Source organism: Nocardioides iriomotensis, assembly GCF_004168035.1.
Classification (GTDB): domain Bacteria; phylum Actinomycetota; class Actinomycetes; order Propionibacteriales; family Nocardioidaceae; genus Nocardioides_B; species Nocardioides_B iriomotensis.
This window is the reverse complement of record NZ_SDPU01000037.1, coordinates 1-54113: the sequence shown is the minus strand read 5'-3', so window position 1 is coordinate 54113 and position 54113 is coordinate 1. Positions and strand designations below refer to the sequence as shown.

Here is a 54113-nt window from a genome sequence, read left to right as displayed (position 1 = left end):
GCTCGGCGACAAGATGATCCGCTACGCCCTGCTCGCGCGCGGCAAGGACCCGGTGCTCTGGGACTTCGGGTCGGCGGTCAAGCACCACAAGAAGTACTCCCAGTGGGTGCCCGACGAGAACTACCGCGCCGGCTTCCTCGGCTTCCGCGGCGCGGTCGCGCCGTCGGTCGGCCTGATGGCCGACGCGGTCGCCGAGATCAAGTCGCTGCTCGTCGAGGCCGGTGTCGCCGACCTGCCGGTCGGCGTCGACATCGTCGAGCCGCCGTTCCTGTTCGAGATGGAGCGCCAGGGCCTGCGCGTGGTCGACGCGCAGCAGCTGATGCTCGACGCGCGCTGCATCAAGTCCAGCGACGAGATCATGCTGCTCAACCAGGCGGCCGCGATGGTCGACGGCGTCTACCAGGACATCGTCGAGCGGCTCAAGCCCGGCGTCCGGGAGAACCAGATCGTCGCGCTGGCCAACCAGCGCCTCTACGAGATGGGCTCCGACCAGGTCGAGGCGATCAACGCGATCTCCGGGGAGCGGTGCAACCCGCACCCGCACAACTTCACCGACCGGCTGATCCGTCCGGGCGACCAGGCCTTCTTCGACATCATCCACTCGTACAACGGCTACCGGACCTGCTACTACCGCACCTTCGCCGTCGGCTCGTCCACGCAGCCGCAGCGCGACGCCTACAAGAAAGCGCGCGAGTGGATGGACCGCGGCCTCGACGGCATCAAGGCCGGCGTCGGCACCGACGAGGTGGCGGCGCTGCTGCCCAAGGCCGAGGAGTTCGGGTTCGGCAGCGAGATGGAGGCCTTCGGCCTGCAGTTCGCGCACGGCCTCGGCCTCGGCCTGCACGAGCGGCCGATCATCTCGCGGCTCAACTCCATGAAGGAGCCGGTCGAGCTCAAGGCCGGCATGGTGTTCGCGCTCGAGACCTACTGCCCCGCCAGCGACGGCTTCTCCGCCGCCCGGATCGAGGAGGAGGTCGTCGTGACCGACGACGGCCCGCGCATCCTCACGCTGTTCCCGGCGCAGGACCTGGTCGTCGCCAACCCCTACTGACGCACCCTGACCACCGGAGGAACCGTGGGCGACTTCAGCCTCGACAAGATCAGCGACCTCTCCACCGAGCTGTACGTCGGCGGCGCCTGGACCGCCGCGTCCGACGGCGGTCGCTTCGACGTGCTCGACCCGGCGACCGGCCAGGTGCTGACGACCGTCGCCGACGGCACCGTCGACGACGCGATCAGTGCCGTCGACGCGGCCGAGGCCGCCGCCGCGTCGTGGGCCGCGACGTCGCCGCGTGAACGGTCGGAGATCCTGCGCCGCGCGTTCGAGCTGATGACCGGCCGGGCCGACGAGCTCGCCCACCTGATCTCGCTGGAGAACGGCAAGGCTCTGACCGACGCGCGTGGCGAGGTCGCCTACGCCGCCGAGTTCTTCCGCTGGTACGCCGAGGAGGCGGTGCGCGGCGCGGGCAGCGTGATGACCGCGCCGTCGGGCGCCAACAAGATCGTCGTGCTGCACCAGCCGGTCGGCGTCTGCGTGCTCGTCACGCCGTGGAACTTCCCGGCCGCGATGGCCACCCGCAAGATCGGTCCGGCCCTCGCCGCCGGCTGCACGGTCGTGCTCAAGCCGGCCAGCGACACGCCACTCACCGCGTTGCTGATGGGCCGGATCCTCGCCGACGCCGGCGTGCCCGACGGGGTCGTCAACGTGCTGCCCGCCCGCCGGTCGGGCGCCGTGGTGTCGGCGATGCTGCACGACCCGCGCGTGCGCAAGCTGTCGTTCACCGGCTCCACCGAGGTCGGCCGCATCCTGCTCAAGGAGGCCGCCGACCAGGTGATCAACTGCTCGATGGAGCTCGGCGGCAACGCGCCGTTCCTGGTCTTCGCCGACGCCGACCTCGATGCCGCGCTCGACGGCGCGATGGTCGCCAAGATGCGCAACGCCGGCGAGGCGTGCACGGCCGCCAACCGCTTCTACGTCGAGGCGTCGGTCGCCGACGAGTTCGGCCGCCGCCTCGCCGAGCGGATGTCCGCACTGCGCGTCGGCCCGGGTACCGACGACGACACCCAGGTCGGCCCGCTCGTCAACGAGGAGGCCGCCGCCAAGGTGCACGAGCTGGTGACCGGCACGGTCGACGCCGGCGGCCGCGTGGTCGTGGGCGGGACGCGTCCGGCGCGCGACGGTTACTACTACGAGCCGACCGTGCTGGCCGACGTACCCATGGGGGCGCCGATCCTCGGCGAGGAGATCTTCGGGCCGGTCGCGCCGATCGTCACCTTCACCGACGAGGCCGAGGCGGTGCGGATGGCCAACGACACGGAGTTCGGGCTGGTGTCCTACGTCTACACCGGTGACCTCGCCCGCGGGCTGCGGCTCAGCGAGGCGCTGGACTCCGGCATGGTCGGCCTCAACCGGGGGCTCGTCAGCGACCCGGCCGCCCCCTTCGGCGGCACCAAGCAGAGCGGTATCGGCCGCGAGGGCGGCCACGAGGGGATGCTCGACTACCTCGAGTCGAAGTACGTCGCCGTCACCTGGTGACGCGGACCCGGTCGGGGGCGGCAGGGGGCCGGAGGGTCCAGTCGGAGTCGGTTCGGAGGGCCCGCCGGAACGGGCTGAAAGTCCCTTCATGGGCGGTTCGGGTTCCGATCGAATGTAAGTGTCCACCCGATCCCATCGCGTGGACATCGATCTGGACGGAGATGCCGCCGTCCCCCAACCCGAAGGACATGCCATGCGTTCCGCCCTTGACCGACTCGTCTCCTGGACGGGTCTTGCCCTCGCCCTCGTCCTCCTCGTCGCCGGCGGACTCCTGACCTGGGCCAGCGTCTTCATCGGCGACCAGGTCCAGCAGCAGCTGTCCGCCCAGGACATCGTGATGCCCGAGGGCGAGGCGCTGAGCAGCCTGCCCGAGGAGGACGCCGCCGCGCTCGAGGAGTACGCCGGCAGCCCGCTCGACAGCGGCCCGGAGGCCCGCGCCTACGCCGACCACTACATCCTCGCCCACATGAACGCCGCCTCGGAGGGCCGCACCTACTCGGAGGTCAGCGGTGAGTTCCTCTCGCTGAGCGACGAGGAGAAGGCCAGCGAGGAGGGCCAGGCGCTCGGTCAGCTGCGCCAGACCCTGTTCATGGGCAACACCCTCCGCGGCCTGCTGCTCTACGGCTTCGCCTTCGCGACCGTCGGCACCATCGCCGGCATCGCCGCGGTGACCGCGTTCGTGGCGGCAGCAGCGCTGCTCTTCCTGGCCCTGCTCGGCCTGCGCCACGCGCGTCAGGTCACCACGGTCCAGGCGCCGATCGCACAGCCGGTCACGGTGTGACGCGGACGGTCACCTCGCCGAGACCGGCGAAGGTGACCGCCCACTCACCCGGCACCAACGGAACGGGCGGGACGACGGACCCGGTGATCACCACATCACCGGCGGCCGTCGTCCCGCCCGTTGCCGCGAGCGTGTCCGCCATCGACGCCAGCACCCCGGCGACGTCGCCGGTCAGTGCCTCGGGGTCGTCGGTGCGCGCGACCTCGTCGCCGTCGCGCCGGACCACGGCCGTGAGGGTGCTGGTGGTCCGCACCTCGACCTCGGGACCGAGCACCACGTGGCGGTGGTAGATGTTGCCGCCGACAATCTCCTCGACGTCGCTGGGAGGCACGTCGAGGTCGGCGATCTCGATCGCGACGCTCACCGTGCCGACCGCCGCCTGCGCCTCGGCGGCATCGGCCCCCGCCGGCACCTCGTGGGCGAGGTGCAGGGCGACCTCGGCCTCGAGCACCGGCTGGGTCATGCCGGCGAGCGAGACGGTCGCCCCGTCGTCGAGCAGCCGCTCGCGGGTCAGGTAGCCGACCAGCGGCCGGTCGGTGCCGAGCCGCTCCAGCGCGGCCGGCGCCCCGAAGCCGGCCTTCCAGCCCAGGTGGGTCGCGCCGTCGTCGAGCTCGCCACGTCGCCGCTCGAGCATCCGCGTCGTACCGGCGGCGATGCGGGGGTCCAGCCGGGTCATGCGTTCAGTCCTCGGGATCGTCGAACGTCTCGTCGGGTCCGGGCAGACCGTAGCCCGCAGCGTCGAGCCCGCCGGCGCCGCTCCAGCCCCAGATCAGCAGCACGTCCTCGTCGCCGGTGTTGACGAAGCCGTGGTAGTTGCCGCGCGGGGTCCAGATCACGTCACCGGCCCTCGACGGCTCCCGGCCGGTGTTGGTGTGGATCTCGCCCTCGCCGGACATCACGACGAGGAACTCGTCGGCGTCGGTGTGCAGGTGCCGGTCGTGCCGGGCACCGGGCGGCAGCACGGTGCGGCCGACGACGAGGTCGGACGAGCCGGCGGTGCGCTGGTCGATGAGGTACTGCACCTGCATGTCGACCCAGCCCTCGTCCTCGCGGAGGTCCTGCTCGAGCGGCACGTCGTGGATCGTGGTGCGGTAGGGCTTCCGGGCCTCGGTCATGTGGGGATCCCCGCCATCCGTCGGTAGGTGTCCGCGACGCTCACCAGGAAGTCGCGGTCGGAGAGGTCGGAGCTGCGTGCCGCGCTGAGCATCTCGCTGGCCGCCGAGCAGGTGGGTACGGCGGCGCCGAGCCTGCGGCCCAGCTCCTGGGCGAGCACGAGGTCCTTCTGCTGCAGCTCGACGTCGGCGAACACGTCCGTGTCGTCGACGAGCAGCGGTGCGCGGTAGCCGATGACCGGCGAGGCGATCACGCTCTTCAGCGCCGCGTCGACGACGGCGGCCCGGTTGACGCCGGCCTTCTCGACGAGCGTGACGGCCTCGGCGAACGCCGTGACCGAGACGACCAGCGCGAGGTTGATCGCGACCTTGCTGAGGATCGCGTGCCCGGCCGGTCCGATGTAGGTGACCTTGGGACCGATCGCGTGCAGCACCGTCTCGACGTGGTCGAACGCCGCGCGCTCGCCGCCGACCATCACCGACATCTGGCCGGCCGCGAGGGTCGCGGGGCTGCCGGAGACCGGGGTGTCGAGGAAGTGCGCGCCGGTCTCGGCGACCCGCGCGGACAGGGCGATGCTGGCCTCGGGCGAGATGGTGCTCAGGTCGCACCAGACCGTGCCGGGCCGCAGCCCGGCGAGGACGCCGTCCGCGCCGTCCGCGGTCGCCTCCACCGCGGCGGTGTTGGTCAGCATCGTGAAGAGGACGTCCGACCGCGCGGCGGTCTCGCGGGGCGTGCCGCCCCAGGTCGCGCCGGCGTCGAGGAGGCCCTCGGCCTTGCTCCGGGTGCGGTTCCAGACGACGAGCGGGTGGCCAGCGTCCGTCACCCGTTGCGCGATGCCCGCGCCCATCGCACCGAGGCCGACGAAGCCGACCTGTTCAATTTGGTTAAACACAGACGGAGGCTATCTCAGCGCGCGCGGTTGAACCAGACCGCGCAGGCGGGTTTCTCGCCGGCCGCGCGGAACCGGTGCGGCGTGTCCGAGCCGAACGTGATCGCGTCGCCCGGCCCGAGCTCGAGCTCGTCGTCGCCGACCTCGACCACGAGGCGCCCGCTCACGACGTAGCCGTACTCCTGGCCGGTGTGCCGCGCGAGCGGCAGGCCCTCGTGCTCCTGGCCCGCCCCGCCCGGACGGTAGGTGACGTAGGCGAACACGACATCGGTGTCGTCGGGTGCGTTGAGCTGCTCCCAGCTGACGTCGCCGGAGAGCTCGAGCACCTGGCGCCGACCCGCGCGCTGCACGACCGGTCCCGCCGGCGCGGAGGTCGCCGTCTCCTCGGCGCTCGGGAACACGGCGTCGAGTGACAGCCCGAGCTCGCTGACCAGCGCCCAGAGCGTGCCCACCGACGGGCGGGCGCGACCGTTCTCGATCTGCGACAGCATGCCGGGGGAGAGGTCCACCGCGCGGGCGAGGCTGCGCAGCGACAGCTGCCGGGCCTCGCGGGCCTCGCGGAGTCGGGCGCCGACGGTCAGCGAGAGCGCGTCGTCGGCCATGGCGCGATGGTACGGGCGCGGCGTACCTTCCGGGACATGAGCTTCGACGTCGCCGCGGAGGCCTACGACCGCTTCATGGGTCGCTACTCCGCGCAGCTCGCGGGACCGTTCGTCGAGCGGTCCGGCCTGTCGCCGGGCGACCGCGCGCTGGACGTCGGCTGCGGTCCCGGTGTGCTGACCGGTCCGCTCGTCGAGCTGCTCGGCGCCGACCACGTGGCCGCGATCGACCCGTCCGAGCCGTTCGTCGCGGCCGCCCGCGAGCGCTTTCCCGACGTCGACGTACGGCAGGGGTCGGCCGAGCAGCTGCCTTACGACGACGGGGTGTTCGACGCGGCGCTGGCCCAGCTCGTCGTGCACTTCATGCAGGACCCGGTGGCGGGGGTGCGGGAGATGGCGCGGGTGACGAAGCCCGGGGGGCACGTCCTCATCTCGAGCTGGGACCACGGCGGCGGACGCGGGCCGCTGTCATTGTTCGGGCGTGCCGCGCAGTCGTTCCTGGCCGACCCGCCGCCGCCCGACCGGCGCACCGGCGAGGTCGAGGGCGACCTGGATCGGGTCGCGACCGAGGCCGGGCTCGTCGAGGTCTGGCCGTTCACGCTCACGGTCTCGGTGCGCTACGAGTCGTTCGAGGAGTGGTGGGAGCCCTACACGTTCGGCGTCGGCCCCGCCGGGGACACGGTCAGCGGCCTCGACGAGACCCACCGCGCGGCGTTCGCCGACCACCTGCGAGAGCAGCTGCCGGCGCCGCCGTTCGAGCTGCCCGGGACCGCCTGGTGCGTGCGGGGTGTGGTCCCTCAGCGCGGCGCACCGGCCGCCCAGTAGTCGGTCTTCGCCTTCGACGCGGCCAGCGCGTCGGCGTCCTCGAAGCCCGGCGCCATCGACGCCGACGTGCCGGCCATGTACTGGTGGTGGTCGACGTCGAGCAGCCGGATCCAGCTCTGCTGGCCGAAGGTCAGGGCGATCACGCAGCCGAGCTCGACCAGCTCCGGCTCGGAGAAGTGCGCGTGCAGCCGGTCCCACAGCCCGTCGCGGTCGTCCTCGTTCCACGCGATCGCCTGGGCGTAGGCGAGTGCCGCCTTCTGTCGGTCGTCGAACCTGTCGGACGACTCGAAGTTGAGCAGCTCGTCGTACTGGCCCTCGACGAGACCCTCGTTCGCGCCACGCTCGGAGCGCTGGTTGCCGCAGAACTCGCACGTGACCGTGCGCGAGATGTAGACGCGGCACAGCTCCTTGATCGAGTGGTCGACGACACCGTTGCGGAACATCTGCTCCCACGGCCCGGCGAACGCCCAGAACGCCGCGGGCACGTGCGCGCGGACCGCGTTGGTCTCCGGGCGCGGGGTGCCGTGCGCGGCGGCGCGGTCCATCTCGGCCTGCATGCGCTCGTCCATGTCCTCGTAGGGGACGTAGGAGATGCGGGGCTTGCGGGGACTGGTCGGTGTGGACATGGCGGGGCTCCTCTACTCGGCTTGCTCGATGGCTCGGACGACCGCGTCGGCGGTCAGGGGCAGGTCACGGACGCGGACCCCGAGGGCCGCGTGCACGGCGTTGGCGATGGCGGCGGCGGTCGGGCCCTGGGCGGCCTCGCCGGCGCCGAGCGACGGCTGGTCGGGCCGGTCGATGACGTGCACGTCGACCAGCGGGGCCTCGCTGAACCGCAGGATCGGGTAGGTCTCCCAGTCGTCGCTGGTGACCCGGCGCCGGTCGAAGCGGACCCGCTCCCTGGTGGTCCAGCTCGTCGCCTGGGTGGCGCCGCCCTCGATCTGGTTGCGGACACCGTCGGGGCTGACGGCGAGGCCGACGTCGACGGCGATCGTCAGCCGGCGCACGCGGACCTCATGGTCGACGGTGACCTCGGCGACGACCGCGCACCAGGCCCCGCGGTCCTTGTAGCGGGCGAAGCCGATGCCGCGACCGGTCTCGTCGGGCAGGGGCGTGCCCCAGCCGGACCCGTCGCGGGCGCGCTCGATCACGGCCCGGGCCCGCTCGTCGGCGAGGTGGGCGAGCCGGAAGTCGACCGGGTCGGTGCCGGCCTGCTCGGCCAGCTCGTCCATGAAGCACTCGATCGCGAAGACGTTGAGGTACGCGCCCAGCGCACGCATCGCCGAGGTGCGCAGCGGCGACGCGCTGAGGCGGTGGCCGGCGATGCTGCGGGGGCCGACGTCGTAGATCGGGACGGCGTTGCGGGTCGTGCCGCCACCCCGGTCGGGCGGCGGGTCGCCGGCCGCGGGGGACGGGTCCGGGTCGGCGCGGTGCTGCCCGGCGAGCAGGCCGGGTGTTCCCCCGCCGTAGCCGGGGCGGCTGCTGTGCCCCTGGCTCCACACGTCGTGCCGCCAGCCGGTGACCCGGCCTCCGGCCAGCGTCGCAGAGAGGTCGGCGACCATCGCGGACGCCAGCGGACCCCACGCGAGCTCGTCGCGCCGGCTCCAGCGGACCTGGACAGCGGTGCCGGGCACGCTGCGGGCGAGCAGGACGGCGTCGAAGGCGGCGTCGTCGGCGGCGTTGTGGCCGTAGCAGCCGGCGTTCTCGACGTGCTCGACGGTCACGGCCGCCGCGTCGAGGCCGAGCGAGGTCGCGATCGCGGCGCGCAGGTTGTGGATGCCCTGGCTGTGGCTCCACACGTGCACGGTCGTTCCGTCGTCGCTCCACCGGGCGAGGCCGCAGCTCGGCGCGATCGACGCGTGCGCGAGGAAGGGGCGGGTGTACGTCGCGGTGTGGGTCGGTGCGGGGGCGTCGGGTTCGTCGAGGACCGGGATGTCGTCGTGGGGACCAGCCTTGAGGAACGTGGTCAGGTCGTGCTCGTCGGGCAGCAGGTCCCGCTCGTCCCAGGTCGTCGCCTCGCGCAGCCGGACCAGAGCCGCGTCGGCCTCCGCCTCGGTGGCGGCGACGACGCCGACGAACGACCCGTCGCGCACGAGCTGCAGCCCCTCGACCTTCGCCGCGTCGACGTCCACGAGGGTTGCGCCGAAGGACGGTGGGCGGAGGGCGCGGCCGTAGCGCAGCCCGGCCGGGCGCAGGTCGGCGAGGTAGCGCGGCCGGCCGAGCACCTTGTCGGGCAGGTCGAGCCGCGGCAGGTCGGTGCCGACGACGCGCCGTACGGGCGGCTGGTCGGTGCGCGGCTCCCACGTCGCGAGGTCGGTTGCCGGGTCGAGCGTGCGTGCGACGTCGACGAAGGACGCGCCGGGGTGGTCGTCGGCGACCCGGGCGACGAGGTCCCGGACGACGGCTCCGACGTACCGCAGTGCCGGACCCGCCTGCACCATCGACAGGCTGCCCGCGGTGAGTCCCTCGTCGGGGCCGAGACCCGTGTGTGCGTTGAGCATCCGCACCTGCGCGACCGGAAGGGCGAGGGCGTCGGCGGCGACCTGGGCGAGGGCGGTGACGATGCCCTGGCCCAGCTCGACCTTGCCGATGCGGACGCCGACGGCGTCGGGCGAGAGGTCGTCGGGGAAGGAGATCCACTGGCCGAGGCGGGGGTTGTCCGCGACGTGCGGAGGTACGTCGACCGTGCGGAGGGGCTCGGTGGTGGTCACGACGAGGCCGCTCCGGACCGCGCCGCGAGCACGGCGTCGACGATGCGCCGCTGGACGCCGCAGCGGCAGAGGTTGCGGTCGAGGGCCGCGACGACGTCCTCCTCGTCGGCGTCGGGCTGCTCGTCGAGCAGGGTGGCGGCGTTGACGACGATGCCGCTGATGCAGAAGCCGCACTGCGCGGCCTGCCGGTCGAGGATCGCCTGCTGGACAGGGTGCGCGTGTCCCGGCTCGCTGAGTCCCTCGACCGTGACGACGTCCTTGCCCTCGGCCTGCCACAGCGGGGTGTCGCACGCCGGTACGACGTGCCCGTCGAGCCGCACGAAGCACGCGCCGCACAGGCCGAGGCCGCAGCCGAACCGGCTGCCGAGCAGGCCGAGGTCCTCGCGCAGGACGGTGAGCAGCGGCGTGTCGGGCTGGGCGTCGACGGTGACGTCGCGGCCGTTGACCGTGAAGGGTGTCGTCATCCGAAGACCTCGGGGTGCTTGGCCAGCTCGATGCGGGTGCGCCGGATGTGGCCGGACAGGTACCGCTCGGCGTCGACCGGGTCGCGGCGCTCGACGGCGTCGAGGATCAGCCGGTGCTCGGCGTTGACCACCCACATGCGGCCGGGACCGGAGAGGGCGACGAAGGCGCGGCGGTAGTGCTGCGTGGAGTTCCACAGCCGCCGGACGTTCGACATCAGCGGGTCGATCGCGCAGGCGGAGTAGGTCGCCATGTGGAACTCCCGGTCGAGCTCGAGGAAGCGCGCGACGTCGATGCCGTCACCGTCGGCCTCGATGTGCTGCTGCACCTCCTCGATGCGGGCGACGTCGCCGTCGGTGAGCGCGGCGATGCTCTCGGCGAGCGCGAGGGGCTCGAGCCGCTCGCGCATCTGGTAGATGACCTCGACCTCGTGCTGCGACAGCCGCGGCACCCGCGCGCCCTTGTGGGTCTCGTGCTCGGTCAGGCCCTCGGCCTCGAGGATGCGCAGCGCCTCGCGCACCGGCAGCCGGCTCGCGCCGAACCGCTCGGCGACCTCCTCCTGCCGGATCCGGTCGCCGGGGCGCAGGTCGCCGCGGAGGATCTCGTCGCGCAGCCGGCCGGCGATGCGGGCGCTGGCCGCACCCGTGGGGACCTCGATCGTCTGCGTCACGTGCCCGATCCTCCAGTGGTCTCGACAAGGGGTTCCTGAGGAGGCGAGGAACGAGCCGTCTCGAAGGTCTCCACCGCCCCGTGCCGGTCGAACGCCTTGCCGCCCGGGTAGGAGACCAGCTCCATCTGCAGCCCCCACGGCGCGCGGAAGTAGATCCACCGGTTGCCCTCGGCCGGCCCCTTGCTGGCCGTCGGACCGTCGAACACCTCGACGTCGTGCGCCCGCAGGTGCTCGAGCGCGGCGTCGATGTCGTCGACGTACAGCGCCACGTGGTGGCCGCCGACATCGCTGTTGCGGGGGATCGCGTCGCGCTGGTCGGGGGAGGAGTACTCGAAGACCTCGAACATCGTCTCGCCGCCGACGCGGTACCACTGGTTGCGCATCGTCGCGCGCGGGTGCACGCGCAGGTGGGTGGCCATCCAGTCGTCGTCCTCGTCGGGGTGGGCGAACGGCCCGAGCGCGTAGAGGTACTCCGCGCCGAGCACGTCGACGAGCCAGGCGTGGGCGGCGTCGAGGTCCGGCACGGTGAACCCGACGTGGTCAATCCGGCGCATCCCGGGCAGCCCCATGCACGTCCTCCTGGTCGTCGCTGGGTACCTCGTCGGTACGGCGTACTGGATCCAACCACTGAAGCACATCGCCGTGCTTGTGTCGACGGCCCGGGCCGATCTCTCGACATTGGATCCAATGGTGTGCCATCGTGGAGGTCTCGACAGGCTCGACCACCCGGAAGCCGACCACCCGAGGGAGTCCCATGCCCGAGCACCGCCGGCTCGTCCCCGACGCCCCCTGGGTCGAGGTCGTCGCCACCCAGGAGGACTGGGACGCCGCCGACCCCGACCTGCTGCGCACGATGCACGCCCAGCTGGTGTGGGTGCGGACGTTCGAGGAGTACGTCCTCGAGCTCGCCGGTGCCGGCCTGATCCACGGGCCGGCGCACTCCTCGATCGGGCAGGAGGGCGGCGCGGTCGGGTCCGTGCTCGCGCTGACCAGCGCGGACTCGGTCAACGGCTCGCACCGCGGGCACCACCAGTTCCTCGCCAAGGCGCTGCACCACGTCGAGCCCAAGCTGCTCGACCCACTCGCCGAGCCGACCGACGAGGTCCGCGAGGTGCTGCTGCGCACGCTCGCCGAGATCTGCGGGCTCGACCGCGGCTGGAGCCACGGCCGGGGCGGCTCGATGCACCTGCAGTGGAAGGACGCCGGCGCGATGGGCACCAACGCCATCGTCGGCGGAGGCGTCCCGCAGGCGGCGGGCTTCGCGTGGTCGCACCGGCAGGCCGGCACCGACGCGGTGTCGGTGACGTACTTCGGTGACGGCGCGATCAACATCGGCTCGACCCTGGAGTCGTTCAACCTCGCGGCCGCGTGGAAGCTGCCGGTCTGCTTCTTCGTCGAGAACAACCGCTACGCCGTCTCCACCAACGTGGAGGAGGCCACCGGCGAGCCGCGGCTGTCCGCGCGCGGCGCCGGGTTCGGCCTGGCCAGCTGGAAGGTCGACGGCATGGACCCGCTCGCGACGTACCTCGCGACGAGCGAGGCCGTTGCGCATATGCGGTCGGGCAAGGGCGCGACGCTCGTCGAGGCCGACACCTACCGCTTCTTCCACCAGAACGGCGGCTTCCCCGGCAGCGCGTTCGGCTACCGCGGCAAGGACGAGGAGAAGCAGTGGCGCGAGCGCGACCCGCTCGCGCTGACGGCCGCGCACCTCGAGCGACGTGGGCTGCTCACCAGCGACGAGCTCGCGCGCAGCGTCGAGATCGCCAAGGCCACGATGGCGTCCATCGGTGACGTGCTGCTCGAGCCCAAGCCCGGCGGGAAGCCCGGTGAGCGCCAGATCCGCGCCGAGGAGTGGCCCGACCCGTCGTACGTCGACGTCGGCGTGCGCGGCGACCTCTCCGAGCTCGACGACGCTCCGACCGTCGACCCGGCCGGGCACGCCGTCGCCGTGCAGGACACGAAGCTCATCGAGTCCGTCGCCGCGGTCATGGGTCGCCGCATGGAGACTGACGACCGCATCGTCGTGATGGGCGAGGACGTGCACCGGCTCAACGGCGGCACCAACGGCGCGACCCGCGGGCTGCCCGACCGGTTCCCCGGCCGCGTCCTCGGCACCCCGATCGCCGAGAACGCCTTCGCCGGCCTGGCCGGCGGCATCGCGATCGACGGGCGGTTCCGGCCGGTCGTGGAGTTCATGTACGCCGACTTCATGTGGGTCGCGGCCGACCAGCTGTTCAACCAGATCGCCAAGGCCCGGCACATGTTCGGCGGCGACGGCGCGGTGCCGCTCGTGCTGCGCAGCAAGGTCGCGATGGGCACCGGCTACGGCTCCCAGCACTCGATGGACCCGGCCGGCGTCTTCGCGACCTCGGCCGGCTGGCGGATCGTCGCGCCCACCACGCCGTACGACTACGTCGGCCTGATGAACACCGCGCTCCGTCTCGACGACCCGGTCGTCGTGCTGGAGCACGTCGACCTCTACAACGCCACCGGGCCCGGCCCTGTCGACGACCTCGACTACTGCCTGCCGGTCGGCAAGGCCGCGGTCCGGCGCGAGGGCTCCGACGTGACGGTGATCAGCTACCTCGCGATGGTGCCGTACGTCCTCGAGGCCGTGGAGCGCTACGGCGAGCTCGACGCCGAGGTGATCGACCTGCGCTGGCTCGACCGGGCGAGCATCGACTGGGACACGATCGAGGCCAGCATCGAGAAGACCAACCGCGTGCTGATCGCCGAGCAGGGCGCCGTCGGCACGTCGTACGGCGGCTGGCTCGCCGACGAGATCACCCGGCGGTTCTTCGACCTCCTCGACGCGCCGGTCTGGCGGGTCACGGGCGGCGAGGCGTCGCCGAGCATCAGCAAGGTGCTCGAACGGGCCGCGATCGCCCAGGCCGACGAGGTCGTCGCGGCGCTCGACGAGATCGCGAGGTACTGACGTGGCCCGCCTGCTGCGGATGCCCGAGGTCGCGGCCAACGCCACCGAGGCGGTGCTGTCGGACTGGACCGTCGCCGAGAACGCGTCGTTCGCCGCCGAGGACACGATCGCCACCGTCGAGACCGAGAAGGCCGTCGTCGACGTCGAGGCGGAGGAGCCCGGCGTCGTGCTCAAGGTGCTCGTCCCGCCGGGCGCCCAGGTCGAGGTCGGCGCCCCGATCGCGGTGCTCGGCGACCCGGGGGAGCAGGTCGCCGACCTGGCCGCGCTGCTGGCCGAGCTCGGCGTCGCCGAGACGTCGCCGGCCGACGCGGTCGTGCCGGAGCGGCGGGACGTGCCCGACCCCGCTCCCCGGGTGGTCGAGCCGTCCCGGCTGGTCGAGCAGTCCCGGCGGGTCGAGCCTGTCGAGACCAATGGCCGGGTCTTCGCCAGCCCGCTCGCCCGCCGGCTCGCGAAGGACGCCGGGATCCCGGTCGAGGAGATCGACGGCACCGGCCCGCGCCGGCGGATCCTGCGCCGCGACGTCGAGAAGGCCGTCGCCGCGCGCGCCGCGACGCCCGCCCCACCGCTCGCCCCCGCCGCCGCACCGCCCGCGGGCGCGCCGTACGACGACGTGCCGCACTCCCGGATCCGCCGCGCCACCGCTGCCCGGCTGACGCAGAGCAAGACGACCGCGCCGCACTTCTACCTGCGCGCGACCGTCCGGGCCGACGCGCTGGTCGCGCTGCGCGCGGAGGTCAACGAGGGCCGCGAGCAGAAGGTGTCGCTCAACGACCTCGTCGTGAAGGCCGCCGCCGCGGCCCATGTCGCCGTGCCCGACATGAACGTCATCTGGACCGACGACGCGATCCGGAGGTTCTCGACCGTCGACCTCGCGGTCGCCGTCGCGACCGAGCGTGGCCTGCTCACCCCGGTGGTCCGCGACGTCGGCAGCCTCACCGTGACCGCGCTGGCCGCCCAGGTCCGGGACCTCGTCGCCCGCGCCCGCACGGGCAAGCTCCGCCAGGACGACCTCGAGGGCGGCTCGATGAGCGTGACCAACCTCGGGATGTACGGCACCGAGGAGTTCGCCGCGATCATCAACCCGCCGCACGCCGCGATCCTCGCCGTCGGCGCCGTCACCGAGGAGCCGGTCGTCGTCAACGGCGCGCTCGCGGTCGGGAAGGTCCTCCGGCTGACCCTGTCGGTCGACCACCGCCCCGTCGACGGCGTCGTCGCCGCGCAGTGGATGAGGGCGCTCGTCGACCTGCTGGAGCACCCGGTCCGCATCCTCGCCTGACCCCGAACCGGTGCGCGGACGGCCCCAGGCGGACTACCGTCCTCGCAAGGGGGTCCGATGGGCACTACGCGGAGATGGTGGCTGGTCGCGACGCTCGCCGTCGCCGCGAGCCTCGTCGCCGGCTACCTGCTGGGCGGCTTCGGCGGTCTCGGTGTCCTGCTCCTGCTGGGCGAGCTGGTGGGCGCCACCGGGCTCGACCTCGGCCACGCCGGGCCTTTCCTCCTGCTCGGCGCGGCGATCCCGTTGACCGCCGCGCTCACGTCCGTCCCCGCGATGGTCGTGGTGCGGTCGTTCCGCGGCGCGCACCCGGTGCTCGGGCCGTTCGCCGCCGTCTGCGCCGGGCTGCCGGTGGCCGGGTTCGTCGGCGGCGTCACCGGCACGTTCACGGCCGGGACGCTCGTGGCTGCCGTCGTCGAGGTCCTCGTGCTCGGCCTGCTGATCCGTCGGCCGGTCGGCGTACCCGCGCCGGCGCCGGAGCCGGTCGCATGAGGGACACCGACACCAGCTGGCGCTGGCGCGGTGTGGGCACGACCGCGGTCGCGGTCGGCGCGCTGTTCGCGACGGTGGTCGGTAGCGCGCTCGCCGTGCTGTCCGCCGCGGTGGTGTACGCCGTCGCGATGGCGACCGACGACACCGTGTCGCTCTCCACCCTCGTGGGCCTCTGGCTGGGCGGTGCCGTCGCGGCCGTGGCGCTGAGCCTGCTGCCCGCCGCGCTCGTGGTGCGGCACTTCGGCGGCGGGCACCGCGTGCTCGGGCCGGTCGTCGGGGTCGCCGCCTGCCTGCTCACGTGGACGGTCCTGTCCGTGACGACCGACCACCCGGTCCTGACCCTCGTCGCGGGGCCGGTCGTAGGGGCCGTCCTCGCCGGCGGGACGATCCGGCCGCGGCTGGTCTAGGTCGGGCCCATCACCTTCGCCGGGTCGAGGCCGAGCCCGGACAGCACGGCGCGCGCGGCGTTGCGGCCGGGCCGGCCGGACACCGAGCCGCCGGGGTGCGTCGTCGCGCCGGTCAGGTAGAGCCCCGGCAGGTCGGTCGTGTACCTCGGCCAGCCCGCGACGACGTCGACGTCGGCGCCCGGCCAGTGGAACTCGCCGCCGTGGCAGGAGCCGCCGAGGTTGTGCGGGTTGTGCGCGGCCACGTCGACCGGGGACTCCGCGCGCCACGTCAGCACGTCGCCGTCGCCGAGGCCGCCCGCGCGAGAGGCGACGATCCCGATCAGCCGCTCGCCGAGCTCGTGCTTGGCGTCGGCCCAGTCGCGCCCGTCGGCCAGCGTGTACGGCGCGATGGTGAGGATCTTGAACGTCGCGCCACCCGACGCCGGCGCCCGCGACCGGTCGACCACGGTCTGGTCGACGACCAGCAGCCACGGGTCGTCGACGGACCACTCCCCGCGCTCGTGGGCGTCCACCTGGGCGGCGTACCCGGCGGCGGTGCCGAAGCCGGCCGCCGTGCTGCGGATGCCCGCCGAGCCGAAGGTCAGGTCGTCCCTCAGGGCCGCGTGCACGGCGAACACCGACAACCCGGGCCGCCAGGCGTCGCGGGCACGCGCGAGGTCGGCGGGGACGTCGACGCCCTCGAGCATGCCGGCGAGCTGCTGGAGGTGGCCGCCCGCGACGACCGCGCCGGTGACCGCCACCGAGCGGCCGTCCGCCGTCCGCACCCGGCGCACGCCGTCGCTGCCGACCTCGATCGCGGCGACGGGGGAGGAGCAGGCGACCCGGCCGCCGTGGTCCTCGAGCAGCCGGACCAGCGCGTCGGGGAGCGCCTGGCTGCCGCCGACCGGCGTGGTCCACCCGAACGACAGCCGTCCCGCGGTCAGCGACGACGGCAGGAAGCCCGTGCCGGGGCGGCGCGGGTCCTGGATCGTCGCCATCGCCAGCCACAGCACGAAGTCCCGGACCACCGGGTGCTCGAACCGCTCGTGCACGACGTCCCACGCGCTGCGCGAGCGCAGGGCGGAGTAGCGCCGGGCCACGTCGTCGTCACCGGGAGGGAGGTTCGAGCTCCAGCGACCGTGCGCGGCAGCCAGGCCGTCCTGCCACTCGCCGATCATGGCGGTGAGCTGCCGGGCGTCGGCGGGCGAGAAGCGCGCCAGCTCGTCGGCGGTCGCCTCCAGGTCGGGCCGCATCACGAGGGTGTCGCCGTCGGGCAGCGGCATCACGACCGCCGGGTCGGTCGTCAGGTAGGTGAGCCCGTAGCGCGCCACGAGGTCGAGCTCGTCGTCGCGGATCAGCGGGTTGTTCTGGATCAGGACGTGCGCGCTCGAGCACGAGTCGTGGGCGAAGCCGGGCAGGGTCAGCGGCTCGGTCCGGGTGTTCCCGCCGTACGTCGGGGACGCCTCGAGCACGAGCACCTCCAGGCCGGCGCGGGCGAGGTAGCCGGCGCAGACGAGCGAGTTGTGGCCGGCGCCGATCACGACGACCTCGACCTCGTCGGGGAGCGGTGGCGGGTCGGCGACGGGCTGGTCGGGCATGGCCGTAATCTGCACCAGTCCTGCACTCGTTTGCAATAGCCCGACGGGACCCGATGGGTTGCTCAATTCGTTGTCGCTGGGTGCTTGACAGAGTGTGGCGCCACTCACAAGACTGCGGCTAACCGCAATCGATTGCGGATCCCCGAGGAGGAAAGATGTCGCAACTCTCGACCCGGCGCGGGTGGAAAGCCGCTGCCCTGGGCGGTGCGCTCGTGCTCGCCCTCGCCGCCTGTGGCGGTGGCTCCAGCGGCGACGGCGACGGTGGCGAGCAGTCGTCGGAGCCGATCAAGATCGGCACGTCGCTGCCGCTGACCGGTGAGTTCTCCCAGCCGGGCCAGGCCGCCAAGGAGGGCTACGAGGTCTGGCAGAAGATGATCAACGACGAGGGCGGCCTCCTCGGCCGCCAGGTGGAGCTGGTCGTCAAGGACGACGCCTCCAACCAGAACACCATCGTCGCCGACTACAACGCGCTGATCAGCCAGGACAAGGTCGACCTCCTTCTCGGGACGTTCTCGTCGCTGCTGAACCTGCCCGCGTCCTCCGTGGCCGAGCGCAACCAGATGCTTTACGTCGAGCCGGCCGGCGGCTCGCCCGAGATCTTCAGTCGCGGCTACCAGTACCTCTTCTTCGCCCAGCAGGCCACGGCCGACAAGCAGGGCAAGGTCTTCGCCGAGTGGGTGGCGAGCCTGCCCGAGGACCAGCGGCCCAAGACCGCGGCGTACCCGACGCTGGACGACCCGTTCGCCGGCCCCGTCGTCGACGGGATCCGCGCGATGCTCGAGCCGGCCGGCGTCGAGACGGTCTACCAGGAGACCTACGCGATCGACACCAAGAACTTCGACACGATCGTCAACGCGATGAAGAACGCCGACCCCGACCTGGTGGTGAACGGTGCGCAGTTCGAGGACGGCATCGGCATGACCCGCTCGATGCTCAAGGCCGGCTTCACCCCGGACATGTTCTTCCAGACCAACGCCCCGTCGTTCGGCGACCAGTTCACCGAGGGCATCGGCGAGGAGAACACCGAGGGCATCATCTACGCCGTGAGCCACTCGCCCGAGGCGGACACCCCCGGCAACGCCGAGTTCGTCAAGAAGTACGAGGAGATGTTCGGCACGAGCGCCGTCCCGGAGGACGCCGCCGACGCGTTCGCCGCGGCCCAGGTGTTGCAGGCGGCCGTCGAGGCCGTGGGCAGCATCGACGACCAGCAGGCGCTCGCCGACTGGCTGCACGCGAACGAGGTCGAGACCATCCTCGGTCCGCTCTCGTGGGACGAGACCGGCGCTCCGCAGGGTGAGTTCCTGATCGGCCAGTGGCAGGACGGCAAGGCCGAGATCGTGCTCCCCGAGGACGCCGCCACGGCCGAGATCGAGGCCGGCTGGAGCCCGGGAGGCGCCGGCTGATGGAACAGCTGGTCCAGAACCTCGTCCTCGGCCTGCTCCTCGGCGGTGTGTACGCCCTCGCGGCCGGAGGCCTGACCCTGATCTTCGGGGTCATGCGGGTGATCAACATCGCGCACGGCGCGTTCCTGATCCTCGCGGCCTTCATCACCTACTCGCTGTGGAGCGGGCTGGGGATCGACCCCCTGCTCGCGATCGTCATCACGACGCCGGTCATCTTCGTGGTCGGCTGGGTGACCTACAAGCTCTTCGTGGCCCCCATCCGCACCGCGCCGATGGCGTCGACGGTCCTGCTGACCTTCGGCCTGGCGCTCGTGCTGGAGGCCGTGATGGGCACGATCTGGGGGAACAACTCGACCGCCATCCGTCCGGCGTACGGCAACGAGTCGTTCATCGTCGGCGACCTGTTCCTGCCCAAGGCGCAGGTGTACGGCGGTCTGGTCGCGGTCCTGGTGCTGGCTGTGCTGTGGGTGGTGCTGACGAAGACCTGGCTCGGCCGGGCGATCCGTGCGAGCGCGGTGAACCCGGCCGGGGCCGAGCTGGTCGGCATCAAGATCGGCTCGGTGGCGGCGCTCGTGTTCGCGATCGGCATCGCCGCCGCGGGCGCCGGCGGCGCGATCACCGGCATCCTCTACCCGTTCGTCCCCGGCGCCCACTACCAGTGGATCGCCCGGCTGCTCGCGATCGTCGTGCTCGGCGGCATGGGCAGCCTCAACGGAGCAGTCCTCGGCGCCGTCCTGTTCGGCGTCGCGGAGACGATGACCGCCGCCTACGTGTCGCCCTCGTGGGCGACGGCGGTGCCCTACGCCATCGTGTTCGCCGTGCTGCTCATCCGTCCGCAGGGCCTCCTGGGCTCCCGACTCCGTGAGGACGCCGTTCCAGCATGATCACCCCACGAAGCTGCTCGCTGCGCTCGCACCTCCGCGGGGACCCCGAGTGAACGCCGCCGCTTCCGCCGCTCCCGCGCCCGCCGCCGCGTCCTCGCGGTGGACGTCGCCCCTGTGGATCGGCCGCGCCGTCGCCGCTCTCGGGGCGGCGCTGCTCCTGCTGTACCCGGTGCTCAGCGACGACGCCTACTACCAGAACATGGTGATCCTCTCGCTGGTGTTCGCCGTCGGCGCCAGCGGGCTCAACGTGATCACCGGCTTCGCCGGCTACGTCTCGCTGGGGCAGGGCGCGTTCATCGGGCTCGGCGGCTACACCATCGGCGTGCTCGCCACCCGGTTCCCCGACACCAACCCCTGGCTGTGGGTGCCGGTCGCCGGCGTCGTCGCGGCGCTGGTCGCGCTGGTGCTCGGCTTCGTGTCGCTGCGCTCGCGCGGCCCGTCGTTCGTGATCATCACCGTCGCGTTCCTTTTCCTCGTGCAGGTGGTGGCGGTCAACTGGGTCTCGCTCACCAACGGCACGGCCGGGCTGACCCTGCCGCTGCCCACCTGGGACCGCGAGATCATCAACTGGCCCTTCTACTACGCGCTGGTCGTGATCCTGGCGCTGCAGCTGCTGATGACCTGGTGGATCCGGCGCACCAAGTTCGGCATGGGCCTGATCGCGATCCGCGAGGACGAGACGAAGGCCGCGACCATCGGCATCGCGCTGCCGACCGAGAAGATCCTCGCGTTCGTGGCGAGCACGGTCTTCGTCGGCATGGCCGGCGCGGTCTACGGCTACTACCTGACGTTCATCGACCCGCGCGGCATGTTCTCGATCCTGATCAGCGTGCAGATCGTGCTGTCGCTGCTGATCGGCGGCAAGGCGACGCTGTGGGGACCGGTCGTCGGCGCGTTCCTGATCGAGCCGCTGAACGAGATCGCCAACAACAACCTCGGCGGCGGCAACACCCGGCTGTTCCTCTTCGGCGGCCTGCTCGTGCTGGTCGTGATCTTCCTGCCCAGGGGCCTGCTGCCCGCCATCGAGTCGTTCCTGGAGCGGCGCCGTACCCGCGGCAAGGCCGGGCTCGTCGGCCAGCGCATCGGCACCGGCGGCAGCCTCGCCTCGCTCACCGACCGCGTGCAGGTCGTCGACCGGTCGCAGATCCCCGACCGGCCGCTGCTCGAGGTGACCGGCCTCACCAAGCACTTCGGCGGGCTCAAGGCCGTCGACGACTGCTCGTTCACCGTGCCCGAGGGGTCGATCACCGGCCTCATCGGTCCCAACGGCTCCGGCAAGACCACGGTGTTCAACCTGCTCACCGACACCATCCGGGCCGACAGCGGCACGATCGTCTTCGACGGCAAGCGCCTCGACGGCACGCCGCCGTGGAAGCGCGCGCACGCCGGTCTCGGCCGCACCTTCCAGATCACCCGGCTGTTCGGCGAGATGACCGTGCTGGAGAACGTCGTCGCGGTGCAGCGGTCGTTCTCGGTCGGCCAGCTCGGCCGGATCGCGGTCAGCGGCAAGGAGGCCGCCGCGGCCGAGGAGCTGCTGGAGTTCGTCGGCATGCGGGCCTTCCGCGACCAGCGGGCGCACGCGCTCTCCTACGGCCAGCAGAAGCTCGTCGAGCTCGCGCAGATCCTCATGCTCGACCCCAAGCTGGTGCTGCTCGACGAGCCCGCGGGCGGCATCAACCCGGTGCTGATCGAGCGGATGGGCGAGATGATCCGGGAGCTCAACTCCTACGGGAAGACGTTCCTCATCGTCGAGCACAACATGCCGTTCGTGCTCGGCCTGTGCGACCCGATCAACGTGCTCGCCCGCGGCCGGACGATGGCGACCGGCACGCCCGACGAGATCCAGCGCGATCCGGCGGTCATCGACGCCTACCTCGGCGACGACTTCCGGGTCGAGCCGGCCAAGCCCAGGAAGGCGGTGTCCTGATGCTGACCCTCCAGGGAGTGGTCGCCGGGTACGGCGGCGGTGACGTCCTCCAGGGCGTCGACATCAGCGTCGAGAAGGGCGCGGTCGCCTGCATCGTCGGGCCCAACGGCGCCGGGAAGTCGACGGTGCTGCGCACCGTCAGCGGGCTGCTCACCCCACGGCTGGGTGAGGTGCACCTGCTCGGCGACCGGATCGACCGGCTCGACGCCGCGCAGATCCTGCAGAAGGGCGTCTCCCAGGTGCCGCAGTCCAACGCGCTGTTCCCCAACATGACGGTGCGCGAGAACGTGCTCATGGGCGCCTACATCATCCGCCGCGACCGCTCGCTGGTGCGCAAGCGCTACGACCAGGTGGCCGAGCTGTTCCCGATCGTCGCCGACCGCAGCCACGACAGCGCCGGCAACCTGTCGGGCGGCCAGCGCCGCATGGTGGAGTTCGCCCGGTCGCTGATGCTCGACCCGGTGCTGCTGCTCCTCGACGAGCCGTCCCTCGGCCTCGACCCCAAGGCGCTGCAGACGCTCTACGAGTCGGTGATGCTGATGAAGGAGAGCGGCAAGACCATCCTGATCGTCGAGCAGAACGTCCGCTTCGGCATGCGGATGGCCACCGACGGCATCGTCATGGAGTCCGGTCGGGTGGTCACCCAGCGCGCCGCCCAGGCGATCCTCGACGACGAGGACATCGCGCAGATGTACTTCGGCGGCACGGTCACGCCCACCCCCGGCAGCGTCACCCCCGAGGCCCCCGTGACCCCGTAGCGGTCAGTGGGAGGCGCGCTCGCGCTTCCTGGCGACGCGGCGGTCGCGGAGGAGCGCGAGGGCGTTGAGGCTCGCCCAGCCGAACGTCACCGCGAGCACCTGCTGCCGGGTCTCGTCGTCCTCGGCGCGCCGGGCCAGGATCAGCCCGTCGGAGACGTCGAACGCGATCCGGGCCAGCATCGCGGCGGAGACGGTGCGCTCGGAGCGTCCGAGCAGGGCGATGCTGCCGACGGCCAGGTCGCGGGCGCCGTACGTCGTGGCGAGGACGTCGTAGCCGGCCTGCTCCGGCTTGTTGCTCGTCACGAAACGGCCGAGGTGGCGCGGCTCGGCGAGGGCGTACCCGCCGTAGACCATCGTCGCGGCGGACATGAGGCGGCTCCAGGTCATCGACATGCAAGCGGCGTACCCGTGAACGCGATCCTCGACACGTCTCGGACACCCCGTGGACACGTCTGGAACAACGGGGCCGGGGGTAGGGGTTGTGCGAGGAGTACCCGCACCCCAGCCAGAGGAGCGACATGCCCACCGGCACCACCGGCACCACTGTCCCGACCGTCACCCTCAACAACGGCGTGGAGATCCCGCAGCTCGGCTTCGGCGTCTTCCAGGTCCCGCCGGAGGACACCCGCGACGCCACGCTGGCGGCGCTGGAGGTCGGCTACCGCCACGTCGACACCGCGCAGATGTACCAGAACGAGAAGGGCGTCGGCGAGGCCGTGCGCGACTCGGGCCTGGACCGCGAGGACGTGTTCGTGACGAGCAAGATCAGCAACAAGCACCACACCCGCGACGACATCCTCGCGTCGTTCGACGGGTCGCTCGACGAGCTCGGCTTCGACCAGCTCGACCTCGTGCTCGTGCACTGGCCGCTGCCGACCGTGCGCGACTTCGTCGTCGCCTGGCAGGCCATGGAGGAGATCTACGCCTCCGGCCGCGCCCGCGCGATCGGCGTCTCCAACTTCCAGGTGCCGCACCTGCGCCGGCTCGCGCAGGAGACCACGGTGACGCCGGCGGTCAACCAGATCGAGGTGAACCCCTACCTCACCAACGACGAGGTCCGGGCGTACGGCGCCGAGCACGGCATCGCCACCGAGGCCTGGTCGCCGATCGCGCAGGGCAACGTGCTCGACGACCCGACGATCGTGCGGATCGCCGAGCGGCTCGAGCGCACACCCGCGCAGGTGACGCTGCGGTGGCACCTGCAGCGCGGCGACATCGTGTTCCCGAAGTCGGTGACGCGCAGCCGGGTCGAGGAGAACTTCGCGCTGTTCGACTTCGAGCTCAGCGACACCGACATGACCGACCTGACCGCGCTGAACAAGGACGAGCGCACGGGCGCGGACCCGGACACCATGGCCTGGATCCCGAGCTGAGCCCGCGATGACCCGGCTCGTCGTCCTCGACGTCAACGAGACGCTGTCCGACGTCTCCGCGCTGCGGCCGGTCTTCGCCGAGGTGGGTCTCGGCGAGGCCGCCGCCGCGGCGTGGTTCGCGGGCGTGCTGCGGGACGGGTTCGCGCTCACGGCGGTCGGCGCGACGGCGCCGTTCGCCGACCTGGGCCGCGATGGGCTGCGCACGATGCTCGCCGACCGGCCCGACGACGCCGACGCGGCCGCGGACCGCGTGCTCGAGGCGTTCCGCACGCTGCCGCTGCACCCCGACGTCGCGCCCGGCCTCGCCGCGCTGCGCGACGCCGGGGTCCGCGTCGCGACGCTCAGCAACGGGTCGGCCGCGGTGGCCGAGTCGCTGCTGTCGCGGGCCGGGATCGCCGACCTCGTCGAGGCGTTCCTGACCGTCGAGGACGTGGGCGTCTGGAAGCCCGCCGAGGCGGCCTACCGGCACGCGCTCACCACGTGCGACGTACCGGCAGCAGAGGCGACGATGGTCGCCGCGCACGCCTGGGACGTCGACGGTGCCCACCGCGCCGGCCTGCGCACGGTGTACGTCGACCGCGCGGGCGCGCCCTACCCGGCGTCCTTCGCGACACCCGACGCCACGGTCCGCGGGCTCGACGAGCTCGTCGCGCGTCTCACCTGAGCCGGGCGGTCAGCGCCGCACGACGACGCGCGTGCCGACGCCGGCGAACCGCCACAGCTGCCGCGCCAGTCGTTGGCTGAGCCGCAGGCAGCCCGACGAGGTGCGCGCGTCGGTGCCGAGCAGCCACTCCGGGTGGATCGGTGCGCCCGTGGAGCGAGCCAGCGGGATCCGGTGGAATCCCACGCCACAGTTGGCGAAACGCGTGAAGTAGGGCAGCCACAGCCGGCCGCTGTAGTCGGTGTTCATCCGGATCTTCGCGCGCCGACCGCACAGCGACCCGACGGTGTAGCTGCCGGCCCGGAGCTCGCGGGGGTCGTCGACCATCCCGCCCTGGCCGCGGACGGACCCGTCGGCCCGGACGAGCCACACGTAGTTCTGGCCCTGGCTGACCACGACGCGGCGGCCGTCGCCCGAGGCCGGGACCGGGCGCCGGTCGCACCGCACGGCCCGGTCCGCCCGGTCGGCCACGAGGAGGTGCCGGGTGCGGGCGGTGAGGCGACCGCTCTGGTGCAGACCGTTGGCCGCCTGGAACCGGACCACCGCGGCCCGGGTGTGCGGGTCCCGCGTGGTCGGCCGGCCGGCGTCGCAGCCGAGCCGGTCGAGCTGCCGCCGCGCCTCGCGGGCACCGTCGCCGGAGGCCTGCGCCGCCGAGGGGACCGTGGCCAGCAGCAGGGCGAGCACGACGGCCGCGAGGGTGCGCATGGCGAGCAGTATGCCGACTCAGGGCTTCCGGGTGTCGGTGTCGGAGGCGTCAGTGGCCATGGTTGCGCAGGCGACGTTCGACGGCGACGAGGAGCCAGACCGCGCCGGCGCCGATGGCACCCCACAGCACGGCCAGGCCGAGGAAGGCGTCACGGTGCGCCTGCGGCCCGGTCGCCGCGAGCACCACCAGGACCACGACGCCGAGCACGAGGACGGCGACGAAGGCCCGGGAGTACGCCCGCACGCCGGGCGGCACCTGCTCGCTGCTCATGCGCGTCCTCCTCCCCGGGCCCCGCCCGGCGGAAACCTGGGCAGGAACACCCACGCCGCGGCGAGACAGATGGGTATCCCGTCCGATGCGGGGGCGGGCCCGTCGTTCCTAGGTTCGACGCATGACCAGTCAGCACATCGAGACTCTCGTCGTCGGAGCCGGCCAGGCCGGCCTGGCGACGGCCTACCACCTGCAACGCCGCGGCCGCCCCGTCCTGGTGGTCGACGGCAACGAGCGCGTCGGCGACAACTGGCGCTGCCACTGGGACTCGCTGCGGCTCTACTCGCCGGCGCGGTACGACGGGCTCCCCGGACTGCCGTTCCCGGGCCCGGCCTGGCACTGCCCCGGCAAGGACGAGGTCGCCGACTACCTGGAGCAGTACGCGCTGCACCACCAGCTGCCGGTGCGGATGTCCACGCGGGTCGACCGGCTCGCGGCCCGGCCGGGCGGCGGCTTCGTCGCCTCGGTGGGGCCTGACACGATCACCTGCGACAACGTCGTGGTGGCGACCGGGACGTTCGGCCGGACGCCGTACGTCCCGGCCTTCGCCGCCGACCTCGACCCGTCCGTGCGCCAGCTGCACTCCAGCGAGTACCGGCGGCCCGGGGACCTGCCCGACGGTCGGGTCCTCGTCGTAGGCGCGTCGCACTCCGGCACGGAGATCGCCCACGAGCTGGCGCCCACCCACGAGACCGTGCTGGTCGGCCGAGACTGCGGCAAGCTGCCGTTCCGCATCGACTCTCCACACGTCTCGCACCTGATGGTGCCGATCGTGTTCTTCGTCTTCCGGCACGTGCTCACCCGGCGCACGCCGATGGGGCGCAAGGAGATGCCGGAGGTCCGCGCGCACGGCGGGCCGAGCCTGCGGGTGATGCCCGACGACCTCGCACGGGACGGCGTCGAGCGCCGCACCGTGCGCGTGGTGGGCACGCGCGGCGGGCTTCCGCTGCTCGACGACGGCACCGTCGTCGACGCGAGCACCGTGATCTGGTGCACCGGCTTCCGGCAGCGCTTCAGCTGGATCGACCTGCCGGTCATCGACCCGGACGGCTGGCCGCAGGAGTACCGCGGCGTGGTCGAGGCCGCCCCCGGTCTGTACTTCTGCGGCCTGAGCTACCAGTTCGCCTTCAGCTCGATGCTGGTGATGGGGATCGGCCGCGACGCCGAGCACGTCGCCCGGCGGATCGCCGAGGGGGCCCGCCGGGCGACGCCGGTCGCCGCCTGAGCGACCGGGGGTGCGGGACGCCCCCGCGGGCCTATCCTCCGAGAAGAGGTGTTCGCGATGGGCGTGGTGGACGGACTCAGGGCGGCTCGGGAGGCCTACGAGCGGCGGGACTGGCTGGCGGCGTACGACGTGCTCTCCGACGTCGAGCCGGAGGACCTGGGCGCCGACGACTTCGCCCGGCTGGCCACCACCGCCCACCTGCTCGGCCGGCGCAACGACGCGGTCCTCGCGATGCAGCGGGCGTACCAGGCCCACCTGGGGGCGGGCGAGGTCCTGGCCGCGGTGCGATGCGGCTTCTGGCTCTCGATGGTGCTCTCGTCGGCCGGCGAGGGCGCCGTCGCCGGTGGCTGGACCGCCCGGGCCGACCGGCTCCTCGCGGACGTCGACGGCGACGTCGTGGAGCGCGGCTACCTGCGGGCGCGGCACATGTTCGAGGCCATCGAGGAGGGCCGCTTCCCCGACGCCCTCGCGGACGCCGTGGCGGTCGCGGACTACGGCCGCCGGTTCGGCGACCCGGACCTCGTCGCGCTCGGCCTCGTCGCCCAGGGCCGGATGCTCCTGTACGCCGGGGACGTCCCGGCCGGGCTGCGGCTGCTGGACGAGGCGATGGTCGCCGTCGCGACGGGCGAGCTCGCCGCGATCTTCGCCGGCGAGGTCTACTGCACGATGATCGAGGGCTGCCAGGAGGTCTCGGACTTCGGCCGGGTCGCCGAGTGGACCGAGGCGCTGCACGCCTGGTGCGAGGCCCAGCCGGACCTGGTGCTGTTCACCGGGCAGTGCGCGGTGCACCGGGCCCAGATCATGCGGCTGCGGGGCGCGTTCGCCGACGCCGTCGACGAGCTCGACCGCGCCGAGCGGCGCTATCTCGCGGCCGGCTCGCCGGCGCCCGCCGGGCTGGCGATGGCCGAGCGCGGCGACGTGCTCCGCATCGTCGGCGACCTCTACGGGGCCGAGCTGTCCTACGCCGCCGCCGACCGCTACGGCCACGAGCCGCAGCCGGGTCGCGCCCTGCTCCGGCTCGCGCAGGGTCGCGTGGAGGAGGCCGTGAGCACGGCCCGGCGCCTGCTCGCCGAGCCACGCGACGACGTGCACCGCTCGCAGCTGCTTCCCGCGGCGGTCGAGGTGCTGCTCGCGGCGGGTGCGGTCGACGAAGCCGCGACCCACGCCGGCGAGCTCGCCGACCTGGCCGACCGCTTCGGCTGCCCGGGCCTGGTCGGCTGGGCGGGCCACGCCGTCGCGGCCGTCGCGATCGCCACGGGCGACGCCGCGTCGGCGCTGCCCCGGCTGCGCCGGAGCCAGGGCGTGTGGGCTGGGTTGGGTGCGCCCTACGAGGCCGCCCGCTGCCGCGTCCTCACCGGCCGGGCCTACCTCGCGCTCGGCGACGAGGGCTCGGCCGAGCTGGCGCTGACCGCCGCCCGGGAGGCCTTCGACGCGCTGGGCGTCCCGGCCGATGCGCCGGACACCGGCGCCGCGGTCCCGGCCGACCTGCCCGCGGGGCTGACCGCGCGCGAGGTCGAGGTGCTGCGGCTCGTCGCCGCCGGTCGCAGCAACGCCGAGATCGCGCTCACCCTCGTGCTGAGCGAGAAGACCGTGGCGCGGCACCTCTCCAACATCTTCGGCAAGCTGGCCGTGCCCTCGCGCACGGCCGCGGCCGCCTACGCGTTCGAGCACCGGCTGGTCTGAGCCTGCCTCCACGCCGGCCGCCCGCCCTACCCTGGCCGCGTGCGGATGTTCGTCGCCCTGGTCCCGCCCGACGACGCGGTCGAGGACCTCGCCGAGTTCCTCGGCCCCCGCCAGGAGGCCGGCGGCGGGCTGCGCTGGACCGTGCCCGAGCAGTGGCACGTGACGCTCGCGTTCCTCGGCGACGTGCACGACCGGCACCTCGACGACCTCGTGGAGCGGCTTGGCCGCGCCGCCGCCCGCCGTACCCCCGTGGACTTGGCGCTCGCCGGGGCGGGCGCGTTCCCGAACCCGGCCCGCGCGAAGGTGCTGTGGACCGGCGTCGACGCCGGCGGCGACCCCACCGCCGAGGAGGAGGTACGGCGGATGGCGACCGGCGCGCGCGCCGCCGGCGCCAAGTCCGGGGCCGGCGAGGACGGCGGCCGGTTCCACCCGCACGTCACACTCGCCCGCGTCGGTCGCCCGATCGAGGCGACTCGCTGGCTGCGGGTGCTCGACCACTACAACGGCCCGGTGTGGCCCGCCGACACCTGGACGCTCGTCGAGTCGCACCTGGGGGAGGGTCCGCGGCGGCGGCCGCGCTACGAGGTGGTCGAGACCTTCCCGGTCGGCCGCGCGGCACGGACGGAAACCCCCGCGTAACCCCACCGTGAGAAGGTCACCGCGTGCACGTCACGCGGATCGGCTTCACCCCCGTCAAGGGCGGTCGCCACGTCGCGCACCCGCGCGCCGAGATCGGTCCTGCCGGGCCGGAGGGCGACCGGGTGCTGTGCCTGCTCGACCCCGCCCGCGACCGCGTGCTCCGGACGGTTCAGCACCCGGCACTGCTGCGCACGGTCCCGACGCTGGCCGGTGACCGGCTCGACGTCGAGCTCGACGGCGCCGTCGTGTCGGGGCCCCTGGCGCCGGGCGGGGAGGTGCGGAAGGTCGACTACTGGGGCCGGCTCGCCGAGGTGGAGCTGCTCGACGGTCCCTGGAACGCCCTCTACGCACGCCTCACCGGGGTCGACGTCGCGCTCGCTCGGGTGGTCCGGGCCGGCGACGTCGTCTACGGGGGTGGGGTCAGCCTCGTCACGTCCGGCTCCCTGCACGCGCTCTCCGCGCGGGTCGGGCAGCGGGTCGCGGGCGAGCGCTTCCGGCCGACCCTGGTGGTCGACACCGGCTCCCTCGCGCCCGGCGCCGAGACGTCCTGGGCCGGCCGTGAGGTGACGGTCGGCTCCGCCGTGCTGCGGGTGCGCGGCGCCGTACCACGCTGCGCGGTGATCGACCTCGACCCCGTCTCAGGCGTATCGGACCTTCCGGTCCTCCGCGCCCTCGCGGGTTATCGTCAGGGCCAGGGAGAGCCGTGCTTCGGGGTCGACGCCGACGTCGTCCGCCCCGGCCGCGTGACCACGGGGGACGCCCTCGTGCTGGGAAGGAGCTGACGCCGTGCCGTTCCTGCTGCGCGTCGAGCTGCCCGACGTGCCGGGCTCTCTGGGCCGGGTCGCGACCGCCATCGGTGAGGCCGGCGGCGACATCGAGGCGATCGAGATCGTCGAGCACAGCCCCGACGGGACCGCGGTCGACGACGTGCTGCTCGAGACCGCGCACGGCGTCATGCCCGACTCGATCGTGTCCGCCTGCAACCAGCTCGACGGCGTGCAGGTGCTGTGGATCTCGCGGTACGCCGCCGGCGGCAACCTGTTCCTCGACCTCGAGGCCGTGGAGACGCTGACCCAGACGCCCGCCACCGCGTGCGACGAGCTGGTCGACCTGCTGCCCATCACGTTCAGGGCCGACTGGGGGATGCGGGTGCGCAGCACCGACGGCGGCCCCAAGGTGCTGCACCGCACCTCCGCGGCGCCCGACCTGCTGGTCGGCGACGCGAGCTGGTTCCCCCGTCCGCACGCGGCCCGGCTCGCGCTGCCCGAGGAGTGGAAGCACCTGGAGTCGGTGCTGGTCGCGGGCGCGCCGCTCAACGACGTCGACGAGATGGTGCTGTTCGGCCGCCGCGGCGGTCCGGACGTGCTCGACTCCGAGCTCGCGCGCCTGGAGCACCTCGCCGCGCTCGCGGTGTCGATCACCAACGCCGGGTGACCTCAGTCCGCGGGCTCGAACCCCGGTGAGTGCTCGCCGTCGATGAGGTACGTCCCGTTCTCGTAGGCGAGGTCGAGCACGGTGGGACTGCTGCCGTCGCCGAAGTTGTCGAACTTCACGTAGTAGGTCACCGTGAGGTTCTCCGGGTCCGGCTGCACCTCGAGGACCTGGCCGTTGGTCTTGCCGGACCAGAACGCCCGGTAGTTCTCCCAGCCACCGCTCTCGCGCTGGAACTTCGGCGTCAGCATCGTCCACGAGCGGCTCGGGTCGCTGGACACCGCGGCGACGTACCCGCGGATGAACTGGTCGATCCCCTCCGCGGTCGGAGCGGTCGGCGCGGCGCTCGGGGAGGGTGACGGCGACTCGCTCGGGCTCGGCTCCGTGCTGGCCTGCGTCGGCGAGGGCGACGGCTCGGGCGCGGCCGCGGGCGGCTCGTCGTCCCCGGACGGCCACACCGTGAACGCCACCAGGGCGGCGACCACGACCAGCGCGGCCGCCACCAGCGCGGCGACCAGGCCGCGTCGCCCGGCAGCCGGGCCCCCGGCGTTCCGGTCGTCGGCCGGGGTGGGCGCGAGCACGACCGGGGCGGCCTGCGGGTCGGCCAGGAAGTCGCGCACCTGCGCCATCGACCACCGGTGCGACGGCTCCTTCGTCATCGTCGCGGCCAGCATCGGCGCGAGCACGCCGGCGTCGTCCAGCCGTGGCGGCTCCTCGTTGACGATCCGGTAGAGGCCGCCGAGGACGTTCTCACCGATGTCGTACGGCGGCCGCCCGGAGAGCAGGTGGAACGCCGTCGCGCCGAGCGACCACACGTCGGAGGCGGCGGTCGCGCCGTGACCTGCGGCGACCTCCGGCGCGAGGTAGGCCGGTGAGCCGCTGAGCAGGCCGGTCTGGGTGATCGACGGGTCGGCGCCGAGCTTGGCGATGCCGAAGTCGGTCAGCTTCACCTCGCCGCGCCGGTCGACCATGACGTTCGACGGCTTCACGTCGCGGTGCACGATGCCCGCGGCGTGCGCCGCGGCCAGGGCGTCGGCGCACTGCCGCAGCAGGGGCGCCGCCTGCTCGGGCGTCAGCCGGCCGCGCCGCCGGACGTAGGACGAGAGCGTCTCGCCGTCGACGTACTCCATGACGAGCCAGCGCTCGCCGTCGTCCTCCTCGACGAAGTCGTAGACCGCGACGATGTGCGGGTGGTAGAGCCGGGCGGCCATCTGGGCCTCGCGCTCGGCCCGGGCGGTGTCACTGCCGGCGCCTCCCGGCAGGTGGCCGACGCGCTTGAGAGCCACCGGACGTCCGAGCACCTCGTCCTCGGCGAGCCAGACGGCACCCATGCCGCCGCGCCCGACCTCACGCTCGAGCGTGTACCTGTTCGCGATCACCGTCGGTCCGTACCCCTTTCACCCGTGTTCGATCGTAGGCTGCGGCTGTGCACGAGGTCGTCGCCGCGCAGACCGCGCTGGCCGCCCTGACCGGCCGGGACCGGCTCGACGCCCTGGTGGTGCTGGGCAGCGGCTGGGGTCCCGCGGCGGACGCGTTCGGCACCCCGGAGAGATCCTTCCCGATGGTCGACATCCCCGGCGTGCTCGCGCCCACGGCGGAGGGGCACGGCGCCGAGGCCCGCGTCCACGACGTCGACGGCGTCGCGACGCTCGTGCTCCTGGGGCGCACCCACCTCTACGAGGGCCACGGCCTGCGACCGGTGGTCGCGGCGGTGCGCGCGGCGGGCGGCGCGGGTGCGCGGCTCGCGCTGCTGACCAACGCCAACGGCTCGCTGCGCGACGACTGGGCGGTCGGCCGGGCCGTGCTGGTCAGCGACCACCTGAACCAGACCGGCACGTCGCCGCTGGAGGGCGCCGCCCGCTCTCGACACGTCGACCTCACCGACGCCTGGTCTCCGCGGCTGCGCGCGCTGGCCCGCACGCTCGACCCGACCCTCGACGAGGGCGTCTACGCCTGGCTGCGCGGGCCGCACTACGAGACCTGGGCCGAGGCGGAGTGGCTGCGACGCGTCGGGGCCGACATGCTGGGCATGTCGACGGTCCCGGAGGCCATCGCCGCGCGAGAGTGGGGGATGGAGGTGCTCGGGCTGTCGACCGTGACCGCGATCGAGGGACCGGGCGCCGAGGGTACGCAGGGCATCGACCCGAGCGAGGTGGTGGCGGTCGCCGAGCGCACCGCCGCCCGGCTCGGACCGCTGCTGGTGGATCTGGTCAGGAAGGGTGCACGCACATGAGCAGCAGCACGCAGGTCGAGAAGCCGGGCTCGGGGTCGACCCTCGGCGTCGAGGCCAACGGCATCAACGTCATCGACGAGTCGGAGCGCCACGGCCGCCCGTTTGACCTGTTCTGGCCCTGGGCGGCCAGCAACATCTCGATCCTCGGCATGTCCTGGGGCGCCTACGTCCTCAGCTTCGGCATCTCCCTGTGGCAGGGGGTCGTCGCCGGCCTGGTCGGCGCGATCGGCTCGTTCCTCCTCGTCGGGCTGGCCGCGATCGCGGGCAAGCGCGGCTCCGCCCCGACGCTGACGCTCTCCCGTGCGCCGTACGGCGTCCGCGGCAACGTCGTGCCCGGCATCGTGTCCTACCTGCTGCTCGTCGGCTGGGAGATCGCCCTCGTCGCGATCGCGACGTTCGCCTCGGACACGGTGTTCACCCGGCTCGGCTGGGGCGGCGGCAACGCCACCAAGGTGGTGGCGTTCCTCTGCGTCGTCGCGGTGATCGTCGGCGCGGGCATCCTGGGCTTCGCCGCGATCATGAAGCTGCAGAAGTGGCTGACCATCGCCACCATCGTCGCGACCGTCGTGTTCATGGCGCTGACGCTCGACCACATCGACCTCGGCGCCGCGGCCGACGCCGCGCCCGGCGGCGGGACCGCGTGGATCGGTGCGATGCTCCTGGTGTTCACCGGCTTCGGGATCGGCTGGACCAACTGCGCCGCCGACTACTCGCGCTACCTGCCGCGCTCGGCGTCCAGCACCGGCATCGCGACCTGGACCACGGTCGGCGCGGCGCTCCCGGTCTGCGTGCTCATCGTCTACGGCCTGCTGCTGTGCGCGTCCGACCCGCAGCTCACCGACAAGATGTTCACCGACCCGGTCGGCGCGCTCACCACGCTGGTGCCCGACTGGTTCCTGGTGCCGTTCTTCCTCGTGGCGGTGGCGGGCCTGGTCTCCGGCGCCGTGCTCGACATCTACTCGTCCGGCCTGAGCCTGCTCGCGATCGGCCTGCGCGTGCCGCGCTGGGTGGCCGCCGGTCTCGACGGCGTGCTGATGATCCTCGGCTCGATCTACGTCATCTGGTTCGCCGCCGACTTCCTCGGCCCGTTCCAGGGCTTCCTGATCACCCTCGGCGTGCCGCTCGCCGCGTGGTGCGGCATCTTCCTGGCCGACCTGCTGCTGCGGAAGCGGGACTACGACGCCGAGGCGCTGTTCGACGCGGGCGGCCGCTACGGGTCGGTCAACGGCGCCGCGCTGGCGCTGCTGGTCGTCGGCAGCCTGCTCGGCTGGGGCCTGGTCACCAACACCTACGCCGCCTGGCTGTCCTGGCAGGGCTACCTGCTCGGCCCCTTCGGTCTCGGCGGCAAGGAGGGCGACTGGGCCTTCGCCAACGTGGGTGTCGCGGTGGCCCTCGCGGTCGGCTTCCTCGGCTACCTGCTGCTCTGCGCCGGCCGGGTGCGCCGGCAGGAGGACCGGTGACCGCCCCGGTGACACGTCTCGGCGTCACCGGCTCGACCGGGCGGCTCGGCGGCCGCGTCGCGCGGCTGCTCGCCGGTTCGGGCGTCGAGCAGCGGCTCCTCGTGCGCGACGCGGCGCGAGCGCCCGACCTGCCCGGCGCCACGACGGCGGTGATGTCCTACGCCGACGGACCGTCGGTCGAGGCAGCCTGCCGGGGGCTCGACGTGGTGTGGATGGTGTCCGCCTCCGAGGACGAGCACCGGCTCGCGGAGCACCGGTCGTTCGTCGACGCCGCCGTCGCCGCGGGTGTCCGTCACGTCGTCTACACCTCCTTCTACGGCGCCTCGCCCGACGCGACCTTCACCCTCGCGCGCGACCACTTCCACACCGAGGAGCACCTCAAGGCGTCGGGCCTGACCTGGACGATGCTGCGCGACAACCTGTACCTCGACTTCCTGCCGTTCTTCGCCGGTGACGAGCGGGTGCTGCGCGGCCCGGCGGGCGACGGGCGCGTCGCGGCGGTCTCGTTCGACGACATCGCGGCGGCGCTGCACGCGGTGCTGTCCGACCCGGACGCTCACGCCGGCGCGACGTACTCCCTCACCGGGCCCGAGGCGCTCACCCTCGCCGAGGCGGCCGCGGTGATGAGCCGCGCGACCGGCCAGGAGTACCGCTTCGTCGACGAGACGCGCGACGAGGCCTACGCCTCCCGTGCGGCCTACGGCGCGCCCGACTGGCAGGTCGAGGCGTGGGTCAGCACCTACACCGCCATCGCCGCCGGCGAGATGGCCGGCGTGACCGACCACGTGGAACGGCTGGCCGGCCGTCCGCCGCTCTCGCTGGCGAGGCTGATGCGCGGGGATGCCGCTCAGCGCTAGCGTCACGTTCATGGCCGAGCAGCTGACGATGAACCGAGTGATCCATGCCGCCGTGCGCCGGGACCTGACCCGGCTCGACGCCGCCCTCGGCGCGGTGGCCGACGGCGACACCGCGCGGGCGCAGCAGCTCCAACGGGCGTACGCCGCGCTGCACGAGCAGCTCTCGCACCACCACCGGCAGGAGGACACCTACATCTTCCCGACGCTGGAGCGGCTCGGCCTCGACCCCACGCTGGTCGCCGAGATGGACAGCGAGCACCACAAGATGGCCGAGGCGCTCGACGAGACCGCGACGGTGATGCGCCGCTACGCCGCGAGTGCCTCCGCCGCCGATGCCGGCTCCGCGCTGGCGAGCGTCCGCTCGACCACACAGGTGGTCGAGCGGCACCTCGCGCACGAGGAGGCCGAGCTCGAGCCGCTGATGGAGCCGTACCTCGAGGACCCGACCTTCAAGCAGGCCGAGAAGGACCTGCGCAAGGGGCCGGTCACGCAGTCCGGCGTCTTCTTCGCCTGGCTCACCGACGGGATGGAGCCGCACGTGGAGTCGTCGCTCAAGTCCTACGTGCCGGGGCCGGTCGTCCTCGTGCTGAGCAAGGTGTTCGGCCGCCGTTACTACCGCGAGGTGGCCCCGGCCTGGAAGGTCTGACGCCGGGACGTCGCGGCGCCCCGGATAGCCTGCGCGCATGCCCGAGCAGCCCGAGCAGGTGTCCGAGATCTTCGACCCGACCGCGTGGCGCGCGGTCCCCGGCTTCGACGACCTCACCGACCTGACCTACCACCGCGCCGTCGACCACGGCACGGTGCGGATCGCGTTCGACCGGCCCGAGGTGCGCAACGCGTTCCGCCCGCACACCGTCGACGAGCTGCTCCGGGTGCTCGAGCACGCCCGCACCTCCAGTGACGTGGGCTGCGTGCTCCTCACCGGCAACGGGCCGTCGCCGAAGGACGGCGGTTGGGCGTTCTGCTCCGGCGGCGACCAGCGGATCCGCGGGCGAGCGGGGTACCAGTACGCCGACGGCGAGACCGCGGAGTCGGTCGACAAGGCGAAGCTCGGCCGGCTGCACATCCTGGAGTGCCAGCGCCTGATCCGGTTCATGCCCAAGGTCGTGATCTGCGTGGTGCCGGGCTGGGCGGCCGGGGGCGGCCACTCGCTGCACGTGGTGTCCGACCTGACGCTCGCCTCGCGCGAGCACGCGCGGTTCAAGCAGACCGACGCCGACGTCGGGTCGTTCGACGGCGGCTTCGGGTCGGCGTACCTCGCCCGCCAGGTCGGCCAGAAGTTCGCCCGCGAGATCTTCTTCCTGGGCGACGACTACACCGCCGAGGACGCCCACCGCATGGGCATGGTCAACAAGGTCGTCGACCACGCGGACCTCGAGCGCGAGGCGCTCGAGTGGGGGCGGAAGATCAACGGCAAGTCGCCGACCGCGCAGCGGATGCTGAAGTACTCCTTCAACCTCATCGACGACGGGCTGGTCGGCCAGCAGCTGTTCGCGGGTGAGACCACCCGACTCGCGTACATGACCGACGAGGCCGTCGAGGGCCGCGACTCCTTCCTCGAGAAGCGCGAGCCCGACTGGTCCGCCTTCCCCTGGTACTACTGAGCGGCCGCAGGTGGGGGCGACGACGCACGACCTGACGATCGGCGACCGCGAGGTCGTCAAGCGCTACCGGTCCTGGGACCGGGGCGAGCCGGACCGCGAGTGGGCCGGCCTGGTGCTGCTGCACGAGCACGCGCCCGGTCTCGCGCCCGAGCCGCTGGCGCGGCGCGAGGTCGACGGGGTCCCCGAGGTGGTGATGACCCGGCTTCCGGGCCACGCCCTCGGTGACGGGCCGTTGTCGGAGGGCGAGGCCGACGGGCTGGCCGCCGCGCTCGACCGGCTGCACGCCGCCGTTCCCGAGGCGGCGCTCGCCGGGCAGCCCGAGCGGCTGGCCGGGCCCGCCGAGCTGCGGGGCTGGTTCGGCACCTGGGACCTCGGCGACCCGGCGACGTACGCCGGACCGGTGGCCGAGACCGTCGATCTCGCGCGCACGTGGGTGGAGTCCGACGAGGCGGCGCGGCTGGGCGGCCCCTTGGCCGAGCGCAGCTTCGGGTTGGCCGACGGCAACCTGGCCAACGCGCTGTGGGACGGCGCGACCTGCCGCTGGGTCGACTTCGAGGACGCCGGCGTCAGTGACCCGGCCTACGAGGTCGCCGACCTGCTGGAGCACATCTCCGTCCGGCTGCCGGGTCTGCTCGACCCCGACGACGTCGTGCGCCGGCTGGGCTGGACCGGCGAGCGCGCGGAGCGCGTGGCCGGCTTCCGGCGGATGTTCGGGGTGTTCTGGCTGTTCATGCTGCTGCCCGGCGGTCGCGCCCACCACCGCAACCCGCCCGGCACGCTGGAGGACCAGGCGGCGTGGACCCGCGGGCTCCTGGAGGGCGCGTGAGCGACCGGCGGTCGCGCTCGGCTACCGCGATGGCGCGGTAGCGGCGATCCCGTCGAGGATGCGGTGCAGGCCGAACAGGTACTGCTCGCGCGAAACGTACGCCGCCATCACGTCGGTCACCGCCGCCGACCGGGGGTAGACGTCGGCCGGCGTCTGCGCGAAGGCCTCGCGCCGCGCGGCGACCCGCTCGCGCTCCGGTGGGAGCGGCCCCGGGCCGCCGGCGCTCGGGTCGGCGACGTCGAGCGCCATCGAGCCGAAGGCGTAGGTGATGAGCAGGTACGACGACCGGGCGGCGTCCTGCGGCGACAGCCCGGCCGCGTCGAGGAGCTCGAGCAGCCGCTCGCCCAGCGCCAGCGCGTGCGGGCCGTCGATCGGGCCGCCGATGGTCAGCGGCACCGCGCCCGGGTGCCGGGCGAGCACGTCGTGCAGCGCGACCGCCAGCACCTCGACGCCGCCGCGCCACGACTCGCCCGCGCGGGGCGGAGCGGCGGCGCGGACCTCGCCGAGCAGCCGCTCGACCACGCCCTTCTCGACCGCGGCCTTGTCGGGGAAGTACGTGTAGACCGCGTTGGGCGCGACGCCCACCCGGCCGGCGATCCCGCGCACCGACATCGCCGCGGTCCCGCCCTCCTCGAGGAGCGCCAGCGCGGCGTCGACGATCTGCTCCTCCGACAGCGCCCGCTGGGGTCCGCGCCGGCCCCGCTTCGGCCGGGCGGTGCTCTCCTGCGGCATCCGGTCCAGTCCTCCCTTGACAAGTTATTGGACACCGTACAGCATTCTGGTATCGACAAACTGTACGCCGTACAAAAACTGGGGAGGGGCCATGACCACGACCACCACCGTCCGCACCGTCGACCAGACCTCCGACCGCGGCCTGCGCCGCGTCACCGGGGGCCTCTTCGTCGTCGGCGCGCTCGCCTTCGGCGGGGCCGCCACCGTGCTGTCCTCGACCTTCGAGTGGCCCGACATCCTGCGCGAGCCGGCCTCGGTGGTGCTGCCGGCGTTCGTCGACGGCGGCAGCACGCTGGTGTGGACGTGGTTCGCCGTCGCGTGGACCTACGCCATCATCGCCGTGCCGATCCTGCTGCTCCCCGCGGCGCTCGGCCGGCGCGGCGACGTCGCGCTCCGGACCGCCACGACGATCGGCTTCGCCTCGGTGGTGCTGTCGGTGGCCGGCTTCCTGCGCTGGGTGTTCGTGGTGCCCCCGCTCGCGGCGTCGTACGTCGAGGGCGACGCGACCACGAAGGCCGCGGTCGACGCCGCCTGGACCGCGCAGCACCAGTTCGGCGGTGCGCTGCTCGGCGAGCACCTCGGCGAGATCCTCGCGATCGCCTGGTCGGTGACGGTCGCGGTGGTCGTGCTGCGCAGCGGCGTGCTGCCGCGCTGGGTCGGCTGGACCGGTCTGGTGACGAGCCTGCTGTACCTGCTCAACCAGGGCGACGTGATGGCGACCGCGCTCCCGGACTTCCCCGTGTGGGACCTGGCCGGGCTGCTCGGCAGCACGACGTGGGGGCTGTGGGTCGCGGCGCTCGGCGTCGCGGTGTGGCGACGCCGTGACACCATCGGGGCGTGACGCGCTGGAGCCGGCTCAGCGGAAAGGTGGGCGGCGAGCAGTACGCCGCCCGCTTCGCCGCCCTCGCCGCCCGCGGTGAGGACGTCCACGGCGAGGCGGCGTTCGTCGACGGGCTCGTCGAGCCCGGCTCGCGGATCCTCGACGCCGGCTGCGGCACCGGCCGCGTCGGGATCCGGCTGGCAGAGCTGGGTCACACCGTCGTCGGTGTCGACGTCGACGCCTCCATGCTCGCCGTCGCGCGCCGGGAGGCGCCCTTGCTCGCCTGGCACGAGGGCGACCTCGCGCACCTGCCGGAGCCCGTCGCCGCCGACGCGCCGTACGACGCCGTGGTGCTGGCGGGCAACGTCGTGCCGCTGCTCGCCGAGGACACCCTGCCCGCGGTGCTCCCCGGCCTCGCCCGGCTGCTGCGTCCGGGCGGGCTGCTCGTCGCCGGGTTCGGGCTGGACGACGCGCACCTGCCGCCCGGATGCCCGGTGACGCCCCTGGCCGACTACGACGCGGCCGCCGAGGACGCCGGGCTCACCCCGGTCGACCGGTTCTCGACCTGGCAGGCCGCGCCGTTCGACGTAGCCCAGGGCTACGTCGTGGTGGTCTATCGAGCCTGACCCGTCCGGGTCTTGTGGGAGGTCGCCGTGGCGGCGCATCGTCGCGCCATGACGGACGTCGACCTGGACTTCAGCGACCTGCGGGCGCTCTACCTCAACTGCACGCTCAAGCGCTCACCCGAGCTCAGCCACACGCAGGGCCTCGTGGACATCAGCACCGCGATCATGCGCAAGCACGGCGTCGACGTCGAGGTCCTGCGCGTCGTGGACCACGACATCGCCACCGGCGTCTACACCGACATGACCGAGCACGGCTGGGCCAGCGACGAGTGGCCGGCGATCCACGAGAAGGTCATGGCCAGCAACATCCTGGTGATCGCGGGCCCGATCTGGCTCGGCGACAACTCGAGCGTCACCAAGCGCGTCATCGAGCGGCTGTACGGCGCGTCGGGCGACCTCAACGACGCCGGCCAGTGGGCTTACTACGGACGGGTCGGGGGCTGTCTCATCACCGGCAACGAGGACGGCATCAAGCACTGCGCGATGGACGTCCTGTACTCGCTCCAGCACGTCGGCTACACGATCCCGCCCCAGGCCGACGCCGGCTGGATCGGCGAGGCCGGCCCGGGTCCGTCGTACCTCGACCCCGGCAGCGGGGGACCCGAGAACGAGTTCACCAACCGCAACACCACGTTCATGACCTGGAACCTGATGCACCTGGCCCGGATGCTGAAGAACGCGGGCGGCATACCGGCGTACGGCAACCAGCGCGCGGAGTGGGACGCGGGTGCACGGTTCGACTTCGTGAACCCGGAGTACCGGTGACCTACCACCACCCCTGACGCTTCGCCCAGATCAGCAGCAGGCCCGAGATGGTGACCATCGTGACCAGCACCAGGAGCAGCTGGGTCACGTGCGTGTGCTCGTTGACGATCACGTTCATGCCGTAGACGGACGCGATCGCGGTGACGGGCAGGGTCACCGCGGCGATCACGGCCAGCCGCTCCATGGCCACCGTCATCTTGGTGTTGACCTTGGTCTGGTAGAGCTCGATCACGCCGAACAGGAAGTGCGACTCGCCGTCGGCCACCGACCGCACCCGGTCGAACTGGTCGGCCAGGTCGCGGGCCAGCGCGCGGCTGGCCTCGGGCACCCACCGGTCGAGTGCGCCGATCCGGGCACACACGTCGTGGGTCTGGGCGGCCATCGTGCGCGCGGTGATCAGCTCGTGCCGGATCAGGAACATCTTCTCCAGCAGCGCTTCCGGCTCGGTCAGCTGCGACTGCATCACCTGCTGCTCGAGGCCGGGCAGCCGTTCCGCGACGTCGCGGACGAGGTCGCGCTGGCTGCGCGCGACCCCGGACGCCACGGCGTACGCCACGTCGGCGGGGCTCGTCGGCCGGAACCGGCCCTCCTCGATGCGGTGCAGCACGCCGTCGGTCTCGACGAGGGCGTGGGCCGGGTCGACGATCGGGTTGAGCGGTCCGTGCACGGTCACGAGGTAGTGCTCGCCGACGATCAGGTCGAGCTCCAGCAGGTGCACGTGGCCGGCCTCGCCGAGCAGCGGCGTGTGCATCGTGAGGAACCAGTGGTCGGGGTAGCTGTGCACCGTCGGCACGTGGTTGCGCACCGTGCAGGCCTCGATCACCTTGGGGTGGCAGCCGAGCCCGTGCAGGAAGCCTTCGGTCTCGTCGTCCCAGTGCGGCACGTCGACCCAGAGGAAGCCGTCGTCGCGGCCGAGCAGGACGACCACGTCGTCGCTCGGCCGGTCGTGCGCCCCGTCGGCGTCGATGAACCGGACCCGCATGTGCACAGCGTGGCCCGACGACCGTCGGCCGTCCAGGCTCTCCGGGTGGGCAGGTGCGGCCGGGCCCTGGGTCGAAGGGGTGAGACACGGCTCATAGTTCGTGGCCGCGTCGTGGCGGGTGCCCTAGGTTGCCCAGGGTGAAGATCGCAGTCGCCAGGGAGACCCGTGAGGGCGAGGCCCGTGTCGCGTTGGTGCCGGAGCTGGTGAGCAAGCTGACCACGCTCGGCTGGCGCGTCGCCGTCCAGCCCGGGGCGGGAGCCGGAGCGTTGCACGACGACGAGGAGTACGTGGCCGCCGGCGCGGAGGTGTCCGAGGACGCCCTCGCCGACGCCGCCCTCGTCGTGTCGGTCGGGCCGCTCGACGTCGGTACGGTCCGCTCGCTACCGGCCGGCACCGCCACGGTGTCGTTCCTGCCGACGGGCCAGAACCTCGACCTGGTGGCCGACCTCCGCGACTGCGGGATCACGTCGTTCGCGATGGAGCTGGTGCCGCGCATCTCGCGGGCGCAGTCGATGGACGCGCTGTCGTCGCAGGCACTCGTGGCCGGCTACCGCTGCGCGATCGTCGCGGCCGGGATGCTCCGCTCGTTCTTCCCGCTCAACATGACCGCCGCCGGCACCGTGCCGCCCGCCCAGGTCGTGGTGCTCGGCGCCGGTGTCGCGGGCCTGCAGGCGATCGCGACCGCCAAGCGGCTCGGCGCGGTCGTCAAGGCGTACGACGTGCGCGCCGCCGCGGCCGAGGAGATCCGGTCGATGGGCGCGGTGTCGATCGACCTCGAGCTCGAGACGCTCGAGGGCGCGGGCGGCTACGCGCGAGAGATGACCGAGGAGCGCGCCGCCCGCCAGCGCGAGCTGCTCACGCCGTACATCGCCGCCGCCGATGCCCTCATCACCACGGCCGCCGTACCCGGGCGGCAGGCGCCGATGCTCGTCACCGCCGCCATGGTCGAGCAGATGGGTCCCGGCTCGGTCGTGGTCGACCTCGCGGCCGAGAGCGGCGGCAACGTCGAGGGCTCCGTGGCCGGCGAGATCGTCCGTGTCGGTCACGCGCAGGTGTGGGGCGGTCTCAACGTGCCCGCGCAGATGCCCGGCCCGGCGTCCCGCCTGTACGCGCAGAACGTCGTCAACCTGGTCACCCTGATGACCCGCGCCGGCGGTGACGGCGACGACGAAGCGGCGTTCGCCCCCGACTTCGACGACGAGATCGTCGCCGGCTCGTGCGTCACGCACGGCGGCGAGGTCCGCCACGAACCCACCCGCCAGGCCCTGGAAGGGACCCCCGCATGAGCGAGCCGATCGTCTGGCTGACCGTCTTCGTGCTCAGCGTGTTCGTGGGCATCGAGGTGATCTCCAAGGTCTCCTCGACGCTGCACACGCCGCTGATGTCCGGAGCGAACGCCATCCACGGCATCATCCTGCTCGGCGCGATCATCGTGACGGGCGCGGCGGACTCGACCCTGCCGCTCGTCGTCGGGCTGGTCGCCGTGGTGCTCGCGACGGTCAACATGGTCGGCGGCTTCGTGGTGACCGACCGGATGCTGCAGATGTTCACCCGCAAGAAGAAGCCCGTGGCGGCCGCGTCGGGTGAGGGGGCCGGCCAGTGACGACACCGGTCTGGGTGCAGCTGGTCTACCTGCTCTGCGCCGTCTGCTTCATCCTCGCCCTGAAGGGGCTCTCCGGCCCGCGCACCGCGCGGTCGGGCAACCTGATCGGTGCCGCCGCGGCCGTCGTCGGCTGCACGGTCCCGTTCTTCTACCTCGACCTCGACCACGTGGCGCTGATCCTCGGCGCGATCGCGATCGGCACCGCCGGCGGTCTCGTCGGTGCCCGGCGCGTGCAGATGACCCAGATGCCGCAGATGGTCGCGCTGTTCAACGGCGTCGGCGGCGGCGCGGCCGCCCTCGTCGCGCTGCTCGAGCTGCAGCACCTCGGCGACGACGCGGGCTGGTTCGAGCTCGCGGCGACGGCGTTCACGATCGTGGTCGGCTCGATCTCGTTCTCCGGCTCGGTGATCACGTTCCTCAAGCTGCAGGAGCTGATGACGTCGCGGCCGGTGATCTTCCCGGGTCTCCCGGTCGTGTTCGGCGGCGCGCTGCTCGCCGCGGTCGCGCTGTCGGTGGTCACCGTGACCGCGCCCGCCGTCGGCGTCGGCGTGATCCTCACGTTGCTCGGCCTGCTGATCGGCGTGCTGCTGGTGCTGCCCGTCGGCGGCGCCGACGTACCGATCGTCATCTCGCTGCTCAACGCCTTCACGGGCCTGACCGTCGCGGCCGGCGGTTACGTCCTCGGCAACACGCTGCTGCTCGTCGCGGGCACGCTCGTCGGCGCGTCCGGAACGTTCCTCACCAAGCTGATGGCCGCGGCGATGGGCCGCTCGGTCGCCAACATCCTGTTCGGGGCGCTGAAGGGTGGTTCGACGCTGGGTGCCGGCGAGATCTCGGACCGGCCGGTGAAGTCCGCCGGGGCGGAGGACGTCGCGATCCTGCTCGGCTACGCGTCCAAGGTGATCATCGTCCCCGGCTACGGCCTCGCCGTCGCCCAGGCGCAGCACACGCTGCGCGAGCTCGTCGACGTGCTCGGCGAGCGCGGCATCCACGTCGACTACGCGATCCACCCGGTCGCCGGCCGGATGCCCGGTCACATGAACGTGCTGCTCGCCGAGGCCCAGGTGCCCTACGAGCAGCTCAAGGAGATGGACGACATCAACGGCGAGTTCAAGCAGACCGACGTCGTCCTCGTCGTCGGCGCGAACGACGTCGTGAACCCGGCCGCCAAGACCACGCCCGGCGCCCCGATCTACGGCATGCCGATCCTCAACGCCGACGAGGCGCAGCAGGTCATCTTCATGAAGCGCTCGATGCGCCCCGGCTTCGCCGGGATCGAGAACGAGCTGCTCTTCGACCCGCGCACCACGCTGCTCTTCGGCGACGCCAAGGACTCGCTCGGCAAGCTGCTCAGCGCCGTGAAGTCGCTGTGATCCCCGACGAGGACGCGGGGCGGGTCAAGGTCTGGAGCCGTGTCGAGGTGAGCGCCAACCTCTACCCGCTGTTCCGCGGCTGAGACGTGTGACCACGCTCATGTAACAGCGAGTTACATGGAACGGCGGGATCTGGGTACGCTCGCAGCCGGGAGGGGACCCGAGCACGGACAGCCGCTGGAGGTCCTGATCATGGCTGCACACGACCGCGATGACGACACCGTCGACGAGACCGTCGACGAGCCGATGGCCCGACCCGACGGCCACCGCTACGAGAGGCCCGAGTCGGCCGACGACACCCGCTCGAAGAGCTGGGACTACGCCGTCCTCGGCATCCTCGTCGTCGTCATGCTGGTGCTGGTCGCGACCGGCACCGTCCCGATCTTCGACTTCTGACCCCGATTCGTCCGCAGAATTGCGTCCGTCCCAGGCGTGGTCGTCGCGGACGAATCGGGGTGCGGCGTCAGCCGACGACGCCGTACAGGCGGTCGCCGGCGTCGCCGAGACCCGGCACGATGTAGCCCTTCTCGTTGAGCTTCTCGTCCATCGCGGCGGTCACGACGGTGACCGGGATGTCGAGGCCGTCCAGCTCCTTCTCCAGCCGGTCGCAGCCCTCGGGCGCCGAGAGCAGGCAGATCGCGGTGATGTGGTCGGCGCCGCGGTCGACCAGGAACCGGATCGCCGCGGCCAGCGTGCCGCCGGTCGCGAGCATCGGGTCGAGCACGTAGCACTGCCGGCCGCTCAGGTCGTCGGGCAGTCGCTCGGCGTACGTCGACGCCTCCAGCGTGTCCTCGTTGCGCACCATGCCGAGGAAGCCGACCTCGGCCGTCGGCAGCAGCCGCATCATCCCGTCGAGCATGCCGAGCCCGGCGCGCAGGATCGGCACGACCAGCGGCTTGGGCGAGGCGAGCTTGGTGCCCTTGGCCTCGGCGACGGGGGTGGTGACGGTGACCTCGTCGACGCGCACGTCGCGGGTGGCCTCGTAGGCGAGGAGGGTGACCAGCTCGTCGGCCAGCCTGCGGAACGTCGGGGAGTCCGTCGTCTCGTCGCGCAGCGCGGTGAGCTTGTGGGCGATGAGCGGGTGGTCGGCGACGTGGATGCGCATGGGTGGAATCTAGTAGGGGATTCGTCCCTGGTGCGAGGCCGGTCGCTCTGCCACCATCGAACACGTACGCGGACCGGTCGCGGTGCGCGCGAGGCGACGAGGAGGCGGGGATGTCCGACGAGTTCGACGCGAACGCCGAGGGCGTGGACTTCGCGCTGGTGGCGTACCGCGAGGAAGGCGTGTGGCAGCTCCAGGAGCTGGCCCCCGAGACCGCGGGCGACCTCGACGGGTTCGCGCACGAGCTGCGCCGCTACCCCGGCGACGGTGGGTCGCTGGGCTTCGTCTCGGTCGACGAGGACTTCTTCCTGATGCTGCGGGTGCGCGGCGAGCGCACCAAGATCCTGCTCTCCGACATCACCGCCGCCACCGACTGGCCGATCGCCAAGGAGGCCGTCGAGGAGCTCGAGCTGCCGCAGCCCGACGACGAGGACGACCAGGTGCCGGCCGGCGACCTCTCGATCGTCGCCGACCTCGGCATGGGCGCGATGGACATGGGGGCGCTGCTCGACGACGTCGACCTGTACCCCGACGAGATGCTCGGCGACATCGCCAGCCGCCTCGGGTTCGGCTCGCTCTACGACCAGGTGCTCGGGGTCCCCACCCCGTGAGCGCCTGGTGATCCCCGCCGACCGGTGGGCCGTCCCGATGCGGGCGGCCCTCGACGAGGCGCGCGCGGCACTCGCCACGTCCGACGTACCCATCGGCGCCGTGGTGCTCGACGCCGACGGCACCGTGCTGGGCCGCGGCCGCAACGAGCGCGAGGCGTACGCCGACCCCACCGCGCACGCCGAGGTGGTCGCGCTCCGTCAGGCGGCCTCGGCGCGCGGCGAGTGGCGCCTCGAGGGGTGCACGCTGGTGGTGACCCTGGAGCCGTGCACGATGTGCGCCGGCGCGAGCGTGCTGGCCCGCGTCGAGCGGGTGGTGTTCGGGGCGTTCGACCCGAAGGCGGGTGCCGTCGGCTCGCTCTGGGACGTCGTGCGCGACCGTCGGCTCAACCACCGACCCGAGGTCGTCAGCGGCGTGCTCGCCGACGAGGCGGAGGCGCTGCTCCGGGAGTTCTTCGAGGGCCACCGGACCCCTTGAGGCGCTGTCCGGCAGGGTGGCACCGATTTCGGGCCGCGCCTGGCGTTCCGGTACATTGCTCCGCGGTGGCGTGTCCGAGCGGCCTAAGGAGAACGCCTCGAAAGCGTTTGTGGGCGCAAGTCCACCGAGGGTTCAAATCCCTCCGCCACCGCCAGCCCGTCCCAAGGGACGAAGCGCCGTCGCTGCGGCCCCGAGAGGGGCGCAGCGGCGGCGCTTCACATGTCACGGCCTGGCGCGTCGTCACGCCACCTCGCGAGAACCCGGCCCGGACGTCTTGTCGATTCGCCACCGGCTCGATCGTCATCGGGGTGGAGTCGCGGACGCGGCTCCGTCCGCACCCGTAGGAGGATGTGCCGATGAGCAAGTACCTGATGCTGCTTCCCGCCCCTGAGGCCGAGTGGGCCGAGCTGCCCGCGTCCGAGCACGAGAAGGGCATGCGGTCGCACGGACAGTTCCACGAGGACCTCGCCGCCGGCGGGCACACGCTGATCGCCGTGAGCCCGCTGGAGCCGTCCGCGAAGGCCACGTCGATGCGCCCGGACGGCACCGGAGGCGCCATCGTGACCGACGGACCTTTCACCGAGTCGGTGGAGCAGATCGTCGGCTTCTACCTCATCGAGAGCGACGACGAGCCCGACCTCCGGGCGGCGTGCGAGCGCTTCGCGGCGCGCGGCGAGCACATCGAGCTCCGCCGGCTGGAGGAGTGAGCGCGGGTCCTGACCCCCTCGGACCAGGGTGTGCTGACCCGTCCGGGCCCACCTTCTGCGCCATCGCGACATAGCGGTGCGCTGGGTCTAGCCCGGTCGTTGCCGGGCCATGGCCACCGGCGCAGAGTGCGAGGTCCGGGTCGTGCCCGCACCCGCGACCGAACCCCCGAGGACCGAAGGAGGCCCCCATGGCACAGTTCCTGTTCCAGGTCGCCTACACCAGCGAATCCTGGAGCACCCAGGTCCGCCAGCACGGCAACGTGCTCGAGCGGATCCAGCCGTTGATCGACGGCTGCGGCGCCAGCATCACCGGCTGCTTCTACGCCTTCGGCGACTACGACCTCGTCCTGCTCGCGGACTTCCCGAGCTCCGAGGACGCCGCCGCCTTCTCGCTGGCAGCAACGGCCGGCGGATCGCTGAAGTCGATCAAGACGACGCCGCTGCTGAGCGTCGACCAGGGCATCGCGGCGATGCGGCGTGCGGAAGAGGTAGGCCGCAGCTACCACCCGCCGGTGTCCAGCCCCGCCGAGCGCCGGTAGCGCCCGAGGACGTTCCACCGAGGCTGACGCCGCCGCCAGCGGCGCCGGCCTCGCGGCACGTCGAGAACAGGCGGCGAGGGGCTCAACCCGGACGGTCCCGCTCCCGATACTCCAGACGCCCCGTCGTAGCGTCCTTGGAGTCCCGATGCGCCTTGCCCTGCCCCTGCCGGTCCGCGTGGTCGTCGCCGCGCTGCTCGCCACCCTCGCCGTCGTCACCGTCGGCGTGAAGACCGCGGACGCCGCACCGCCGGCCGACCACGGCACGAAGCAGCTGGCCAAGCAGGTCGCGAAGGCGGAGCGTGCGCTGGACCGCGCGCTCAAGACCCAGCGCACCAAGAGCCTCTCGGCCGAGACGGTCGCGGCGCTCCAGGCCAACGCGGAGGACGACAAGGAGCTGCTCGCGACGTACACCACGCGCAAGGAGCTGAAGGGCTTCCGCACGGTCAACTACGTCCTCGTCGTCAACGTGCTGCGCAAGGCCGAGAAGCTCGGGCTGACCGACGTCGTGACGCAGGCGGTGACGGTGACCGCCACCAGCAGCAAGGCGGACGTCCGGGCCGTTGTTGCCGCGTTCGAGGCGGCCGCTCCTGCCGATGACGAGGCGGACGAGCCCGTCGAGGGCTAGCCTCTCCGGCGTGGAGGGACAGCAGCAGCCGCCGACCGACTACCGCTTCCTTCTCGCCAACGAGCGCACCTACCTCGCCTACGTCCGCACCGGGCTCGCGCTCCAGGTCGCCGGTCTCGGCGTCCTGCAGTTCCTGACCCAGGGGCACGACGCGCTGCGCCTCGTGCTCGGCCTCGCGCTGATCGGCGTCGGGTCGTACGTCGGGGCGTCCGGCTACCGGCGCACCCGCCAGGCGGAGGAAGACATCCGGGCCGGACGCGAGCTGTCGCCCCCGCACGCCAGGGCCACCACGACCATCGTGGTCGTGGTGGCCCCGCTGCTCGTCGGGCTGCTCATCGCCCTGCGCTGACCAGCTCCCGTTCGTCGGCCGCCTCGTCGTGGGCGGTGGTGTCGAGCGCGTCGTCGCCGAGCACGTCCCGGCCGCGCGGAGCGTGGTACGCCTCGACGTCGAGGATGCCCTCGCGCTTGGCCACGATCGTCGGCACCAGCGCCTGGCCGGCCACGTTGGTGGCGGTGCGCATCATGTCGAGGATCGGGTCGATGGCGAGCAGCAGCGCGACGCCCTCGAGCGGAAGGCCGAGCGTGGACAGGGTCAGGGTCAGCATGACGGTCGCGCCGGTGAGGCCGGCGGTCGCGGCGGAGCCGATCACCGACACGAACGCGATCAGCAGGTAGTCCTGGATGCCGAGCGGCACGCCGAACACCTGGGCGACGGTGATCGCCGCGAGCGCGGGGTAGATCGCCGCGCAGCCGTCCATCTTGGTGGTCGCGCCGAACGGTACGGCGAACGACGCGTAGTCGAGCGGCACGCCGAGGTTGCGCGTCGTCACGCGCTGGGTGAGCGGCATGGTGCCGACCGACGAGCGCGACACGAAGGCGAGCTGGATGGCCGGCCACGCGCCGGAGAAGTACTTCGCCGGCGACAGCCCGTGCAGCCTCGCGATCACCGGGTAGGCGACGAAGAGCACGATCGCGCAGCCGACGTACACGTCGACGGTGAAGATCGCGAGCGGCGCCACGAGGTCCCAGCCGTAGGTCGCCACGGCGGAGCCGATCAGGCCGAGGGTGCCGACCGGGGCGAGCCTGATGATCCACCAGAGCACCTGCTGGATCACGGCGAGCGCGGAGCGCATGAAGGCCAGGAACGGCTCGGCCTTCTCGCCGGCCTTGAGCGTCGCGGCCCCGATGGCCAGCGCGATCACCACGATCTGCAGCACGCTGAACGAGGCGCCGTCGGCACTGGCGGAGAGGCCGAGGAAGTTCACCGGCACGAGCCCGGTGAGGAAGTCGAGCCACGAGCCGGTCGTGCCCTCGTAGGCCGCGCCCTGCGAGGCGGTGACGTCGGCGGAGGCGCCGGGGTTCGTGAGCAGGCCGAGGGTGATGCCGATCGCGACCGCGATCAGCGAGGTGATCATGAACCAGAGCAGCGTCTGGACGGCCAGGCGCGCGGCGTTGGCGACCTGGCGGAGGTTCGCGATGCTCACGACGATCGCGACGAACACGAGCGGCGGCACGGCGGCCTTCAGCAGGCCGACGAAGACGCCGCCGATGGTCTCGAGACCGGTGGCGAGCCACTCGACGGAGTAGACCCGGGCGACGAGCCCGAGCAGGACGCCGAGCACGAGACCGGCGACGATCTGGACCCAGAAGGGGATCCGGCGGAGCGCAGACATGGCGAGAAGCCTTTCCGAGAGGGAGGTGCGTCAGGCAAATGTCTATAACAAAAGTGCACTTTGATTCATGCCCGGGTGCGGGCGTGAGTCCGCTCACGCCCGGGGCAGCCAGGCCTCCAGCCGATCCAGCGCGGCGCGGATCTCGTCGGGCGAGCTCGCGAACGACAGCCGCACGAACCGGTTGCCGACGGCCGTGTCGAAGTCGATCCCCGGCGCGGTGGCGACCCCGGTCTCGGCCAGCAGGCGGTGGCAGAACGCCATCGAGTCGTCGGTGAGGTGACCGACGTCGGCGTACACGTAGAACGCGCCGTCGGCGGGCGCGAGCCGGTCGATGCCGAGCCGCGGCAGGCCCTCGAGCAGCAGCGCGCGGTTGGTGGCGTACCGGGCGACGTGACCGTCGCACTCCGCGTACGACGCCGGCGTGAACGCCGCGACGGCGGCGCGCTGCGCGAGGGCGGGCGGACAGATCGTGAAGTTGCCGGTGAGCACGTCCACCGGGCGCCGAAGCCGGTCGGGGACGAGCATCCAGCCGATCCGCCACCCGGTCATCGAGAAGTACTTCGAGAACGAGCTGAACACCACGGCCTCGCGCGACGTCGCCCACGCGCTCGCGTGCCGGGCGCCCGGGCCGGAGCCGGTGCCGGCGTACTCGATGCCGTGGTAGATCTCGTCGCTCACCAGCTGCACGCCGTGCTCCTCGCACCAGCGGGCGAGACCGGCCAGCTCCTCGGGCCGCAGCATCGTGCCGGTCGGGTTGGCCGGGCTGGCCACGACCAGACCCTGCACAGGGCGGTCCAGCTCCTCCAGCATCGCCACGGTCGGCTGGAACCGACTCTCCGGTCCGGCCGGGAGCTCGACCACCTCGCAGCCGAGCGCGGTCAGCACGTTGCGGTAGCACGGGTAGCCGGGCCGCGCGATGGCGACGCGGTCACCGGGCTCGAAGGCGGCGAGGAACGCCAGCAGGAAGCCTCCGGACGACCCGGTCGTCACCACCACCTCGTCGGCGGAGACGTCGAGGCCGTGGAACCGGCGGTGGTGCTCGGCGATGGCGGCACGCAGCTCGGGCGTGCCGATCGCCTCGGTGTAGCCGAGCACGTCGGCGTCCAGCGCCGCCTTCGCCGCCTCGCGCACCGCGACCGGCGCCGGGGTGGAGGGCTGGCCCGCCACGAGGTTGAGCAGGTCGCCGTGGGTGCGCCGGCGCTCGCCGGCCGCCGCGAGCAGGTCCATCACGTGGAACGGCGGGACGTTGGCGCGGCGTGCCACGGCGAGGCGCTGCTGCATCGGGTCACGGTAGCCGCCGTGGAAGCATGTGGCTCATGAGCGTCCAGGGGTCGGTGGCCGACGGGTTCGAGCCGGTGCGCGAGGTGTTCACGGACTGGGTCGAGGCGTCGGCCGGCACCGGTGGCGGCTTCGCCGTCTGGCACGACGGGCGCTGGGTCGTCGACCTCGTCGGTGGGTACGCCGACGCCGCGCGCACCCGTCCCTGGCAGCCCGACACGCTGGTGATGCCGTACTCCGTCACCAAGGCCTTCGCCGCGGTGACCGTGCTGGTCCTGGTCGACCGCGGGCTGGTCGACCTCGACGCCCCGATGACGACGTACTGGCCCCGGCTCCCTGGCGGCGCCACCGTCCGGCAGGTGCTCAGCCACACCTCCGGGCACGTGCTCCTCGACGAGCCGCAGCCCGAGGAGGCCTTGTACGACTGGGACCTGCTGTGCGACGCCCTCGAGCGCCAGCAGCCGGCCTGGCAGCCCGGCACCGCCATCGGGGAGTCCGCGCTGTTCTACGGCCACCTGCTCGGGCAGGTCGTCCGGGCCGTCGACGGCCGCACGCTCGGCACCTTCCTGTGCGAGGAGGTCTGCGTCCCGCACGGCCTCGACTTCCACGTCGGCGTTCTCGAGGCGGACCTGCCGCGGGTCGCCGACCTGACCGGGTACGACGCCGCGCTGCGCGCGTACCTCGAGCAGCGCGAGGGCCTGATGGTGCCCGCGCTGTCGAACCCGCCCGGTGCGCTGGACCCCGACGTCGTCAACGGCGACCGCTGGCGGCGCGCGGAGGTCCCCGCCGTCAACGGGCACGGCACCGCGCGAGCGGTCGCCGGCCTGCACGCCGCCCTGGCCGACGGTCGCATCCTGTCCGAGGAGCTGCTGGCGGAGATGACGCGGGAGCAGGCCGTCGGTGCCGACCGGGTCGTCGGTGCGGAGGCGCGGTGGGGGCTCGGTGTCGGTATCGAGCCGACCGACGGCTGGGGGATGGGCGGGCTCGGCGGCAGCTTCGGCTGGTGGAGCCGGGCCGGCGGCTACGCCGTCGGCTTCGTCACCGGCACGATCGGCGCGCGCCCGGACGACGAGGACCCGGGGACGCGCCTGGAGAACGCCGCGCGCGGGGTGCTCGGTCTCGCGCCGGTCTGACGCGATTCGACCAAGCGCGACCAGACCCTGTTAGCGGGACGTATCGCCCGATCGTGCTATGGCCCGCAACCGGGGTCGGGCGGAAGCCTGGTGACCCAAGAGAGCGGGTCGCCACGGGTCGGCTGGCCTCGTGGCGACCCGATATCGCGGCCGCCCTGGGTGCGATATCCCGCTCTCACACGGTTCGCGGTCGTCCTCGTCCATCCCCCGGCGGGGGCGACCGCCCCGGACCGTCCACGTCCCACTGCGACGCGCGTCGGCGTGCCGTCCTCACCACTAGGATGAGACCCCGCCGCCCCCCACGCCGAGGTGATACGTGACCTTCGACGCCCAGCAGCTGGACTCGGTCCTCCTGGTCGGCGCCGTGGTCATGCTGGTCGCGATCCTGGCCGTGCGCGTCTCGGTGCGCGCCGGACTCCCCAGCCTGCTGATCTACCTGCTGATGGGGGTCGTGCTCGGCGAGTCCGGGCTCGGCATCCGCTTCGACGACGCCAACGTCGCGCACGCGCTGGGCTTCGCCGCCCTGGTGCTGATCCTCGCCGAGGGTGGTCTCACCACCCACTGGCCCGACATCAGGCCCGCGATGCGGATGGGTGTCGCGCTCGCGACGCTCGGGGTCGCGGTCAGCGTCACCGTCGTCGCCGTCGGGGCGCACGTGATCTTCGGGATGGACTGGCAGCTCGCGATCCTGCTCGGTGCGGTCACGTCGCCGACCGACGCCGCGGCGGTGTTCTCGGTGCTGCGGCGGGTGCCCCTGCCGCGCCGGCTCACCGGTGCCCTCGAGGCGGAGTCGGGTCTCAACGACGCCCCGACCGTGCTGCTGGTGGTGCTGGTCAGCTCGGGCCACGCACTCGACTACGGGGTCGCCGGCTTCGTCGGCATCGTCGCCTACGAGCTCTTCCTCGGTGTGGTGGGCGGGCTGGCCGTCGGGTTCGGCGGGGCCTGGGTGATGCGCCGCGTCGCGCTGCCGTCGTCCGGCCTCTACCCGATCGCCGTGCTCGCCCTGACCGTGCTCGCATACGCCGGCACGGCCGCCCTGCACGCCTCGGGGTTCGCCGCCGTCTACACCGCGGCGCTGGTCCTCGGCAACAGCGAGCTCCCGCACCGGCAGGTCACCCGGTCGTTCTCCGAGGGCGTCGCGTGGCTGGCCCAGATCGGGCTGTTCGTCATGCTCGGCCTGCTGCTGTCCCCGGACCGGATCGGCTGGGTCCACGTCGGTACGGCGATCACGCTCGGCCTGCTGCTGACGCTGGTGGCACGCCCGCTGTCGGTGTTCGCGTGCTCGCTGGCCGAGCGCATGCGCTGGAACGAGCTGCTGTTCCTCTCGTGGGCCGGCCTGCGCGGCGCCGTACCCATCGTCCTCACCACGATCCCGCTCGCCGCGAACGTGCCCCGGGCGGAGGAGCTGTTCGACATCGTCTTCGTGATGGTGGTCATCTACACCCTGCTCACCGGACCGACCCTGCCGTGGGTCGCCAAGCGGCTCGGGGTCTCGCGGCAGGGCGAGCTGCGCGACCTCGAGGTCGAGGCGGCGCCGCTCGAGCGGGTGGCCGCCGACCTGCTGCAGATCACGATCACCCGGCACTCCCGGCTCCAGGGCGTGGAGGTCGGCGAGCTGCGGCTGCCGCCGGGCTCGTCGGTGTCCCTCGTGGTGCGCGACGGGCAGACCCTGGTGCCCGACCAGCGCACCGTGCTGCGCGCCGACGACGACCTGCTGGTGGTCACGCCGCGCAAGGTGCGCGAGGAGACCGAGCAGCGGCTGCGCGCGGTCTCGTTGCGGGGCCGCCTCGCGCACTGGCTCGAGGAGTAGCGCTACAAGGGCGCGTCTCTCAATTCAGTTGGCCTGCTGCGCGCCGCCC

The 54113-nt window shown here is 72.7% G+C and carries 59 protein-coding genes and 1 tRNA gene (1 of these 60 running past the window's edge); 41 read left to right on the top strand and 19 right to left on the bottom strand.

From position 1 onward, the window contains the following. The 3 genes from ETU37_RS22605 to ETU37_RS22595 form a co-directional block, all read left to right on the top strand. Positions 1–1051 carry the 3' portion of a M24 family metallopeptidase gene (locus ETU37_RS22605; RefSeq protein ID WP_206054143.1) on the top strand. It extends 212 nt beyond the left edge of the window, so 1051 of the gene's 1263 nt are visible here — the last part of the coding sequence; its start codon lies off the left edge, out of view; it ends in the stop codon at positions 1049–1051. A gap of 24 nt (positions 1052–1075) precedes the next feature. After that, positions 1076–2536, top strand: coding sequence for an NAD-dependent succinate-semialdehyde dehydrogenase (locus ETU37_RS22600; protein ID WP_129989702.1), 1461 nt, complete (start codon positions 1076–1078; stop codon positions 2534–2536). Positions 2537–2729: 193 nt separating this feature from the next. Further along, on the top strand, positions 2730–3317 hold the full coding sequence (locus ETU37_RS22595) for a hypothetical protein (protein WP_129989700.1): 588 nt from the start codon (positions 2730–2732) through the stop codon (positions 3315–3317). Here the strand turns inward: ETU37_RS22595 and ETU37_RS22590 are convergent. From ETU37_RS22590 to ETU37_RS22575, 4 genes are read right to left on the bottom strand one after another with little or no spacing between them, the layout of a single operon-like run. Then, complete coding sequence (locus ETU37_RS22590; RefSeq protein WP_129989698.1) at positions 3307–3993, bottom strand: fumarylacetoacetate hydrolase family protein; 687 nt, start codon at positions 3991–3993, stop codon at positions 3307–3309. The genes ETU37_RS22595 and ETU37_RS22590 overlap by 11 nt on opposite strands. 4 nt (positions 3994–3997) lie before the next feature. Then, positions 3998–4432 (bottom strand): cupin domain-containing protein, encoded by a 435-nt coding sequence (locus ETU37_RS22585; RefSeq protein WP_129989696.1) that lies wholly within the window; start codon positions 4430–4432, stop codon positions 3998–4000. After that, positions 4429–5322 (bottom strand): NAD(P)-dependent oxidoreductase, encoded by an 894-nt coding sequence (locus ETU37_RS22580; RefSeq protein WP_129989694.1) that lies wholly within the window; start codon positions 5320–5322, stop codon positions 4429–4431. Before ETU37_RS22580 ends, ETU37_RS22585 begins: the two co-directional genes overlap by 4 nt. Before the next feature lie 14 nt (positions 5323–5336). Then, positions 5337–5921: a helix-turn-helix domain-containing protein gene (locus ETU37_RS22575; RefSeq protein WP_129989692.1), complete on the bottom strand. Its 585-nt coding sequence runs from the start codon at positions 5919–5921 to the stop codon at positions 5337–5339. Positions 5922–5957: 36 nt separating this feature from the next. Here ETU37_RS22575 and ETU37_RS22570 point away from each other — a divergent pair, with 36 nt between their 5' ends. After that, entirely contained in the window at positions 5958–6743 is a 786-nt protein-coding gene (locus ETU37_RS22570) for a class I SAM-dependent methyltransferase (protein WP_129989690.1), read from the top strand. Here the strand turns inward: ETU37_RS22570 and ETU37_RS22565 are convergent. Genes ETU37_RS22565 through ETU37_RS22545 form a run of 5 tightly spaced genes read right to left on the bottom strand, consistent with a single transcriptional unit; the run spans position 6716 to position 11155 of the window. Then, entirely contained in the window at positions 6716–7369 is a 654-nt protein-coding gene (locus ETU37_RS22565) for a carboxymuconolactone decarboxylase family protein (RefSeq protein WP_129989688.1), read from the bottom strand. The two genes, ETU37_RS22570 and ETU37_RS22565, sit on opposite strands and share 28 nt — an antisense overlap. Positions 7370–7381: 12 nt before the next feature. Further along, a complete protein-coding gene (locus tag ETU37_RS22560; protein ID WP_129989686.1) occupies positions 7382–9454 on the bottom strand; it encodes a molybdopterin cofactor-binding domain-containing protein in 2073 nt (690 codons plus the stop codon). Beyond that, the gene (locus tag ETU37_RS22555) at positions 9451–9918 is read right to left on the bottom strand and encodes a (2Fe-2S)-binding protein (protein WP_129989684.1); all 468 of its coding nucleotides are present in this window, start codon (positions 9916–9918) and stop codon (positions 9451–9453) included. Before ETU37_RS22555 ends, ETU37_RS22560 begins: the two co-directional genes overlap by 4 nt. Beyond that, a complete protein-coding gene (locus ETU37_RS22550) occupies positions 9915–10586 on the bottom strand; it encodes a GntR family transcriptional regulator (protein ID WP_129989682.1) in 672 nt (223 codons plus the stop codon). Before ETU37_RS22550 ends, ETU37_RS22555 begins: the two co-directional genes overlap by 4 nt. Beyond that, positions 10583–11155, bottom strand: a complete 573-nt coding sequence (locus tag ETU37_RS22545; RefSeq protein WP_129989680.1) for a VOC family protein — start codon at positions 11153–11155, stop codon at positions 10583–10585. Before ETU37_RS22545 ends, ETU37_RS22550 begins: the two co-directional genes overlap by 4 nt. Positions 11156–11340: 185 nt before the next feature. Between ETU37_RS22545 and ETU37_RS22540 the strand changes: the two genes are divergently transcribed. From ETU37_RS22540 to ETU37_RS22525, 4 genes are read left to right on the top strand one after another with little or no spacing between them, the layout of a single operon-like run. After that, on the top strand, positions 11341–13521 hold the full coding sequence (locus tag ETU37_RS22540; protein ID WP_129989678.1) for an alpha-ketoacid dehydrogenase subunit alpha/beta: 2181 nt from the start codon (positions 11341–11343) through the stop codon (positions 13519–13521). A 1-nt stretch (position 13522) separates the two neighbouring features. Further along, positions 13523–14797: a dihydrolipoamide acetyltransferase family protein gene (locus ETU37_RS22535; RefSeq protein WP_129989676.1), complete on the top strand. Its 1275-nt coding sequence runs from the start codon at positions 13523–13525 to the stop codon at positions 14795–14797. Between the two features lie 57 nt (positions 14798–14854). Next, on the top strand, positions 14855–15286 hold the full coding sequence (locus tag ETU37_RS22530; protein WP_129989674.1) for a hypothetical protein: 432 nt from the start codon (positions 14855–14857) through the stop codon (positions 15284–15286). Further along, positions 15283–15693, top strand: a complete 411-nt coding sequence (locus ETU37_RS22525) for a hypothetical protein (protein ID WP_129989672.1) — start codon at positions 15283–15285, stop codon at positions 15691–15693. The genes ETU37_RS22530 and ETU37_RS22525 overlap by 4 nt, the downstream gene beginning before the upstream one ends. Here ETU37_RS22525 and ETU37_RS22520 read toward each other — a convergent pair. Continuing rightward, positions 15690–17270, bottom strand: a complete 1581-nt coding sequence (locus ETU37_RS22520; RefSeq protein WP_129989670.1) for a phytoene desaturase family protein — start codon at positions 17268–17270, stop codon at positions 15690–15692. The two genes, ETU37_RS22525 and ETU37_RS22520, sit on opposite strands and share 4 nt — an antisense overlap. Before the next feature lie 155 nt (positions 17271–17425). Here ETU37_RS22520 and ETU37_RS22515 point away from each other — a divergent pair, with 155 nt between their 5' ends. From ETU37_RS22515 to ETU37_RS22500, 4 genes are read left to right on the top strand one after another with little or no spacing between them, the layout of a single operon-like run. Further along, positions 17426–18673: an amino acid ABC transporter substrate-binding protein gene (locus ETU37_RS22515; protein ID WP_129989668.1), complete on the top strand. Its 1248-nt coding sequence runs from the start codon at positions 17426–17428 to the stop codon at positions 18671–18673. Then, entirely contained in the window at positions 18673–19557 is an 885-nt protein-coding gene (locus ETU37_RS22510) for a branched-chain amino acid ABC transporter permease (protein WP_129989666.1), read from the top strand. The genes ETU37_RS22515 and ETU37_RS22510 overlap by 1 nt, the downstream gene beginning before the upstream one ends. Before the next feature lie 49 nt (positions 19558–19606). After that, on the top strand, positions 19607–21484 hold the full coding sequence (locus ETU37_RS22505) for a branched-chain amino acid ABC transporter ATP-binding protein/permease (protein WP_129989664.1): 1878 nt from the start codon (positions 19607–19609) through the stop codon (positions 21482–21484). Next, positions 21484–22242, top strand: a complete 759-nt coding sequence (locus tag ETU37_RS22500; RefSeq protein ID WP_129989662.1) for an ABC transporter ATP-binding protein — start codon at positions 21484–21486, stop codon at positions 22240–22242. The genes ETU37_RS22505 and ETU37_RS22500 overlap by 1 nt, the downstream gene beginning before the upstream one ends. Before the next feature lie 3 nt (positions 22243–22245). On the opposite strand, the gene ETU37_RS22495 is transcribed toward ETU37_RS22500, so the two are convergent. Continuing rightward, a complete protein-coding gene (locus tag ETU37_RS22495) occupies positions 22246–22635 on the bottom strand; it encodes a hypothetical protein (RefSeq protein WP_129989660.1) in 390 nt (129 codons plus the stop codon). Positions 22636–22760: 125 nt separating this feature from the next. Here ETU37_RS22495 and ETU37_RS22490 point away from each other — a divergent pair, with 125 nt between their 5' ends. Both ETU37_RS22490 and ETU37_RS22485 read left to right on the top strand, forming a co-directional pair. Then, a complete protein-coding gene (locus tag ETU37_RS22490; protein WP_129989658.1) occupies positions 22761–23615 on the top strand; it encodes an aldo/keto reductase in 855 nt (284 codons plus the stop codon). Positions 23616–23622: 7 nt separating this feature from the next. Beyond that, positions 23623–24279: a haloacid dehalogenase type II gene (locus ETU37_RS22485; RefSeq protein ID WP_129989656.1), complete on the top strand. Its 657-nt coding sequence runs from the start codon at positions 23623–23625 to the stop codon at positions 24277–24279. Positions 24280–24288: 9 nt separating this feature from the next. On the opposite strand, the gene ETU37_RS22480 is transcribed toward ETU37_RS22485, so the two are convergent. Then, a complete protein-coding gene (locus ETU37_RS22480) occupies positions 24289–24981 on the bottom strand; it encodes a L,D-transpeptidase family protein (RefSeq protein WP_129989654.1) in 693 nt (230 codons plus the stop codon). Positions 24982–25030: 49 nt separating this feature from the next. Continuing rightward, complete coding sequence (locus tag ETU37_RS22475; protein WP_129989651.1) at positions 25031–25252, bottom strand: hypothetical protein; 222 nt, start codon at positions 25250–25252, stop codon at positions 25031–25033. Positions 25253–25373: 121 nt separating this feature from the next. Here ETU37_RS22475 and ETU37_RS22470 point away from each other — a divergent pair, with 121 nt between their 5' ends. The 5 genes from ETU37_RS22470 to ETU37_RS22450 are packed head-to-tail and all read left to right on the top strand — an operon-like array spanning position 25374 to position 30233. Beyond that, the gene (locus ETU37_RS22470) at positions 25374–26477 is read left to right on the top strand and encodes a flavin-containing monooxygenase (protein WP_129989649.1); all 1104 of its coding nucleotides are present in this window, start codon (positions 25374–25376) and stop codon (positions 26475–26477) included. A 57-nt stretch (positions 26478–26534) separates the two neighbouring features. Continuing rightward, positions 26535–28160, top strand: coding sequence for a LuxR family transcriptional regulator (locus tag ETU37_RS22465; protein WP_129989647.1), 1626 nt, complete (start codon positions 26535–26537; stop codon positions 28158–28160). A gap of 45 nt (positions 28161–28205) precedes the next feature. Further along, positions 28206–28799: an RNA 2',3'-cyclic phosphodiesterase gene (gene thpR, locus ETU37_RS22460; protein ID WP_240755900.1), complete on the top strand. Its 594-nt coding sequence runs from the start codon at positions 28206–28208 to the stop codon at positions 28797–28799. Positions 28800–28822: 23 nt separating this feature from the next. Next, on the top strand, positions 28823–29581 hold the full coding sequence (locus ETU37_RS22455; RefSeq protein ID WP_129989643.1) for an MOSC domain-containing protein: 759 nt from the start codon (positions 28823–28825) through the stop codon (positions 29579–29581). A gap of 4 nt (positions 29582–29585) precedes the next feature. Further along, positions 29586–30233 carry an ACT domain-containing protein gene (locus ETU37_RS22450; RefSeq protein ID WP_129989641.1) on the top strand — a complete coding sequence of 216 codons (648 nt, stop codon included), beginning with the start codon at positions 29586–29588 and terminating at the stop codon, positions 30231–30233. A gap of 2 nt (positions 30234–30235) precedes the next feature. Here ETU37_RS22450 and ETU37_RS22445 read toward each other — a convergent pair whose 3' ends face one another. Then, positions 30236–31609, bottom strand: a complete 1374-nt coding sequence (locus ETU37_RS22445; RefSeq protein WP_129989639.1) for a serine/threonine-protein kinase — start codon at positions 31607–31609, stop codon at positions 30236–30238. Positions 31610–31656: 47 nt separating this feature from the next. Between ETU37_RS22445 and ETU37_RS22440 the strand changes: the two genes are divergently transcribed. From ETU37_RS22440 to ETU37_RS22415, 6 genes are read left to right on the top strand one after another with little or no spacing between them, the layout of a single operon-like run. Further along, positions 31657–32463 (top strand): purine-nucleoside phosphorylase, encoded by an 807-nt coding sequence (locus ETU37_RS22440; protein WP_129989637.1) that lies wholly within the window; start codon positions 31657–31659, stop codon positions 32461–32463. Continuing rightward, positions 32460–33923, top strand: coding sequence for a purine-cytosine permease family protein (locus ETU37_RS22435; RefSeq protein WP_129989635.1), 1464 nt, complete (start codon positions 32460–32462; stop codon positions 33921–33923). The genes ETU37_RS22440 and ETU37_RS22435 overlap by 4 nt, the downstream gene beginning before the upstream one ends. Then, complete coding sequence (locus ETU37_RS22430; RefSeq protein ID WP_129989633.1) at positions 33920–34780, top strand: SDR family oxidoreductase; 861 nt, start codon at positions 33920–33922, stop codon at positions 34778–34780. The genes ETU37_RS22435 and ETU37_RS22430 overlap by 4 nt, the downstream gene beginning before the upstream one ends. A 10-nt stretch (positions 34781–34790) precedes the next feature. Next, a complete protein-coding gene (locus ETU37_RS22425) occupies positions 34791–35426 on the top strand; it encodes a hemerythrin domain-containing protein (protein WP_165372650.1) in 636 nt (211 codons plus the stop codon). Positions 35427–35463: 37 nt separating this feature from the next. Continuing rightward, complete coding sequence (locus ETU37_RS22420; protein ID WP_129989629.1) at positions 35464–36384, top strand: 1,4-dihydroxy-2-naphthoyl-CoA synthase; 921 nt, start codon at positions 35464–35466, stop codon at positions 36382–36384. A 10-nt stretch (positions 36385–36394) separates the two neighbouring features. Then, positions 36395–37210: a phosphotransferase family protein gene (locus ETU37_RS22415; protein WP_129989627.1), complete on the top strand. Its 816-nt coding sequence runs from the start codon at positions 36395–36397 to the stop codon at positions 37208–37210. 21 nt (positions 37211–37231) lie between these two features. Here the strand turns inward: ETU37_RS22415 and ETU37_RS22410 are convergent, their stop codons facing one another. Further along, entirely contained in the window at positions 37232–37942 is a 711-nt protein-coding gene (locus ETU37_RS22410) for a TetR/AcrR family transcriptional regulator (RefSeq protein WP_129989625.1), read from the bottom strand. Positions 37943–38033: 91 nt separating this feature from the next. Between ETU37_RS22410 and ETU37_RS22405 the strand changes: the two genes are divergently transcribed. The 3 genes from ETU37_RS22405 to ETU37_RS22395 are packed head-to-tail and all read left to right on the top strand — an operon-like array spanning position 38034 to position 40153. Continuing rightward, positions 38034–38783, top strand: coding sequence for a DUF4386 domain-containing protein (locus ETU37_RS22405; RefSeq protein WP_129989623.1), 750 nt, complete (start codon positions 38034–38036; stop codon positions 38781–38783). After that, positions 38780–39388, top strand: coding sequence for a class I SAM-dependent methyltransferase (locus ETU37_RS22400; protein ID WP_129989621.1), 609 nt, complete (start codon positions 38780–38782; stop codon positions 39386–39388). Before ETU37_RS22405 ends, ETU37_RS22400 begins: the two co-directional genes overlap by 4 nt. A gap of 48 nt (positions 39389–39436) precedes the next feature. Further along, positions 39437–40153: a flavodoxin family protein gene (locus ETU37_RS22395; RefSeq protein ID WP_129989619.1), complete on the top strand. Its 717-nt coding sequence runs from the start codon at positions 39437–39439 to the stop codon at positions 40151–40153. A gap of 1 nt (position 40154) precedes the next feature. On the opposite strand, the gene ETU37_RS22390 is transcribed toward ETU37_RS22395, so the two are convergent. Next, the gene (locus tag ETU37_RS22390) at positions 40155–41135 is read right to left on the bottom strand and encodes a magnesium transporter CorA family protein (protein ID WP_129989617.1); all 981 of its coding nucleotides are present in this window, start codon (positions 41133–41135) and stop codon (positions 40155–40157) included. Positions 41136–41272: 137 nt separating this feature from the next. Between ETU37_RS22390 and ETU37_RS22385 the strand changes: the two genes are divergently transcribed. The 4 genes from ETU37_RS22385 (at position 41273) to ETU37_RS22370 (ending at position 44507) form a co-directional block, all read left to right on the top strand. Next, positions 41273–42421, top strand: coding sequence for an NAD(P) transhydrogenase subunit alpha (locus ETU37_RS22385; protein WP_129989615.1), 1149 nt, complete (start codon positions 41273–41275; stop codon positions 42419–42421). Continuing rightward, a complete protein-coding gene (locus ETU37_RS22380; RefSeq protein ID WP_129989613.1) occupies positions 42418–42738 on the top strand; it encodes an NAD(P) transhydrogenase subunit alpha part 2 in 321 nt (106 codons plus the stop codon). The genes ETU37_RS22385 and ETU37_RS22380 overlap by 4 nt, the downstream gene beginning before the upstream one ends. Further along, a complete protein-coding gene (locus tag ETU37_RS22375) occupies positions 42735–44111 on the top strand; it encodes an NAD(P)(+) transhydrogenase (Re/Si-specific) subunit beta (protein ID WP_129989611.1) in 1377 nt (458 codons plus the stop codon). Before ETU37_RS22380 ends, ETU37_RS22375 begins: the two co-directional genes overlap by 4 nt. A gap of 192 nt (positions 44112–44303) precedes the next feature. Beyond that, positions 44304–44507 carry a hypothetical protein gene (locus ETU37_RS22370; protein WP_129989609.1) on the top strand — a complete coding sequence of 68 codons (204 nt, stop codon included), beginning with the start codon at positions 44304–44306 and terminating at the stop codon, positions 44505–44507. 67 nt (positions 44508–44574) lie between these two features. Here ETU37_RS22370 and upp read toward each other — a convergent pair whose 3' ends face one another. Next, a complete protein-coding gene (gene upp, locus ETU37_RS22365; RefSeq protein WP_129989607.1) occupies positions 44575–45216 on the bottom strand; it encodes a uracil phosphoribosyltransferase in 642 nt (213 codons plus the stop codon). A 110-nt stretch (positions 45217–45326) separates the two neighbouring features. On the opposite strand from upp, the gene ETU37_RS22360 reads away from it, so the two are divergent. From ETU37_RS22360 to ETU37_RS22330, 7 genes are all read left to right on the top strand, one after another. Continuing rightward, positions 45327–45824 (top strand): tRNA adenosine deaminase-associated protein, encoded by a 498-nt coding sequence (locus ETU37_RS22360; RefSeq protein WP_129989605.1) that lies wholly within the window; start codon positions 45327–45329, stop codon positions 45822–45824. 37 nt (positions 45825–45861) lie between these two features. Then, positions 45862–46299 carry a nucleoside deaminase gene (locus tag ETU37_RS22355; protein ID WP_129989730.1) on the top strand — a complete coding sequence of 146 codons (438 nt, stop codon included), beginning with the start codon at positions 45862–45864 and terminating at the stop codon, positions 46297–46299. A 64-nt stretch (positions 46300–46363) separates the two neighbouring features. Beyond that, a tRNA-Ser gene (locus ETU37_RS22350) sits at positions 46364–46453 on the top strand. A 202-nt stretch (positions 46454–46655) separates the two neighbouring features. Next, positions 46656–47006 carry a YciI family protein gene (locus ETU37_RS22345; protein ID WP_129989603.1) on the top strand — a complete coding sequence of 117 codons (351 nt, stop codon included), beginning with the start codon at positions 46656–46658 and terminating at the stop codon, positions 47004–47006. A gap of 188 nt (positions 47007–47194) precedes the next feature. Beyond that, positions 47195–47545, top strand: a complete 351-nt coding sequence (locus ETU37_RS22340) for a GYD domain-containing protein (protein ID WP_129989601.1) — start codon at positions 47195–47197, stop codon at positions 47543–47545. A gap of 145 nt (positions 47546–47690) precedes the next feature. After that, positions 47691–48170, top strand: coding sequence for a hypothetical protein (locus ETU37_RS22335; RefSeq protein WP_129989599.1), 480 nt, complete (start codon positions 47691–47693; stop codon positions 48168–48170). 10 nt (positions 48171–48180) lie between these two features. Then, on the top strand, positions 48181–48519 hold the full coding sequence (locus tag ETU37_RS22330; RefSeq protein ID WP_206054142.1) for a YidH family protein: 339 nt from the start codon (positions 48181–48183) through the stop codon (positions 48517–48519). Here ETU37_RS22330 and ETU37_RS22325 read toward each other — a convergent pair. After that, a complete protein-coding gene (locus ETU37_RS22325; RefSeq protein WP_129989595.1) occupies positions 48503–49843 on the bottom strand; it encodes a dicarboxylate/amino acid:cation symporter in 1341 nt (446 codons plus the stop codon). The two genes, ETU37_RS22330 and ETU37_RS22325, sit on opposite strands and share 17 nt — an antisense overlap. Before the next feature lie 93 nt (positions 49844–49936). Then, positions 49937–51124: a pyridoxal phosphate-dependent aminotransferase gene (locus ETU37_RS22320; RefSeq protein WP_129989593.1), complete on the bottom strand. Its 1188-nt coding sequence runs from the start codon at positions 51122–51124 to the stop codon at positions 49937–49939. A gap of 35 nt (positions 51125–51159) precedes the next feature. On the opposite strand from ETU37_RS22320, the gene ETU37_RS22315 reads away from it, so the two are divergent. Together ETU37_RS22315 and ETU37_RS22310 are read left to right on the top strand one after the other, a co-directional pair. Continuing rightward, complete coding sequence (locus ETU37_RS22315; RefSeq protein WP_206054141.1) at positions 51160–52254, top strand: serine hydrolase domain-containing protein; 1095 nt, start codon at positions 51160–51162, stop codon at positions 52252–52254. Positions 52255–52570: 316 nt separating this feature from the next. Further along, positions 52571–54064, top strand: coding sequence for a potassium/proton antiporter (locus ETU37_RS22310; protein WP_129989589.1), 1494 nt, complete (start codon positions 52571–52573; stop codon positions 54062–54064). Positions 54065–54113 lie beyond the last annotated feature (49 nt).

Coding starts and splice junctions, on each gene's coding strand:
- ETU37_RS22595 (WP_129989700.1), top strand. CDS start 2,730: ATGCGTTCCGCCCTTGACCGACTCGTCTCCTGGACGGGTCTTGCCCTC.
- ETU37_RS22590 (WP_129989698.1), bottom strand. CDS start 3,993: ATGACCCGGCTGGACCCCCGCATCGCCGCCGGTACGACGCGGATGCTC.
- ETU37_RS22585 (WP_129989696.1), bottom strand. CDS start 4,432: ATGACCGAGGCCCGGAAGCCCTACCGCACCACGATCCACGACGTGCCG.
- ETU37_RS22575 (WP_129989692.1), bottom strand. CDS start 5,921: ATGGCCGACGACGCGCTCTCGCTGACCGTCGGCGCCCGACTCCGCGAG.
- ETU37_RS22570 (WP_129989690.1), top strand. CDS start 5,958: ATGAGCTTCGACGTCGCCGCGGAGGCCTACGACCGCTTCATGGGTCGC.
- ETU37_RS22565 (WP_129989688.1), bottom strand. CDS start 7,369: ATGTCCACACCGACCAGTCCCCGCAAGCCCCGCATCTCCTACGTCCCC.
- ETU37_RS22555 (WP_129989684.1), bottom strand. CDS start 9,918: ATGACGACACCCTTCACGGTCAACGGCCGCGACGTCACCGTCGACGCC.
- ETU37_RS22545 (WP_129989680.1), bottom strand. CDS start 11,155: ATGGGGCTGCCCGGGATGCGCCGGATTGACCACGTCGGGTTCACCGTG.
- ETU37_RS22540 (WP_129989678.1), top strand. CDS start 11,341: ATGCCCGAGCACCGCCGGCTCGTCCCCGACGCCCCCTGGGTCGAGGTC.
- ETU37_RS22530 (WP_129989674.1), top strand. CDS start 14,855: ATGGGCACTACGCGGAGATGGTGGCTGGTCGCGACGCTCGCCGTCGCC.
- ETU37_RS22525 (WP_129989672.1), top strand. CDS start 15,283: ATGAGGGACACCGACACCAGCTGGCGCTGGCGCGGTGTGGGCACGACC.
- ETU37_RS22520 (WP_129989670.1), bottom strand. CDS start 17,270: ATGCCCGACCAGCCCGTCGCCGACCCGCCACCGCTCCCCGACGAGGTC.
- ETU37_RS22515 (WP_129989668.1), top strand. CDS start 17,426: ATGTCGCAACTCTCGACCCGGCGCGGGTGGAAAGCCGCTGCCCTGGGC.
- ETU37_RS22510 (WP_129989666.1), top strand. CDS start 18,673: ATGGAACAGCTGGTCCAGAACCTCGTCCTCGGCCTGCTCCTCGGCGGT.
- ETU37_RS22500 (WP_129989662.1), top strand. CDS start 21,484: ATGCTGACCCTCCAGGGAGTGGTCGCCGGGTACGGCGGCGGTGACGTC.
- ETU37_RS22495 (WP_129989660.1), bottom strand. CDS start 22,635: ATGTCGATGACCTGGAGCCGCCTCATGTCCGCCGCGACGATGGTCTAC.
- ETU37_RS22490 (WP_129989658.1), top strand. CDS start 22,761: ATGCCCACCGGCACCACCGGCACCACTGTCCCGACCGTCACCCTCAAC.
- ETU37_RS22485 (WP_129989656.1), top strand. CDS start 23,623: ATGACCCGGCTCGTCGTCCTCGACGTCAACGAGACGCTGTCCGACGTC.
- ETU37_RS22480 (WP_129989654.1), bottom strand. CDS start 24,981: ATGCGCACCCTCGCGGCCGTCGTGCTCGCCCTGCTGCTGGCCACGGTC.
- ETU37_RS22475 (WP_129989651.1), bottom strand. CDS start 25,252: ATGAGCAGCGAGCAGGTGCCGCCCGGCGTGCGGGCGTACTCCCGGGCC.
- ETU37_RS22470 (WP_129989649.1), top strand. CDS start 25,374: ATGACCAGTCAGCACATCGAGACTCTCGTCGTCGGAGCCGGCCAGGCC.
- ETU37_RS22465 (WP_129989647.1), top strand. CDS start 26,535: ATGGGCGTGGTGGACGGACTCAGGGCGGCTCGGGAGGCCTACGAGCGG.
- thpR (WP_240755900.1), top strand. CDS start 28,206: ATGTTCGTCGCCCTGGTCCCGCCCGACGACGCGGTCGAGGACCTCGCC.
- ETU37_RS22435 (WP_129989635.1), top strand. CDS start 32,460: ATGAGCAGCAGCACGCAGGTCGAGAAGCCGGGCTCGGGGTCGACCCTC.
- ETU37_RS22425 (WP_165372650.1), top strand. CDS start 34,791: ATGGCCGAGCAGCTGACGATGAACCGAGTGATCCATGCCGCCGTGCGC.
- ETU37_RS22420 (WP_129989629.1), top strand. CDS start 35,464: ATGCCCGAGCAGCCCGAGCAGGTGTCCGAGATCTTCGACCCGACCGCG.
- ETU37_RS22410 (WP_129989625.1), bottom strand. CDS start 37,942: ATGCCGCAGGAGAGCACCGCCCGGCCGAAGCGGGGCCGGCGCGGACCC.
- ETU37_RS22405 (WP_129989623.1), top strand. CDS start 38,034: ATGACCACGACCACCACCGTCCGCACCGTCGACCAGACCTCCGACCGC.
- ETU37_RS22395 (WP_129989619.1), top strand. CDS start 39,437: ATGACGGACGTCGACCTGGACTTCAGCGACCTGCGGGCGCTCTACCTC.
- ETU37_RS22390 (WP_129989617.1), bottom strand. CDS start 41,135: ATGCGGGTCCGGTTCATCGACGCCGACGGGGCGCACGACCGGCCGAGC.
- ETU37_RS22380 (WP_129989613.1), top strand. CDS start 42,418: ATGAGCGAGCCGATCGTCTGGCTGACCGTCTTCGTGCTCAGCGTGTTC.
- ETU37_RS22370 (WP_129989609.1), top strand. CDS start 44,304: ATGGCTGCACACGACCGCGATGACGACACCGTCGACGAGACCGTCGAC.
- upp (WP_129989607.1), bottom strand. CDS start 45,216: ATGCGCATCCACGTCGCCGACCACCCGCTCATCGCCCACAAGCTCACC.
- ETU37_RS22360 (WP_129989605.1), top strand. CDS start 45,327: ATGTCCGACGAGTTCGACGCGAACGCCGAGGGCGTGGACTTCGCGCTG.
- ETU37_RS22355 (WP_129989730.1), top strand. CDS start 45,862: ATGCGGGCGGCCCTCGACGAGGCGCGCGCGGCACTCGCCACGTCCGAC.
- ETU37_RS22345 (WP_129989603.1), top strand. CDS start 46,656: ATGAGCAAGTACCTGATGCTGCTTCCCGCCCCTGAGGCCGAGTGGGCC.
- ETU37_RS22340 (WP_129989601.1), top strand. CDS start 47,195: ATGGCACAGTTCCTGTTCCAGGTCGCCTACACCAGCGAATCCTGGAGC.
- ETU37_RS22335 (WP_129989599.1), top strand. CDS start 47,691: ATGCGCCTTGCCCTGCCCCTGCCGGTCCGCGTGGTCGTCGCCGCGCTG.
- ETU37_RS22325 (WP_129989595.1), bottom strand. CDS start 49,843: ATGTCTGCGCTCCGCCGGATCCCCTTCTGGGTCCAGATCGTCGCCGGT.
- ETU37_RS22320 (WP_129989593.1), bottom strand. CDS start 51,124: ATGCAGCAGCGCCTCGCCGTGGCACGCCGCGCCAACGTCCCGCCGTTC.
- ETU37_RS22315 (WP_206054141.1), top strand. CDS start 51,160: ATGAGCGTCCAGGGGTCGGTGGCCGACGGGTTCGAGCCGGTGCGCGAG.